At 72.1% G+C, this 51,413-nt stretch carries 51 protein-coding genes and 3 pseudogenes; 40 read left to right on the top strand and 14 right to left on the bottom strand.

Annotated features, from left to right (window positions below; genetic code table 11):
• A pseudogene (locus tag JAO81_RS03270) lies at window positions 1-479 on the bottom strand (TetR/AcrR family transcriptional regulator); the annotation flags it as partial.
• 210 nt (window positions 480-689) lie between these two features.
• Between JAO81_RS03270 and JAO81_RS03265 the strand changes: the two are divergent.
• The 4 genes and pseudogenes from JAO81_RS03265 to JAO81_RS03250 all read left to right on the top strand — a co-directional run bounded on the left by JAO81_RS03265 (window position 690) and on the right by JAO81_RS03250 (window position 5,749).
• The gene (locus JAO81_RS03265; protein WP_199546192.1) at window positions 690-1,307 is read left to right on the top strand and encodes a 2Fe-2S iron-sulfur cluster-binding protein; all 618 of its coding nucleotides are present in this window, start codon (window positions 690-692) and stop codon (window positions 1,305-1,307) included.
• A pseudogene (locus JAO81_RS03260) lies at window positions 1,304-2,275 on the top strand (xanthine dehydrogenase family protein subunit M); the annotation flags it as partial. The gene JAO81_RS03265 and the pseudogene JAO81_RS03260, both read left to right, overlap by 4 nt.
• A gap of 113 nt (window positions 2,276-2,388) precedes the next feature.
• Window positions 2,389-4,590 carry a xanthine dehydrogenase family protein molybdopterin-binding subunit gene (locus JAO81_RS03255; protein WP_199546190.1) on the top strand — a complete coding sequence of 734 codons (2,202 nt, stop codon included), beginning with the start codon at window positions 2,389-2,391 and terminating at the stop codon, window positions 4,588-4,590.
• Window positions 4,583-5,749 carry an XdhC family protein gene (locus JAO81_RS03250; protein ID WP_199546189.1) on the top strand — a complete coding sequence of 389 codons (1,167 nt, stop codon included), beginning with the start codon at window positions 4,583-4,585 and terminating at the stop codon, window positions 5,747-5,749. Before JAO81_RS03255 ends, JAO81_RS03250 begins: the two co-directional genes overlap by 8 nt.
• Window positions 5,750-5,764: 15 nt before the next feature.
• Here the strand turns inward: JAO81_RS03250 and JAO81_RS03245 are convergent, their stop codons facing one another.
• Complete coding sequence (locus JAO81_RS03245) at window positions 5,765-6,490, bottom strand: VanZ family protein (protein WP_199546188.1); 726 nt, start codon at window positions 6,488-6,490, stop codon at window positions 5,765-5,767.
• Between the two features lie 254 nt (window positions 6,491-6,744).
• Here JAO81_RS03245 and JAO81_RS03240 point away from each other — a divergent pair, with 254 nt between their 5' ends.
• Together JAO81_RS03240 and JAO81_RS03235 are read left to right on the top strand one after the other, a co-directional pair.
• Window positions 6,745-7,185, top strand: a complete 441-nt coding sequence (locus JAO81_RS03240) for a hypothetical protein (protein WP_199546187.1) — start codon at window positions 6,745-6,747, stop codon at window positions 7,183-7,185.
• 52 nt (window positions 7,186-7,237) lie between these two features.
• A complete protein-coding gene (locus JAO81_RS03235) occupies window positions 7,238-8,059 on the top strand; it encodes a DUF1206 domain-containing protein (RefSeq protein WP_199546186.1) in 822 nt (273 codons plus the stop codon).
• A gap of 72 nt (window positions 8,060-8,131) precedes the next feature.
• Here the strand turns inward: JAO81_RS03235 and JAO81_RS03230 are convergent, their stop codons facing one another.
• Window positions 8,132-8,827, bottom strand: a complete 696-nt coding sequence (locus tag JAO81_RS03230; RefSeq protein WP_199546185.1) for an aspartate/glutamate racemase family protein — start codon at window positions 8,825-8,827, stop codon at window positions 8,132-8,134.
• A gap of 205 nt (window positions 8,828-9,032) precedes the next feature.
• On the opposite strand from JAO81_RS03230, the gene JAO81_RS03225 reads away from it, so the two are divergent.
• The 4 genes from JAO81_RS03225 to JAO81_RS03210 are packed head-to-tail and all read left to right on the top strand — an operon-like array spanning window position 9,033 to window position 14,280.
• Complete coding sequence (locus JAO81_RS03225) at window positions 9,033-9,866, top strand: M55 family metallopeptidase (RefSeq protein WP_165336742.1); 834 nt, start codon at window positions 9,033-9,035, stop codon at window positions 9,864-9,866.
• The gene (locus JAO81_RS03220) at window positions 9,859-11,208 is read left to right on the top strand and encodes a M20/M25/M40 family metallo-hydrolase (protein WP_199546184.1); all 1,350 of its coding nucleotides are present in this window, start codon (window positions 9,859-9,861) and stop codon (window positions 11,206-11,208) included. Before JAO81_RS03225 ends, JAO81_RS03220 begins: the two co-directional genes overlap by 8 nt.
• A gap of 4 nt (window positions 11,209-11,212) precedes the next feature.
• Window positions 11,213-13,225 carry a prolyl oligopeptidase family serine peptidase gene (locus tag JAO81_RS03215; protein ID WP_199546183.1) on the top strand — a complete coding sequence of 671 codons (2,013 nt, stop codon included), beginning with the start codon at window positions 11,213-11,215 and terminating at the stop codon, window positions 13,223-13,225.
• 17 nt (window positions 13,226-13,242) lie between these two features.
• Window positions 13,243-14,280: an LD-carboxypeptidase gene (locus tag JAO81_RS03210; protein ID WP_199546286.1), complete on the top strand. Its 1,038-nt coding sequence runs from the start codon at window positions 13,243-13,245 to the stop codon at window positions 14,278-14,280.
• 158 nt (window positions 14,281-14,438) lie between these two features.
• Here JAO81_RS03210 and JAO81_RS03205 read toward each other — a convergent pair whose 3' ends face one another.
• The gene (locus JAO81_RS03205) at window positions 14,439-15,263 is read right to left on the bottom strand and encodes a class I SAM-dependent methyltransferase (RefSeq protein WP_199546182.1); all 825 of its coding nucleotides are present in this window, start codon (window positions 15,261-15,263) and stop codon (window positions 14,439-14,441) included.
• Between the two features lie 189 nt (window positions 15,264-15,452).
• Between JAO81_RS03205 and JAO81_RS03200 the strand changes: the two genes are divergently transcribed.
• From JAO81_RS03200 to JAO81_RS03175, 6 genes are all read left to right on the top strand, one after another.
• Window positions 15,453-15,692 (top strand): DUF1049 domain-containing protein, encoded by a 240-nt coding sequence (locus JAO81_RS03200; protein WP_199546181.1) that lies wholly within the window; start codon window positions 15,453-15,455, stop codon window positions 15,690-15,692.
• Window positions 15,689-16,015, top strand: a complete 327-nt coding sequence (locus tag JAO81_RS03195) for a hypothetical protein (RefSeq protein ID WP_233414861.1) — start codon at window positions 15,689-15,691, stop codon at window positions 16,013-16,015. The genes JAO81_RS03200 and JAO81_RS03195 overlap by 4 nt, the downstream gene beginning before the upstream one ends.
• 54 nt (window positions 16,016-16,069) lie before the next feature.
• Complete coding sequence (locus tag JAO81_RS03190) at window positions 16,070-16,615, top strand: GNAT family N-acetyltransferase (RefSeq protein WP_199546180.1); 546 nt, start codon at window positions 16,070-16,072, stop codon at window positions 16,613-16,615.
• Between the two features lie 61 nt (window positions 16,616-16,676).
• Window positions 16,677-17,783, top strand: a complete 1,107-nt coding sequence (locus JAO81_RS03185) for a methyltransferase (protein WP_199546179.1) — start codon at window positions 16,677-16,679, stop codon at window positions 17,781-17,783.
• Window positions 17,784-17,856: 73 nt separating this feature from the next.
• The gene (locus JAO81_RS03180; protein WP_199546178.1) at window positions 17,857-18,759 is read left to right on the top strand and encodes an arginase family protein; all 903 of its coding nucleotides are present in this window, start codon (window positions 17,857-17,859) and stop codon (window positions 18,757-18,759) included.
• A 126-nt stretch (window positions 18,760-18,885) separates the two neighbouring features.
• Window positions 18,886-20,859, top strand: a complete 1,974-nt coding sequence (locus JAO81_RS03175) for a DUF5107 domain-containing protein (RefSeq protein ID WP_199546177.1) — start codon at window positions 18,886-18,888, stop codon at window positions 20,857-20,859.
• Window positions 20,860-20,907: 48 nt separating this feature from the next.
• Here the strand turns inward: JAO81_RS03175 and JAO81_RS03170 are convergent, their stop codons facing one another.
• On the bottom strand, window positions 20,908-21,264 hold the full coding sequence (locus tag JAO81_RS03170) for a VOC family protein (protein ID WP_199546176.1): 357 nt from the start codon (window positions 21,262-21,264) through the stop codon (window positions 20,908-20,910).
• Between the two features lie 93 nt (window positions 21,265-21,357).
• Between JAO81_RS03170 and JAO81_RS03165 the strand changes: the two genes are divergently transcribed.
• The gene (locus JAO81_RS03165; RefSeq protein WP_199546175.1) at window positions 21,358-21,945 is read left to right on the top strand and encodes a phage holin family protein; all 588 of its coding nucleotides are present in this window, start codon (window positions 21,358-21,360) and stop codon (window positions 21,943-21,945) included.
• 21 nt (window positions 21,946-21,966) lie between these two features.
• Here JAO81_RS03165 and JAO81_RS03160 read toward each other — a convergent pair whose 3' ends face one another.
• Together JAO81_RS03160 and JAO81_RS03155 are read right to left on the bottom strand one after the other, a co-directional pair.
• On the bottom strand, window positions 21,967-22,494 hold the full coding sequence (locus JAO81_RS03160) for a hypothetical protein (protein WP_199546174.1): 528 nt from the start codon (window positions 22,492-22,494) through the stop codon (window positions 21,967-21,969).
• A 105-nt stretch (window positions 22,495-22,599) separates the two neighbouring features.
• Window positions 22,600-23,685: an enolase C-terminal domain-like protein gene (locus JAO81_RS03155; RefSeq protein ID WP_307813119.1), complete on the bottom strand. Its 1,086-nt coding sequence runs from the start codon at window positions 23,683-23,685 to the stop codon at window positions 22,600-22,602.
• 141 nt (window positions 23,686-23,826) lie between these two features.
• On the opposite strand from JAO81_RS03155, the gene JAO81_RS03150 reads away from it, so the two are divergent.
• From JAO81_RS03150 to JAO81_RS03095, 12 genes are read left to right on the top strand one after another with little or no spacing between them, the layout of a single operon-like run.
• Complete coding sequence (locus JAO81_RS03150) at window positions 23,827-25,119, top strand: NAD(P)/FAD-dependent oxidoreductase (RefSeq protein ID WP_199546172.1); 1,293 nt, start codon at window positions 23,827-23,829, stop codon at window positions 25,117-25,119.
• Complete coding sequence (locus tag JAO81_RS03145; protein ID WP_199546171.1) at window positions 25,119-26,975, top strand: transketolase; 1,857 nt, start codon at window positions 25,119-25,121, stop codon at window positions 26,973-26,975. Before JAO81_RS03150 ends, JAO81_RS03145 begins: the two co-directional genes overlap by 1 nt.
• 52 nt (window positions 26,976-27,027) lie before the next feature.
• On the top strand, window positions 27,028-27,438 hold the full coding sequence (locus JAO81_RS03140; RefSeq protein ID WP_199546170.1) for a gas vesicle protein: 411 nt from the start codon (window positions 27,028-27,030) through the stop codon (window positions 27,436-27,438).
• A 45-nt stretch (window positions 27,439-27,483) separates the two neighbouring features.
• Entirely contained in the window at window positions 27,484-27,918 is a 435-nt protein-coding gene (locus tag JAO81_RS03135) for a gas vesicle structural protein GvpA (protein WP_199546169.1), read from the top strand.
• Complete coding sequence (locus tag JAO81_RS03130; RefSeq protein ID WP_199546168.1) at window positions 27,915-28,670, top strand: GvpL/GvpF family gas vesicle protein; 756 nt, start codon at window positions 27,915-27,917, stop codon at window positions 28,668-28,670. The genes JAO81_RS03135 and JAO81_RS03130 overlap by 4 nt, the downstream gene beginning before the upstream one ends.
• A 4-nt stretch (window positions 28,671-28,674) precedes the next feature.
• Entirely contained in the window at window positions 28,675-28,929 is a 255-nt protein-coding gene (locus JAO81_RS03125) for a gas vesicle protein GvpG (protein ID WP_199546167.1), read from the top strand.
• A gap of 5 nt (window positions 28,930-28,934) precedes the next feature.
• Complete coding sequence (locus tag JAO81_RS03120; protein WP_307813118.1) at window positions 28,935-29,642, top strand: DNA primase; 708 nt, start codon at window positions 28,935-28,937, stop codon at window positions 29,640-29,642.
• Window positions 29,635-30,792, top strand: coding sequence for an SRPBCC family protein (locus tag JAO81_RS03115; protein ID WP_199546165.1), 1,158 nt, complete (start codon window positions 29,635-29,637; stop codon window positions 30,790-30,792). The genes JAO81_RS03120 and JAO81_RS03115 overlap by 8 nt, the downstream gene beginning before the upstream one ends.
• The gene (locus JAO81_RS03110) at window positions 30,789-31,160 is read left to right on the top strand and encodes a gas vesicle protein (RefSeq protein ID WP_199546164.1); all 372 of its coding nucleotides are present in this window, start codon (window positions 30,789-30,791) and stop codon (window positions 31,158-31,160) included. The genes JAO81_RS03115 and JAO81_RS03110 overlap by 4 nt, the downstream gene beginning before the upstream one ends.
• A complete protein-coding gene (locus tag JAO81_RS03105) occupies window positions 31,153-31,935 on the top strand; it encodes a GvpL/GvpF family gas vesicle protein (RefSeq protein ID WP_199546163.1) in 783 nt (260 codons plus the stop codon). Before JAO81_RS03110 ends, JAO81_RS03105 begins: the two co-directional genes overlap by 8 nt.
• Window positions 31,932-32,129 (top strand): gas vesicle protein, encoded by a 198-nt coding sequence (locus JAO81_RS03100; RefSeq protein ID WP_199546162.1) that lies wholly within the window; start codon window positions 31,932-31,934, stop codon window positions 32,127-32,129. The genes JAO81_RS03105 and JAO81_RS03100 overlap by 4 nt, the downstream gene beginning before the upstream one ends.
• The gene (locus JAO81_RS03095) at window positions 32,126-32,401 is read left to right on the top strand and encodes a gas vesicle protein K (protein ID WP_199546161.1); all 276 of its coding nucleotides are present in this window, start codon (window positions 32,126-32,128) and stop codon (window positions 32,399-32,401) included. Before JAO81_RS03100 ends, JAO81_RS03095 begins: the two co-directional genes overlap by 4 nt.
• A gap of 66 nt (window positions 32,402-32,467) precedes the next feature.
• Here the strand turns inward: JAO81_RS03095 and JAO81_RS03090 are convergent, their stop codons facing one another.
• On the bottom strand, window positions 32,468-33,277 hold the full coding sequence (locus JAO81_RS03090; RefSeq protein ID WP_199546160.1) for a class I SAM-dependent methyltransferase: 810 nt from the start codon (window positions 33,275-33,277) through the stop codon (window positions 32,468-32,470).
• A 131-nt stretch (window positions 33,278-33,408) separates the two neighbouring features.
• On the bottom strand, window positions 33,409-34,935 hold the full coding sequence (locus JAO81_RS03085; RefSeq protein WP_199546159.1) for a bifunctional phosphatase PAP2/diacylglycerol kinase family protein: 1,527 nt from the start codon (window positions 34,933-34,935) through the stop codon (window positions 33,409-33,411).
• 128 nt (window positions 34,936-35,063) lie between these two features.
• On the opposite strand from JAO81_RS03085, the gene JAO81_RS03080 reads away from it, so the two are divergent.
• A complete protein-coding gene (locus JAO81_RS03080; RefSeq protein ID WP_199546158.1) occupies window positions 35,064-36,683 on the top strand; it encodes an ABC-F family ATP-binding cassette domain-containing protein in 1,620 nt (539 codons plus the stop codon).
• Window positions 36,684-36,751: 68 nt separating this feature from the next.
• On the opposite strand, the gene JAO81_RS03075 is transcribed toward JAO81_RS03080, so the two are convergent.
• Together JAO81_RS03075 and JAO81_RS03070 are read right to left on the bottom strand one after the other, a co-directional pair.
• The gene (locus JAO81_RS03075) at window positions 36,752-37,180 is read right to left on the bottom strand and encodes a CBS domain-containing protein (protein WP_199546157.1); all 429 of its coding nucleotides are present in this window, start codon (window positions 37,178-37,180) and stop codon (window positions 36,752-36,754) included.
• A gap of 94 nt (window positions 37,181-37,274) precedes the next feature.
• The gene (locus tag JAO81_RS03070) at window positions 37,275-37,412 is read right to left on the bottom strand and encodes a hypothetical protein (protein ID WP_199546156.1); all 138 of its coding nucleotides are present in this window, start codon (window positions 37,410-37,412) and stop codon (window positions 37,275-37,277) included.
• Between the two features lie 322 nt (window positions 37,413-37,734).
• On the opposite strand from JAO81_RS03070, the gene JAO81_RS03065 reads away from it, so the two are divergent.
• Window positions 37,735-38,559: a SigB/SigF/SigG family RNA polymerase sigma factor gene (locus JAO81_RS03065; protein WP_199546155.1), complete on the top strand. Its 825-nt coding sequence runs from the start codon at window positions 37,735-37,737 to the stop codon at window positions 38,557-38,559.
• Between the two features lies 1 nt (window position 38,560).
• Here JAO81_RS03065 and JAO81_RS03060 read toward each other — a convergent pair whose 3' ends face one another.
• A complete protein-coding gene (locus JAO81_RS03060; RefSeq protein ID WP_199546154.1) occupies window positions 38,561-39,691 on the bottom strand; it encodes a PAS domain-containing protein in 1,131 nt (376 codons plus the stop codon).
• A gap of 131 nt (window positions 39,692-39,822) precedes the next feature.
• Here JAO81_RS03060 and JAO81_RS03055 point away from each other — a divergent pair, with 131 nt between their 5' ends.
• From JAO81_RS03055 to JAO81_RS03040, 4 genes are all read left to right on the top strand, one after another.
• Window positions 39,823-40,542: an ANTAR domain-containing response regulator gene (locus tag JAO81_RS03055; protein WP_199546153.1), complete on the top strand. Its 720-nt coding sequence runs from the start codon at window positions 39,823-39,825 to the stop codon at window positions 40,540-40,542.
• Between the two features lie 146 nt (window positions 40,543-40,688).
• Window positions 40,689-41,252, top strand: a complete 564-nt coding sequence (locus tag JAO81_RS03050) for a hypothetical protein (protein ID WP_199546152.1) — start codon at window positions 40,689-40,691, stop codon at window positions 41,250-41,252.
• Window positions 41,253-41,390: 138 nt separating this feature from the next.
• A complete protein-coding gene (locus JAO81_RS03045) occupies window positions 41,391-42,638 on the top strand; it encodes an aminotransferase class I/II-fold pyridoxal phosphate-dependent enzyme (RefSeq protein WP_199546151.1) in 1,248 nt (415 codons plus the stop codon).
• Window positions 42,635-43,693, top strand: coding sequence for an MBL fold metallo-hydrolase (locus JAO81_RS03040; protein ID WP_199546150.1), 1,059 nt, complete (start codon window positions 42,635-42,637; stop codon window positions 43,691-43,693). The genes JAO81_RS03045 and JAO81_RS03040 overlap by 4 nt, the downstream gene beginning before the upstream one ends.
• On the opposite strand, the gene JAO81_RS03035 is transcribed toward JAO81_RS03040, so the two are convergent.
• Window positions 43,680-44,300, bottom strand: coding sequence for a DedA family protein (locus JAO81_RS03035; protein WP_199546284.1), 621 nt, complete (start codon window positions 44,298-44,300; stop codon window positions 43,680-43,682). The genes JAO81_RS03040 and JAO81_RS03035 overlap by 14 nt on opposite strands.
• Window positions 44,301-44,302: 2 nt before the next feature.
• Window positions 44,303-45,076: an MBL fold metallo-hydrolase gene (locus JAO81_RS03030; protein WP_199546149.1), complete on the bottom strand. Its 774-nt coding sequence runs from the start codon at window positions 45,074-45,076 to the stop codon at window positions 44,303-44,305.
• Between the two features lie 123 nt (window positions 45,077-45,199).
• Between JAO81_RS03030 and JAO81_RS03025 the strand changes: the two genes are divergently transcribed.
• The 5 genes and pseudogenes from JAO81_RS03025 to JAO81_RS03005 form a co-directional block, all read left to right on the top strand.
• Entirely contained in the window at window positions 45,200-45,604 is a 405-nt protein-coding gene (locus tag JAO81_RS03025; RefSeq protein WP_199546148.1) for a hypothetical protein, read from the top strand.
• Between the two features lie 157 nt (window positions 45,605-45,761).
• On the top strand, window positions 45,762-47,843 hold the full coding sequence (locus JAO81_RS03020; RefSeq protein ID WP_199546283.1) for a phage holin family protein: 2,082 nt from the start codon (window positions 45,762-45,764) through the stop codon (window positions 47,841-47,843).
• Window positions 47,844-47,862: 19 nt separating this feature from the next.
• The gene (locus JAO81_RS03015; protein ID WP_199546147.1) at window positions 47,863-49,248 is read left to right on the top strand and encodes an amino acid permease; all 1,386 of its coding nucleotides are present in this window, start codon (window positions 47,863-47,865) and stop codon (window positions 49,246-49,248) included.
• Window positions 49,249-49,402: 154 nt separating this feature from the next.
• Entirely contained in the window at window positions 49,403-50,464 is a 1,062-nt protein-coding gene (locus tag JAO81_RS03010; protein WP_199546146.1) for an ATP-binding protein, read from the top strand.
• Window positions 50,465-50,557: 93 nt separating this feature from the next.
• A pseudogene (locus tag JAO81_RS03005) lies at window positions 50,558-51,413 on the top strand (hypothetical protein); the annotation flags it as partial.

Raw genomic sequence — 51,413 nt, 5'->3', positions numbered from 1 at the left:
ACGCGCCCTCCCCCCGCCCCCCCGGGGCGCACCGTGCCGGCCCCCTGCCCCGCGGTGAGCACCCTGCCCACCGCGGCCATCAGGTCGGCCGGCGACGGCTTCTGCGCGCCGGTCGCGCTCATGGCGTGGCGCAGCGCCTCCATCAGGCCCGCCTTCGCCAGCGCGTGCTCGGCGAGCCGGTCCATCCACGCACGCAGCGCCTCGTCCGGCGCCAGGGTCCGCAGGAGCTGGGCCGCGCTCTCGGCCACCTGCGCCATCTCGTGCCGGAAGACCTCGAGGACCAGGTCGTCCCGGCTAGGGAAGTTGCGGTAGAAGGTGCCCTGCCCGACGCCCGCCGTGCGGGCGATCGCGCTCAGCGGGATCCCCGGATCGCGCGTCATCTCGGCCAGTGCGACCTCGAGGATCCGCTCGCGGTTGCGCTGTGCGTCCGAGCGCAGGGCCGCCGACTTCTGCGCCTCGTCCGGTCGCTGCTCGCCCATGGGCTGCCTCATTCCTCCTGCCACGTCCCCCTGTGCGGGCGGCCGTCGCCGTGTTCCCTTGCGAAGCGGACAGCTGTCCGGTACGTTCTCGGTTAACGGACAGCTGTCCGTTTGACTTCAGGGTACCGAGATCCGCAGCCGTTGGACACCGCCGGTCATGGCGGGCCCGGTCTGCACCCCCACCGCGGTCACGCGAAAGAGGGCCAGCTCATGATCACGTCCGACCCGACCGCCTCCCGGACGGCCGGCGCCATCATCCTCCATGTCAACGGCGAGAAGCACGCGCTGACCGTCGACCACCGCACCACTCTGCTCGACGCCCTGCGCGAGCGGCTCGATCTGACCGGCACCAAGAAGGGCTGCGACCACGGGCAGTGCGGAGCCTGCACGCTCCTGGTCGACGGGCGGCGCTCGCTGGCCTGTCTGCAGCTCGCCGTCGCGGCCGAAGGGCGCGAGATCACCACGATCGAAGGTGTCGGCGGGCAGGGCGCCGGACCGGGCGCCGGACCGGGCGCCGAGGGTGAACTCCACCCCGTACAACAGGCGTTCCTCGAGTTCGACGGATTCCAGTGCGGTTACTGCACGCCCGGGCAGATCTGTTCGGCCATCGCCGTGATCGAGGAGCACGCGGCCGGCTGGCCGAGCGCCGCGACCGACGATGTCCACCCCGAAGCCGCACCGCAGCCGCTGACCCCGGAGGAGATCCGGGAGCGGATGAGCGGGAACCTCTGCCGCTGCGGGGCGTATATGTCGATCGTGCAGGCCGTCGGATACGCGGCCGGAGCACGGCATACGCACACCGGGCCGGGCGAGGGGAGCGCGGCATGAAGGAGTTCGCCTATCGCCGTGCCGCCGATGTCGCAGGTGCCGTGGCCCTGCTCGGAGCCGATCCCGGGGCCCGTTTCCTCGGTGGCGGCACCAATCTCGTCGACCTGATGAAGGCCGGTGTCGAGAGCCCCGAGCGGCTGATCGACATCCGTGAGCTGCCGCTCGACGGGATCGACCTCACCGAGGAGGGCGGTCTGCGGATCGGTGCCACGGTGACCAACAGCGATCTCGCCGCACACCCCGAAGTCCGCCGACGCTACCCGGCGTTGACCCAGGCGGTTCTCGCGGGGGCATCCGGGCAGCTGCGGAACATGGCGACCGTCGGCGGCAATCTGCTGCAGCGCACCCGGTGCGGCTACTTCACGGACATCACCCAGCCCTGCAACAAGCGCGAACCCGGCAGCGGCTGCCCGGCCGTCGGGGGCGAGCACCGCAACGCCGCCGTCCTCGGCGCCTCCGACCACTGCGTGGCGGTGCACCCCTCGGACATGGGCGTGGCCCTGGCCGCCTACGACGCGGTGGTCTCGTATCAAACGGCCCAAGGCGCGGGGGAGTTGGCGCTGTCCGACTTCTACCTTCCGGTCGGCGACACCCCGCACCGGGAGACCGCGCTGCCGGCCGGCGCGCTGATCACCGCGGTGACCCTGCCGCCGGCGCCGGTCCGCTCGCGCTACCGCAAGGTGCGTGAGCGCGCCTCGTACGCCTTCGCGATCGGTTCGGTCGCGGCGGCCCTTGAGGTGCGGGACGGAGTGGTGCGGGAGGTCAGGCTGGCGTACGGCGCCGTGGCGTCACGGCCGTGGCGGGCGCATACCGCCGAGGCGTCCCTGCGCGGCGCCCCCGCCGATGCCGCGTCCTTCGCGGCGGCCGCGGACGCCGAGCTCGCCGCCGCGGCACCGCTCACCGACAACGCGTACAAGGTGACGCTGCTGCGCAACCTCACGATCGCCGTCCTGACTGAACTCGCCGAACTCGCCGGGCCGGCCGAACCGACAGGACCCGCCGAACTCGCCGGGCCGGCCGAACCGACCGGACCCGCCGAACCCACCGGACCCGCCGGCCACGACCAGGAGGGAGTGGCCCGATGACCACCACCGTGCCCGCCGTCACCGCACTCGGCACCGCCCGCACCCGCGTCGAGGGCCGCGAGAAGATCACCGGGGCCGCCCGCTACACCGGCGACATCCCGCTCACCTCGCTGGCCCACGGCAGCCTCGTGCTGTCCACGATCACGCGCGGCCGGATCCGGGCGATCGACGACGCGGCCGTCCGCGCGATGCCCGGCGTCGTGGCCGTACTGCACCACCTCAACGCCCCACGGGTACGCGGCGATTACCCCAGCATCATGGGCATGGCGCCCGATCCGACCGTGCGCGCCTTCCAGGACGACCGGGTTCCGCACTGGGGCTGGCCCGTCGCGCTCGTGGTGGCCGAGACCCCCGAGCAGGCGCGGGCGGCCGCCGATGCGCTGGTCGTCGAGTACGAGGCCGAGCCGCACGACACGGATTTCCCGGGGGAGCGCACGGACGCGTACTCCCTGGACGGCGTGGTGCCCGCAACCCTGGCCAAGGGCGACGAGGAGGCCGAGCTGGCCGCGTCCGCCGTGGTCGTCGACGCCTCGTACACGACGCCGGAAGAACACCACAACCCGATGGAGCCGCACGCCGCCACCGCCTCCTGGCAGGACGGCAGGCTCGAGGTCCTCGACTCCAACCAGGGCGCGAGCTGGACCGCCGAGGATCTGGCGAAGGCCTTCGAGCTGGAACCGGGCACCGTACGGGTGCGTTCCGAGCACGTCGGCGGGGGCTTCGGGTCCAAGACCGTACGGGTGCACCAGATCGCGGCCGTGATGGCGGCGACCGAGCTTCGGCGGCCGGTGCGGGTGGCGATGACCCGCCGCCAGATGTTCAGCCTGGCCGGCTATCGCAGCCCCACCGACCAGCGGGTACGCCTCGGCGCCGACCCCGACGGGCGGCTGCGGGTGCTGTCGCACGGCTCGGTGAGTCAGACTTCGAGTGTGTACGAGTTCGTGGAGCCTGCGGCGGCCGCGGGCCGTGTCCTGTACGACGCGGCCGCGCACCGCACCAGCGCCCAGGTCGTCCGCCTGGACGTGCCCACACCGACGTCCATGCGCGCGCCGGGGATGGCGCCCGGATCCTTCGCCCTGGAATCGGCGCTCGACGAACTGGCCGAGCGCTGCGGACTCGATCCGATCGAGCTGCGGCTGCGCAACGAGCCGTCGGCGGGTCCGCTGAGCGGGCTGCCGTTCGCCGGGCGGAATCTGCGCGCGTGCTTCGAGGAGGGCGCCCGCAGGTTCGGCTGGGCGGAGCGCGATCCGCGACCGCGCGTACGGCGCGACGGGCGCTGGCTGCTCGGGACCGGGACGGCGGCGGCCACCTTCCACGCGTTCGCGGTGCCGTCCACGGCGGCGGTGACGGCCTGGGCGGACGGCACGTTCACGGTACGGATCGCCGCGGCCGACATCGGTACGGGTGCGCGGACCGCGCTCCAGATCGTCGCGGCCGACGCGCTGCGGGTCGCCCCGGAACGGGTCCGAGTCCGCATCGGTGACAGCGAGTTCGGTCCCGCGTGGCTCGCGGGTGGCTCGGCCGGCACGAGCTCCTGGGCCTGGGCGATCACGCCAGCGGCCGGGGAACTGCGCGAGCGCCTCGCCCTCGGCGCGGACATCCCGGCCGACGGGCTGACGGTCCGCTCGGACAGCACGACGGCGCTCGCCGGACAGGAGCCGGCCGAACGGCACTCCTACGGCGCCCAGTTCGCCGAAGTCGCCGTGGACCCGGGCACCGGTGAGGTGCGGGTGCGGCGGATGCTGGGCATGTTCGCGGCGGGACGGATCGTCAATCCGCTGACCGCGCGCAACCAGCTCGTCGGCGGGATGGTCTGGGGCCTCTCCATGGCGCTGCACGAGGAAGCGGCACGCGACGGGCGTTCCGGCTCTCTCGTGGGCGCGGATCTCGCGGGCTATCACGTCGCCTCCCATGCCGATGTGGCGCATATCGAGGCGGACTGGGTGGACGACCCCATGCCGGGCGATCCGATCGGAATCAAGGGCGTCGGCGAGATCGGCGTCGTCGGGGCGGCCGCGGCGATCGCCAACGCCGTCCGGCATGCGACAGGGGTACGGCACCGTCGGCTGCCGATCCGTCCGGACCGGGTTCTGTGCGGGGAGTCCCCGGGCGGGGGCTTTTCCGGGGATTCCGTGGACGGCGGCCGTTCCGGGGAGTCGGTGGACGGGGGCCGTTCAGGGGAGTCTCCTGATGCTTGACATCGCCGCGGAGCTGACCGAGTGGCTGGCCGAAGGCCGGGCCTTCGCCGTCGCCACGGTCGTCGGCGCGAGCGGCAGCGCACCGCGCGGTCCGGGCGCCGCACTCGCCGTGGACGCCGAGGGCACGGTCATCGGGTCCGTCTCCGGCGGCTGCGTCGAGGGTGCCGTGTACGAGCTGTGCGCGCAGGCGCTGGTGGACGGCGCCCCCGTGCTCGAACGGTTCGGATACAGCGACGCGGACGCCTTCGCGGTGGGGCTCACCTGCGGTGGGGTGATCGACATCCTGGTCACCCCGGTCGGCGCCGAACGCGCCGTGTTCGCCAGGGCTGTCGAGGCCGCCGGCCGGGGCGATGGCGTGGCGCTCGCGCGCGTGATGCGGGGGCCGGCCGAGCTGGTGGGGCAGGCCTTGATGGTGCGTACGGACGGATCGTACGAGGCAAGGCTGCCGGACTCCCTCGCACGGACCCTCGCCTACGAGGCGAAAGCGCTGCTCGACGCGGGCCGCACCGGCACCGTCGAACTGTCCGAGGACGGTTCGCGGTGCCCCGGTGGACTCACCGTGTTCGTGGAGTCGAGCCTGCCGCCCCCGCGGATGATCGTCTTCGGCTCGATCGACTTCGCCGCCGCGCTGGTGCGGGCGGGCAAGTTCCTCGGCTATCACGTGACCGTGTGCGATGCGCGCGAGGTGTTCACCACCCGGGCCCGCTTCCCGGAGGCGGACGAGATCGTGGTCGACTGGCCGCACCGGTATCTGGCCAGGACCCCGGTCGACGGGCGCACCGTGCTGTGTGTGCTCACCCACGATCCCAAGTTCGATGTGCCGCTCCTGGAACTGGCGTTGCGGCTGCCGGTCGCGTACGTCGGGGCGATGGGCTCGCGGCGCACCCATGAGGACCGCAACCGCCGGCTGCGGGAAGCGGGCGTCGGCGAGGCCGAGTTGGCACGGCTGAGGTCGCCCATCGGACTCGACCTCGGGGGACGCACACCCGAGGAGGTCGCGGTCTCGATCGTCGCCGAGACGGTGGCGGTGCGGCACGGGCGGGGTGGCGGGGCGCTGGGCTCGGTGGGCGGAGGGCTTGGCGGCTCGGCGGACGGTGGGCCTGGGAGCCCGGCGGACCGTGGGCCTGGCGGCTCGGCGGGGGACGGGGCGGCTCGCTGACCCTGTGCGGGTCGTTCAGCGGGTCACTCCTTTCCGGCGGAGCCACCTTGTCCTCACACGGGGGCGGTCGGCTTTCTCAGGGGGCCGGTCGGCCTGCTCGCGGGAAACTCGTGCCTTCTTACGGGGACGCCGCCCCGCTTCCGCCTTCGTACGGGTACCGGTGTCATGTGACTCGGGCGGCCTGCCGTACCACCAGAAGCGGCGCCGACGAGGCGGGTGGATCGAGCGGGAGAGCCGGCGCCCGATGAGCAGGTAACCGAGCAGCGCCCCACTGGTGTTGAGCAGCACGTCGTCGATGTCGAAGGCCCGGCCGGTGATGACCAGGCCCTGCACCACCTCGACGCACAGCATGACCAGGGTCGTGGCGGCGAGTACCCGCAGCACGCCACGCGCCTTGGGCGCGATCACCGGCAGCAGGACGCCGAAGGGCACCCCGAGCATGATGTTGCCGCCGAGCTGTTTGACGGTGTCGCGGAACGCCGGCTGGGAGAGATAGTCGCGGATCGAGTCGCCGGGCCGCAGATTGGTGTGCGTGAGCGGCACCGAGGCGGAGGAGGGCTGCAGGGTCAGCCGGGCGAGCAGCACACCGAACACCACCATCGCGGCACACGCAAGGAGCATCGCGAGGGCGCGGACCGGCCAGGGGACCGGGGCGCGTGGCGGGGCGTCGGGGCGCTCACGGGGCTTACGGACGCGGCCCCCGCTCGTACGGGTGGCGCGCCGGACGGAGGACTGCGCCATCACTGCTCTCCGGAAGGGTGGGGGAGGCGGGCAGGAAGTCCCGTGTACCCGGGCCCGGTTGAGGCATGCCTGCCGCGGGCGTCGCGTACCGCACCCACGGGCGCACGCGACCCACCGGCGGGCGCCTCTGCGCAGGATGTGCGCCCCCTCCCGGGGGTTCGGGCCGGGTGCGCCCGGGAGATAGGTCTGAAGGTGCGTGCTTCCGCGCCCTCCGCGCCTCGAGCGGACCGGCCTTGAGCGAAGGGGAGATCCCCATGGCGTCTTACGACACCGGGCGGCTGAGTGCGATCGTCAAGATCCTCGACCAGGCGGGTACACAACTGCGGCTTGCGGCCCGCGAACAGGGAGTTCAGGTCGCCGGGTCTCCTGCACCGCATCTGTCCGACACCCAGGACCTGTCGGGCATCACCTCGCTGCTCTCCGTGGTGGAGCGCGCCGCGGGCGGCGTGCGGCGCGCGCTCGCGCATCTGCGGGCCGGCGATCTCGGCCAGGCCCAACTGGCCCTGGAAGCGGCGGGCACAGGACCCCGCCTGGACGCCCTGCCTCTGGCGGCCCTGCCGCGGCCGCTGCCCGGACGGGTCACTGCCGCGCTGCAGTTGATGCGCGGCATCTCGGGGTTCTTCACGGCGGACACGGAGGAATTCCTGGTGCGCCAGCTCCATCCGGCGGGGCGTGCGGTCGTCGGGGTGCGATAGGTAACCGGATTCTCCGGGTGTAAGGGCGGCGGTTCGGGCCATACGACCCGCCATGAGCGAACTCTCCCGCCGGGCCCGGCGCTTGGGCAGGCGTACGGATCGAAGCGACTGGGTCGACCGCGCGGCCCGGCTCGGTCTGATCGCGTACGGTCTCGTGCACCTCGTCGTCGGCTGGCTCGCCGTGCAGCTGGCCTTCGGCGACCGTTCCGGGCCCGCCTCGCCAACCGGGGCGATCGAGGAGCTGGCGCGTCAGCCGCTGGGCGGTGCGATCGTCTGGGCGACCGCCGTGGGCATGTACCTGCTTGTCGTCTGGCAGCTGGTCGAGGCCGCCTTCGGACACCGCTGGGCCGACAACCGGCGGTGGAAGCGGATGCTGTCCCTCTGCAAGGCGGTCGTGTACGGAGTGCTGGGCACCAGCGCGCTCAAGATCGCCCTGGGATCGGGCGCCCAGGACGGTGAACGGACCACCGACAGCCTGACGGCGCGGCTGATGGACCTGCCGCCCGGGCAGGCCCTCGTCGCCGCCGTCGGTGCGGTGATCATCGGGATCGGCGTGGCTTCGGTGCGCAAGGCCTTCACCGACAAGTTCCTGGACACGTTCGAGCGGCGGGGTACGCGAGGGACCACGGGGACGGCGTACACATGGCTGGGTCGCGCGGGTCACACGGCGAAGGGGGTGGCCCTCGGTGTCGTCGGTGTCCTGTTCGGCTGGGCGGCGCTGACCCACGAGCCCGACAAGTCGGGCGGTCTCGACCAGGCGTTGCGGAAGGTTCTGGAGCAGCCGTTCGGACCGGCTCTGCTGACGGCGCTCGGGCTCGGCATCTTCTGCTTCGGCTGCTACTGCTTCGCGTGGGCGCGGCATCTGGACCGGTGAGCTGGCCCTTCGGTCAGCCGTCCGACAGGGCCGGCTCCACCGCCGGTTCCGACCGGTGGGCGGGCCCTTCGGTCAGCTGTCCGACAGGGCCAGCGCCACCGCCGCCTCGGCGTGCAGGCGGGCCGTGGGGAAGACGGGAACGGGGCTGTCACCGGGCCCGATCAGCAGCTCGATCTCCGTGCAGCCCAGGACGATGCCCTCCGCGCCCTCGCGGACCAGCCCGTCGATCACGGCACGGTACGCGGCGCGGGACTCCTCCCGTACGACACCGAGGCAGAGCTCCTCGTAGATGACCCGGTGGACGAGAGCTCGCTCCTCGGGGCCGGGTACCAGCACATCGAGTCCGTGCCTGGCGAGACGGCCGCGGTAGAAGTCCTGCTCCATGGTGAACGCCGTGCCGAGCAGACCGATCCGGCGCATCCCGGCGGACGTGACCGCGGCCGCCGTCGTGTCGGCGAGGTGCAGCAGCGGAACAGGGACCGCGTCCTGCACCGCGTCCGCGACCTTGTGCATGGTGTTGGTGCAGATGAGCACCATGTCCGCGCCCGCGGCGACCACGCTGCGCGCGGCGTCCGCGAGAATCTTTCCGGCCGCGTCCCATTCGCCCGCGACCTGCAGTTCCTCGATCTCCGCGAAATCCACGGAGTACAGGACGCAGCGCGCGGAGTGCAGCCCGCCGAGCCGCTCCCGGGTGAACTCGTTGAGCAGCCGGTAGTACTCGGCGCTCGACTCCCAGCTCATGCCGCCGATCAGCCCGATGGTCTTCATGCACGTGCCTCCTGCCGTCACGGTCCTTGCCGCGGACACTGTGCCGCATAAGCGCTTCTTTGCCCTGTTCCAGGGGTGTGGAGGGGGACTGTGCGAGGTGCGGCCGAGGCCGCCGGCAACCCCTGTGGAAAAGCCAGAGGTCCAGTCCAGCGACAGTTATCCACAGGGCTAGTGACGCCTCGGCGCAGCGCGTACGGTCTTCCGCATGAAGATCCTCATCAGCGCCGACATGGAAGGCGCCACCGGTGTGACCTGGCCTGCCGATGTGCTGCCGGGCCATCCGCAATGGGAGCGCTGCCGCTCCCTGTTCACCTCGGATGTGAACGCGGCGGTGCTCGGCTTCTTCGACGGCGGCGCCGACGAGGTGCTGATCAATGAGGCGCACTGGTCCATGCGCAATCTGCTGCTCGAAAAGCTCGACGACCGGGCCGAGATGCTCACCGGCCGGCACAAGTCGCTGAGCATGGTCGAGGGGGTACAGCACGGTGACGTGGACGGGATCGCCTTCATCGGCTATCACACGGGCGCCGGTACGGAGGGGGTGCTGGCGCACACGTATCTGGCCAACTCCATCACCGGGGTGTGGGTGAACGACGTGCGGGCGAGCGAAGGCCTGCTCAACTCGCATGTGGTGGCCGAGTTCGGTGTGCCGGTGGTCCTGGTCACGGGTGACGATCTGACCTGCGAGGACGCCCTGGGCTATGCACCGGGCGCGCTCAAGGTCGCGGTGAAGGACCACGTGTCGCGGTACGCGGCGGTGTGCCGCACCCCGGCCCGCACCGCCGCCGACATCCGGGCCGCGGCCAAAGAGGCAGCTGCTCTGGCGGTGCGTCATGAACCCGTGCGGGGCGGCCCGTTCACCGTGGAGCTGGAGTTCGACGCCGAGCACCTGTCGCAGGCCGCGACCGTGGTGCCGGGGGTCGCGCGCTCCGGGGAACGGAAGGTGGCGTACACAAGTCCGACCATGTATGAGGGGATTCGTACGTTCAAGGCGGTCACCACGGTCGTCTCCGCCGCGGTCGAGGAGCAATATGGCTGAGCAGAGCACGCAGAAGACGGACAGCGGGGTCGACGCGACCGGGCTCGACGAGGTGGTCCGGTTCACCTCCGACCTGATCCGGATCGACACCACCAACCGGGGCGGCGGCGACTGCCAGGAGCGGCCCGCCGCGGAGTACGCGGCGGAGCAACTGGCGGGCGCGGGCCTGGAACCCACCCTCCTGGAGCGCACCCCCGGGCGAGCCAATGTCGTGGCGCGGATCGAGGGCACCGATCCTTCGGCCGATGCGCTGCTCGTGCACGGTCATCTGGACGTGGTGCCGGCACAGGCCGACGACTGGCAGGTCCACCCGTTCTCCGGGGAGATCCGCGACGGCGTCGTGTGGGGCCGGGGCGCGGTCGACATGAAGAACATGGACGCGATGATCCTCTCGGTCGTCCGCTCCTGGGCCCGCCAGGGCATCCGGCCACGGCGCGATCTCGTCATCGCGTTCACGGCGGACGAGGAGGCCAGCGCCGAGGACGGCTCCGGTTTCCTCGCCGACCGGCACGCGGGACTCTTCGAAGGATGTACGGAAGGGATCAGCGAATCAGGGGCGTTCACGTTCCACGCCGCTCCCGGGATGCGGCTCTATCCGATCGCGGCCGGTGAGCGGGGCACGGGCTGGCTGAAGCTCACCGCCAGGGGCAGGGCCGGCCACGGCTCCAAGGTGAACCGGGCCAATGCGGTGACCCATCTCGCCCAGGCCATCGCACGGATCGGCGAGCACCAGTGGCCGGTGCGGCTGACTCCGACCGTACGGGCGGCACTGGCCGAACTCGCCAGGCTGCACGGCGTCGACACCGACGTCCACGCGCCGGACTTCGACGTGGACGCGCTGCTCGGCAAGCTGGGCCGGGCCGCGGCGCTGGTCGAGCCGACGGTGCGCAACAGCGCCAACCCGACGATGCTGCAGGCCGGATACAAGGTCAATGTGATCCCCGGCGAGGCCGTGGCCTATGTCGACGGGCGCTATCTGCCGGGCGGGGAAGAGGAGTTCAGGGCCACCCTCGACGAACTCACCGGACCGCATGTGGACTGGGAGTTCCACCACCGGGAGGTAGCGCTCGAAGCGCCGGTCGACTCCTCCGTCTACCGGAAAATGCGCGCCGCCCTCGAAGAATTCGAACCGGAGGGGCATGTCGTTCCGTACTGCATGTCAGGAGGGACGGACGCCAAGCAGTTCTCCCGCCTCGGCGTCACGGGCTATGGCTTCTCGCCCCTGAAGCTGCCCGAGGACTACGACTATGCGGCGATGTTCCACGGCGTCGACGAACGGGTGCCCGTCGAGGCGCTGCACTTCGGCGCCAGGGTGCTGAGCCGCTTTCTGCGAACGGCCTAGCGGAATGGGGGAGATGGTGCGTACCGAGCCATACGGGGACTGGCCCTCGCCGATCGACGCCGCGCTCGCCGCGTCGCACGACGGCCGGCCGGAGTGGGTGGGCTTCGTCGGCGACGAGGTGTGGTGGACCGAGCCGCGCCCGGCCGAGGCGGGCCGCCGCGCCCTGGTGCGCCGGCACGCCGACGGGCGCGAGGAGTCGGTGCTGCCCGCGCCCTGGAATGTACGCACCCGTGTCATCGAATACGGCGGACACCCCTGGGCCGGGGCGGTCGGCTCCTCGGGACCGCTCCTGGTGTTCTGCGAGTTCGCGGACCAGCGGCTCCATGCCTACGAGCCGGACAAGCCCGGAGCGGTGCCCGTACCGCTGACGCCGGTGTCGCAGGTGGGGGGCGGGCTGCGCTGGGCCGATCCGCAGATCCGCGCCGACCGGGGTGAGGTGTGGTGCGTGCTCGAGGAGTTCACCGGTGAAGGACCCGAGGATCTGCGGCGGGTCCTGGTCGCCGTGCCGCTCGACGGTTCGGCCGCGGACGACCGGGGCGCGCTGCGTGAACTGTCCGACGGACGCCACCGGTTCGTCACCTCGCCCCGGGTCTCGCCCGATGGCCGCCATGCCGCCTGGATCGGCTGGGATCATCCGCGGATGCCCTGGGACGGTACGGAGCTCCTCGTCGCCGAGGTGACGGCGGACGGCACGTTCGGGGCGGCCCGCGTGGTGGCCGGCGGACCCGAGGAGTCCATCGCCCAGGCGGAGTGGGCGCACGACGGGACGCTGCTCTTCGCTTCGGACCGCAGCGGCTGGTGGAACCTGTACCGAGGTGAACTGCTGCCCGGCCAGGGGGAGGCCCAGGACGTGAGGGTGGCGGCCCTGTGTCCCCGGGACGAGGAGTTCGCCGGACCGCTGTGGAAGCTCGGGCAGCGGTGGTTCGCGCCGCTGGAGAACGGCACGGTGGCCGTCGTGCACGGTGTGGGCACCACCTCGCTCGGCATCCTCGACCCCGAGACCACGGATGTCGTGGATGTGGCGGGACCCTGGACCGCATGGGCACCGACGCTCGCCGTGCACGGCTCCCGCGTGGTGGGGACGGGGGCCAGTCCGCGCAGCGCCGCGGAGGTCGTCGAGCTCGACATCCGCACGGGCCGCGCGCGCGTCATCGGCGCCCCGCACGACGACCCCGTGGATCCCGCGTACTACCCGGAACCGCAGATCCGCACCTTCAGCGGACCGCTGGGCCGGGACATCCACGCCCACATCTACCCACCGCACAACCCGGGTCACCGAGGCCCCGACGACACCCTGCCGCCCTACGTCGTATGGGCGCACGGCGGACCGACCGGGCACGCACCGCTCGTCCTGGACCTGGACATCGCCTACTTCACCTCACGAGGCATCGGCGTAGCCGAGGTGAACTACAGCGGCTCGACGGGCTACGGCCGCGCCTACCGTGAACGGCTGCGGGAGCAGTGGGGTGTGGTCGACGTCGAGGACTGTGCGGCGGTCGCCCGCCCGCCCGCGGGGGGGGCCCCCCCCGCCCCGCCCCGCCCCGCCCCCCGCGGCGGGGGCGCGCGCGGCTGGACGACGGCCGCTTCGCTCGCCGGCACCGATGTGTACGCGTGCGGCACCATCATCTATCCGGTGCTCGACCTGGAGGGCTGGGCGACCGGGGAGACCCATGACTTCGAGTCGCACTATCTCGAATCGCTCGTCGGGCCGATCGCCGAGGTCCGCAGCCGCTATGTGGAGCGTTCGCCCGCCGCGCAGGCCGAGCACATCACCGCTCCCTTCCTGCTGTTGCAGGGGCTCGACGACGTGATCTGTCCGCCGAGCCAGGCGGAGCGTTTCCTGACGCGGATGGCCGGCCGGAGGATCCCCCACGCCTACATCGCCTTCGAAGGCGAGGGGCACGGCTTCCGTCGCGCCGAGACCATGATCAGGGCGCTCGAGGCGGAACTGTCCTTGTACGCCCAGGTGTTCGGACTCAACCCGCCCGGCATCGCGACGTTGGAGCTGAGCAAATGAGGCGGGACGGGGAGAGCATGGTGAGCGGCTGGGACGACCCGGGGCCGACCCGGGGCGTCGCGCCCCTCACCCGGCCGCGGAGGCTCGCGCCCGGCGCGCGCGTCGCCGTCGTCGCGCCCAGCGGGCCCGTACCCGAGGAGCGGCTCGAGGCGGGCCTGGACATTCTGCGCGGCTGGGACCTCGACCCGGTGGTGGCGCCCCATGTCCTGGCCGCTCACCCGAAGTTGAGCTACCTGGCCGGGGACGACCGCGACCGGGCCGCGGATCTCCAGGCGGCCTGGTGCGACCCCGCCGTCGCCGCGGTGTTCTGTGCGCGGGGCGGCTACGGGGTGCAGCGCATGGTCGATCTGCTCGACTGGGACGCGATGCGGGCGGCCGGGCCGAAGGTGTTCGTGGGGTACAGCGACATCACGGCGCTGCACGAGGCGTTCGCGGCGCGGCTCGGTCTTGTCACGCTGCACGGGCCGATGACGGCGGCCGCCGACTTCCTCAAGAACGCCCGTGCACAGGAGCACTTGAAGGCCACGCTGTTCGCGCCGGAGACGGTGCAGACGATCGCGGGCGGCCGTGCGCTGGTACCGGGCCGCGCCCGAGGAGTCACCCTCGGGGGCTGTCTGGCGCTGCTCGCCGCCGATCTCGGCACTCCGTACGCCCGGCCGTCCGCGCGCGGCGGACTGCTGTGCGTCGAGGACATCGACGAGGAGGACTACCGCATCGACCGGCTCCTCACCCAACTCCTGCGCAGTGGCTGGCTGGACGGGGTGGCCGGCGTGCTGCTCGGCTCCTGGGAGGAGTGCGGACCGTACGAAGAGGTGCGCGCCGTGTTCGCCGACCGGCTCGGGGACCTTGGCGTACCGGTGGTCGAGGAGTTCGGCTTCGGCCACTGCGACGGAGCCCTGACGGTGCCGTTCGGGGTGCCGGCCGTGCTGGATGCGGGAGAGGGGGTGGGTGTGGGCGCGGATGCCGATACGGATACGGAGGCGAGCCCGGGGCCGGGTACGGGTCCAGGCCCGGGGATGGCGGAACTCCGGCTGGAGGTACCGGCGTTGCGGTGAGCTGGGGCCGCGTGAGCTGGGGCCGGACGAGCTGGGGCCGGAGGGCCCGGGGCCGGGTGGGCCGGGGACGGGGTGGGCCGGGGCAGGGAGTCGGGAGGAGGCCGGGGGAGCCTGGTGAAGTGGGCGGATGGGCAGAGTGGGTGCGGGGAGTCGAGCCGTTACGACGTGATGGCGAACCCGTAGCGCAGGAAGCGCACCGCATCGCCCAGCCCTGGTACCCGGGCCAGATTCCGCAGCACGGTACGGGAGGCCGTGCCGTGCCGGGTGCGGCCGATCTCGTCCAGGGCCGGGAGGTCGCTCAGCAGGCGTAGCGGCGGGTGCGCGCGGGCGAAGGCCGTCGGGGAGTGCAGCGCCCAGCGGAAGCGCGTGTCCGCGCGGCGCAGCGTCGGGTGGAGCCCCGAGACGGACCGTACCCAGGGAGCCACGGCGTCGAAGACCAGCCGCCCCGTCGGGAAAGTGCCCACGACCCGGTTGACGAGGCGGCTGACATCATCCGGCGGCAGATACATCAACAACCCCTCGGCCACCACCATCGTCGGCCTGTCTCTCGGTACCTCGGTCCACCACCCGGACTCCGTGACCGACGCACCCACGCTCCGTACCCCTTCGACGGGCCCGTACAGACGCTCGCGCAGCTCGACCACCTCCGGATAGTCCACGTCGATCCACACCGCCGAGGCCGGCCGCGCCACCCGCAGCGGCCGGCTGTCCAGACCGCAGGCCAGATGCAGCACCAGAGCGTCCGGATGTTCGTGCAGAAACCCGGCAGTCCAGGCGTCGAAGCGCCGGGCACGGGCGGCGACCAGGGACGCGGCACCCCGAAGGCTGCGCAGCCGCCCGAAGTCGTAGTCGATCTGTTCCATGATCCGCTGCGCGTACGGGTCACCGAGGACGGGCCGCGCACGCCGGCTGTCGACGGCGCGCAGGTACAGCGTCATCAGCAGGGTTTCCTTCTCCCGGCCGAGGTGGACCTGCTGCGTCATGGACCGTCTCCGTTCCCGAGGTGGCGCCGTACACCCAGTGAGCCGGAACCCCGTGCCGGCGGCCACCGGCCCTCACCCGTTAGGCCCACTGCGCCACCCGCAGGGGCACCGGCCGCGTGCGTCCCCGGCGCCCACCTGCTCATGCTGACCTCAGGGGGCGACGGCGTTACCCCGGACGGAAGGTCCCGCATGAGCTCCAACAACTCCAAGAGCGGCAGTGGCGGCAAGGCCAAGGGGCTGATGACACCCGGACGTCTGACCGTCGCCGCGATCGGCATCCTCGGCCTGATCTTCATTTTCGAGAACACCCGCAGCACCAAGATCCGCCTGCTGATCCCCGAAGTGACCATGCCCCTGTGGATGGCGCTGCTGCTCACCGGCGTGATCGGTGCCCTGTGCGGGGCCTACCTCATCAGGAGACGGAAGTGACCACACTCATCCAGCGCGCGGCCGTGCTCACCGGCACGGTGCTCGCCACGACCGCCCTCACCGTGACGACCGCCGCGGCGGCCGGTCCGCCGATGCCGGACTTCCGGGGCAAGGCCCTGATGGACGTCTTCCAGACGGTCGACTACCGCACCCGCGTCGACATCCGCGACGTCAGCGGCTTCAACCGCAACATCCTCTGGCCGCTCAACTGGAAGGTCTGCTCCCAGACGCCGGCGCCCGGCGTCGAGCTCGAGGGCCAGGCCCTCAACATCGGTGTCGTCAAGAAGACCGAGACCTGTCCCAAGGCTGCCCCGAAGAAGTAGCCGGGGCGGCGGCCCCAAGAAGTGGTCCCGTCCCCGGGGTTCTAGGGTTCGGGCATGTCCCACAGCACCACCTTTCTCGCCACAGGGCCTCGCGTCGGCATACGTCACCTGACGTACGCCGACGGCGAGGCCTTCACCGCGCTCGCCCGCGCCGGCCGCGAACTGCACCACCCGTGGCTCGCGCCACCGGTCACGGCCGAGCAGTACGCGGTGTACGCGGAGCGGCTGATCGAGGACTCCTCGCGGGCCGGGTTCCTCGTCTGCGAGCGCGACAGCGGTCGGATCGCCGGGTACGTCAACATCAACAACATCGTCAAGGGCGCCTTCCTCAGCGGCGCGCTCGGCTACGGGGCCTTCGCCCACGCCGCCGGCAAGGGGCTGATGACCGAAGGCCTGCGGCTCGTCATCGCGTACGCCTTCGGGCCCGCGCTCGCCCTGCACCGCCTCGAGATCAACGTCCAGCCGCGCAACGCCGCTTCGATCGCGCTGGCCCGCCGCTGCGGATTCCGCCTCGAGGGGTTCTCGCCGGACTTCTTGTACATCGACGGGGCGTGGCGCGACCATGAGCGGTGGGCCCTCACGCGGGACATGGTCCGGTAGCGCACGCCACCGCACGCGTCGCCGGAGAGAGGGCCCGGGGGAGCTGGGGAGAGGACGCGCCATGACTGCGGACATTCCGGGCAGCGGGACCGAGGGTCCCTCCGACGACACCGGCCCGCCCGCCACCACCACGAAACCGCCCGCGACTCCGGAACACGCAGCGGACCGCCCGGCCCCGCTCCCGCCGCTCGGACTCGCCGACCTGGCCGACCTGGCCACCCCCATGGCCATCCGCGCGGCCGCGACGCTGAGGATCGGGGAGTCCCTCGACGACGGGCCGCGCACCGCACGCGAACTGGCCGCCATCGTGGGCGCCGACGCCGGCGCCCTGGAGCGGATGCTCGCCCATCTCGCCGCCAAGGGCGTCCTCGACCGCGACGCCGAGGGCCGCTACGCGCTCACCGCACTCGGCGCCCCCCTGCACTCCGCCCACCCCTCGGACCTGCACCCCTGGCTCGACATGGCCTCCCCGGTGGGCCGCGCGGACCTGTCCCTGGTGGAACTGCTGCATTCCGTACGGACCGGGCTGCCCGGGTTTCCGCTCAGGTACGGGGCGTCGTTCTGGGACGACCTCGCCACCACGCCGGAGCGCCAGGAACGTTTCGACGCCCATATGAGCCGGGACATCGGCACCGAAGGACCGGCGGTCGCGGCCGCCTACGACTGGGCCGCGCTGGGGCGCGTGCTCGATGTCGGCGGCGGCAACGGCGCGCTGCTCACCGCGCTCCTCAAGGCCCATCCCGACCTGCACGGCAGCGTGCTCGACCGGGACCGCACCGCCGAGTCGGCCCGGATACGGTTCACCGCCGAGCGGCTCAAGGGGCGGGCCGACGCGATCGAGGGCAGCTTCTTCGACAAACTCCCCACGGGATATGGCGGTTACCTGCTCTCGTCGATCCTCCACGACTGGGACGACACCTCCACCCTCGCGATCCTGCGCCGCTGCGCGGAGGCGGCGGGCAGTACGGGCCGGGTCTTCGTGATCGAGAAGATCGGCGGCGACGGGGAGCGGGTCCGTACCGAAATGGATCTGCGGATGCTGGTTTTCTTCGCGGGCAAGGAACGCACCGCGGCCCAACTGGCCGAGCTGGCGGGGGAGTCGGGCCTCAAGCTGGTCGCCGTGCACCCGGCGGGGGCACTTGCGGTGGTGGAGCTCGCCGCCGGGTGACCGGATCCGCCTGATCCCGGAAGAGCGTGGGCGTCCCCTTGAGGGGCCGTCCCCGTTGTCCGAGGATGAACCCATGCGACGCATCGTGGTCCTCGACGCCCCGTCCAACCTGGGACTTCGCCCACCGGCCCCCGGCACCGTACCCGGCGTCTACAAACTGGCCGGCGCGCTGAGGGAGCAGCGGATCGTGCAACGGCTCGGCGCGTTCGAGGGCGGTGTCGTGCTCCCGCCCCGCTACGACCGCGGCGACTGGCAGGAGGGCGACGGGGTCTTCAACGCCGCGGCCCTCGCGTCGTACACCGTCAAGCTCGCCGACCGGATCGAGCGTCATCTGCGGGCCGGGGACTTCCCCGTCGTGCTCGGCGGTGACTGCTCGATCCAGCTGGGCGCCTCGCTGGCCATGCGCCGTATCGGCCGCTACGCGCTCGCGGCGATCGACGGCTCGACCGACTTCCGGCACCCGGGCAACTCGGAGCAGGTCGGCGCGGCCGGCGGCGAGGAACTGGCGCTCGCCACCGGGCGGGGCCAGGGCGACCTGACCGATCTGGAGGGCCTGCGGCCGTATCTCAAGGACGAGGACGTACGGCTCCTCGGCATCCGCGACAACGATCCGCAGCGCGACGAACTGCGGGCGCTCAGGATTCCTCATGCGAGCGTCGGCGAGATCCGCGAGTGGGGCCCGGCGGACATCGCGGGCGCTGTACGGAAATCCCTCGAGATCACCGAACTCGATGGGTTCTGGGTGCACTTGGACGCGGACAGCCTCGACCCGGAGGTCATGCCCGCCGTCGACGCACCCGACCCCGACGGGCTCCAGCCGGACGAACTGCGCACCCTGCTCGCCACCTTGGCGGCCTCCGACCACTGCGTCGGCCTCAACATCACGATCTACGATCCGGACCTCGACCCCGACGGCTCCGCGGGCGCGCTCCTGACCGACCTCGTGGTCGAGGCGCTGATGGGCTCCGCGCCATGACGCACCGGATCGGCTCGACGTCCTGACGCGCAGGTCGCTTGTCGTCATGACGCACCGGTCGGCTTTGCGCAATCCTGACCCGAAGGTCCCCTGGTCACCTGTGCGGTCAGCGGGTTCCATGGTCAGGTGACGACGATCCGACGTGCCGAACTGAACCTGCCCGGCGCCCCCTTGGGCCTGGCGAATCCGCTGCCCGCCCTCTGCCCGCCGACCGGAGTCCACTCCGTCTCTGTCGACGAGCGGCTGCGGGAGTCGCTCCCGCTCGACATGCGGCGCCAGCTCGGCTACCGGCCGCTGCGCAGCATCCTGCCCACAGCGATAGCCGACGGCTACGACCGCACCCGCGCCGACCTCACCCTCGACACCCTGATCCTGGAGAACTCCCGGCTCGAGGTCACCGTGCTGCCGGGGCTCGGCGGCCGGATCCACTCCCTGCGCCACAAGCCCACCGGCCGTGAACTCCTCTACACCAACCCGGTGTTCCAGCCCGCGTCCTTCGCGCTCAACGGGGCGTGGTTCTCCGGCGGCATCGAGTGGAACATCGGCGCCACCGGCCACACCACCCTGTCCTGCGCCCCGGTCCACGCCGCCCGCGTGGAGGCCCCCGACGGCACCGCGATGCTGCGCCTGTGGGAGTGGGAGCGGCTGCGCGACACCCCGTTCCAGGTCGACCTCTGGCTGCCCGAGGACTCGGATTTCCTGTACGTGGGCGTCCGGATCCGCAATCCGCACGAGAAGGCCGTGCCCGTCTACTGGTGGTCCAACACCGCGGTCCCCGAGGAACGCCGGGTCCTCGCCCCCGCCGAAGAGACCTGGCACTACGGCTACGAGCGCGCCCTGCACCGCGTGCCGGTCCCGTACCTCGAGGGCTCCGACCGCACGTACCCCCTCAACAGCCCTCATCCCGCGGACTACTTCTACGACCTGCCCGAGGACGCGCGCCGCTGGATCACCGCGCTCGACGAGCACGGCCACGGACTCGTGCAGACCTTCACCGACCGCCTGCGCGGCCGCAAGCTCTTCACCTGGGGCGGCTCCGCGGGCGGCCGGCGCTGGCAGGAGTGGCTCACCGAGCCCGGCACCGCCGGCTACGCCGAGATCCAGGCCGGACTCGCCCGGACCCAGCTGGAACATCTGCGTCTCGAAGCGGAGGGCGAGTTCAGCTGGTGCGAGGCGTACGGTCCGCTGAGCGCCGACCCCGTCCGGGTGCACGGCGCGGATTGGGCAGCGGCGCGCGAGGAGGTGTCCGCGCGCCTCGAAGAGGCGCTGCCGCGGGCCGAGGTGCACAAGGCGTACGAGAAATGGCGGCGGTGCGCCGACACCGAACCGGGGGAGCGGCTCGCCACGGGCTCGGGCTGGGGAGCGCTCGAAGTCCTGCGCGCCGGACTCAAGTTGCCCGGCACCCCGTTCGACGAATCGACCCTCGACGCCGAACAGGCGCCCTGGATCGAGCTGGTTCACACCGGTTCGTATCCCGAACCGCGCCGGGTGACCCCGCCGGGACCCACCCTGGTCGCCACGCCCTGGCGGAACATGCTGGAGACCGCGCCCGCCGCGCCGCTCACCGAATACCACCTCGGTGTCGCCCAGTGGCACGCCGGGGACTTCGCCCAGGCGGTGCGCAGCTGGGAGCGCGGGCTCGAACTCGCCCCGTCCCGCTGGCCGTTGCTGCGCTGCCTCGCGGTGGCCGACCGTGAGGCGGGCCAGGTGCAGCGCGCCGCCGACCGCTATGCCGAGGCCTTCGCCGACCTGTGCGCCGAACGCCGCGAGGCCGAGGTGTGGACCGCCGCCTGCGCGGCGCTCGGCCGGGAGGCCATCGAGACCCTGATCGCCGCGGGACGCCCGGCCCAGGCGCGCGCGGTGTGGGACGGGCTGCGTCCGGCCACCCGCACTCGGGGACGGTTCCGTCTTCTGGAAGCCCGACTGCTGCTGGCCGAAGGGGACAAGGAGGGCGCCAGGGGCATCTTCGAGGAGGGATTCGAGGTCGCCGATCTGGGCGAGGGCTCAGAGCTGCTCGCCGAACTCTGGGCAGCCGTCAGCGACGACCCGGTCCCCGCGCGCTACGACTTCCGGATGCGGCCCGTAGCGGAGGACGGCTGACGGGTGTGCCGGCCGGCCCGCGGACCGGCCGGCCCCCGGAAGGGTCCGCTATCCCCGTACGGAACGCTGATCCGCGTACTCGAAAACGGTGCCGTCCGGATGGACCGCGATCAGATTGCGGCCCGCCGGGGTCGGCACCGGGCCCGCCACGACATGGGCGCCCGAGGCGGCGAGCACCTGCTGCGCCTCGTCCACGTCAGGGACCGCGATGGTCGCGGTGACCTTACGGAGCACTTCGAGCTCGGCCTCGGGGCCGCTCATCAGCAGAAAGCAGCCGACCGCGGCGACTTGTACCCCGCCCCGTTCGAAACGCAGCGCCCTGGTGCCCGCGAGCCGCTCGTAGAAGGCCACCGAGGTGTCCAGATCCTCGACGCAGATCCGCAGCGTGGTCCCCAGAATCTCCATGGCACCGAGGGTAGTTGGGGTCCGGCGGCCGGGAGATCGTTTCCGCGGAACGCACTGGAGTTAGGCGCCCGGGCACAGGGGTACCCGGCCGCCATGGAACGCACTGGACGCACATTTACGGACCCGACGGAGAAGGCCATCAGCGACACCCTCGCCCAGGTCGTCCGCGACACGGTGCGTGAGCAACTGCATGCCGAGCTCCGTGACGAACTGCGCAAGCAGACGCTCAAGCAGCGGCGCACGGCCTCGCTGTACGCGGCATCGGGCGCCGTCGCGCTGTACGCCGGCGCCGCCTGTGCGCTCGCCCTCGGCCTGGTGATCGCGATCGGTCTGCCGGACTGGGCCGCCGCCCTGATCATGGGTGTGCTCCTGGCCGGCGCGGCCTACGCGCTGCGCAACGCGGCCCGGCCGCACCCGGCCCCCAAGCCGCACGAGGGCGAGAACGAGGCCCGGGCGCAGGAGGCCGCCATGTCCGAACGGACCCGGGCGTACGAGGGAATGGCTCCCGAATCGTCCGAGGGCCGTGAGCCCCGGGCGCCCGAAACAACCCCGGCCCCCGGGTTCCCGCCGGCCACACCTCCCGCCGGCGCCCCCGTGCCGCCGGTCGGGCCCCCGCCCACCGAGCCCCCGCTGGAGCCGCGGACTCCCAACCCCGGCCCGCCGCCCGGTCAGCAGCGCTGATCACCACGTGGCGGCAGGAGGTCACCAGCCGGTCGCGGCGATGACCTCCCGGGCCACGTGAGTCACCGATCTGTTGTCGGTGGCGACCCGCACCGTCCCTGGCGCGGCGTGCTCATCGAGCCGCCGCGCCATATGGGCGCTGCGCCTGAGCTGCCGCTCGAGTTCGGAGCCGCGTTCACGCGCACGAAGGCGGGCCGCCGCCGTCTCGTCGGAGGCGGTGAGCAGCACGTGGTGCATGCGGACGTCCCGGCCCAACGCCCCCTCGAACAGCCACTGTTCACCGTCGAGGACGGCGGCCGTGTTCGTGTAGATCAGCCGCCGGCAGCCGAGCTCCGCGTAGTTCGCCCACAGCGCGGCCAGATTGCGCCCGGTGATCCCGGAGCGGTCCGGATCACCCGGCGGCGCCGGATGGATGTGGTCGAGGACATCGCCCTCGATCAGGGCGTGCGCCACCGACGCCGCCCGCAGCAGCGCCGACACCTCGTATCCGACGGATGACTTGCCGGCCCCGGAACGGCCGCCGATCAGCAGCACCTCTGCGCTCTCCATGCGGCAGAGGCTCGCACGGCGGCCACCGCATACGCCACGCGTACTGGCCCCGCACCCCGCGATGCCCCCCGCACCCCGCAATACCCGCACCCCGCGATACCCGCCCTACGCCACCCGGTACTCCTCGATCTCCTCCGCCCGCAGGTGCAGCCCGTGCCGGAGCCCGCCGTCCGGGCGCACTACGCCGCCGGTCGGATCGAGGACTCCGACGAAGAACATCGACTCGACCCGTACGTGGTCGTGGAACCACTCGATGTGCCGCAGGTTCGGCACGGACGCGGCGGCCGCCGCATGAGCGTGCGGCGCACCGTACGCGGAGATCTCCAGTCCGTGCGCCTGGGCCAGGGCGGCCGCGCGCAGCCAGGCCGTGAGACCGCCGACCCGGGTGGCGTCGGCCTGCAGACAGTCCACGAGCCCTGCCGTACAGGCGAGTTCGGCCAGGTCGTCCGCGTGCCCGCCGGCGGTGATATCGCAGACCGCGCGGTCGCGTACGAGACCGAGCCCGGCCGGACCCTCGCGCGGTACGGGCGCCTCGAACCAGCCGACCTCGAGCTCGGCGAGCGCGTGCCCGACGCGCACGGCCTGCTTGCGGGTGTACGCGCCGCCCGCGGGCACGTACAACTCCGTCCGCGGCCCGATGACTTGGCGGGCCGCGCGCACCCGGGCGAGATCCCGGAGCACGGCGCGGCCGCCGCACTCGCCGATGCGGATCTTCACCCGGGGGATGCGCTGCCCGTGCACCCAGCCGCCGAGCTGGGCGGCCAGATGCGTGTCGTGGTACGTGGTGAAGCCGCCGCTGCCGTACACCGGCACCGTGTCGTGTGCGGCGCCGAGCAGCCGCGGCAGCGGAAGTTCCAGGAGCCGCGCCTTCAGGTCCCACAGGGCGATGTCGAGGGCCGACAGAGCGCAGGCGGTGAGCCCGCCCGGCCCCGCCTCGCCCAGGGCGCCGCGCATCGCCTCGTGCACCGCCGGGATGTCCAGGGCGTCGAGGCCGGTGACGACCGGGGCGAGCAGCTCCCGTACGACATCGGCGGCGATCGCGGGCGCATAGGTCCAGCCGGTGCCGGTGGCGTCCCCGGCGCCGATCTCGACCACCACCACGGAAGTGGTGTCCCAGCTGTGGATTCCATCCGCCTCGGGGGCGTCGGTGGGCACGGTGTAGGCGCCGGCCGCCGGTGTTCGAAGGGGCACTGTGTTCTTCATCGCAAACCGGCTCTCGCGCGAGGTGGGGAGGTGCGGGCCGGGTAACCCGGGGCGCCGTACGGAAACGTTTGGCGGACCGGCCGCAGGGCACCCGGACGCTCCCCGACCGCAGCCGGAGGCTGAACCATCGTGAGCCGTACCCGCATCGTGATCGTCGGGGCCGGCTTCGCCGGATACCGGGCCGCCCGCACCCTGTCCCGGGCGGTCCGCGACCGTGCCGAAGTGGTCCTGCTCAACCCGACCGACTATTTCCTCTATCTGCCGCTGCTGCCGCAGGTCGCCTCGGGTGTCCTGGAGCCGCGCCGGGTCACCGTCTCGCTCTCGGGCACGCTGCCACGCGTACGCCATGTACTCGGCGAGGCCGTCGGCCTCGACCTCGAAGGGCGCAGCGTCTCCTACCGCGACCCCGAAGGCCGCGCCGGGACCCTCTCCTACGACCGCCTCGTGCTCGCCGTCGGCAGCGTCAACAAGCTGCTGCCCGTGCCCGGGGTGACCGAGCACGCGCACGGCTTCCGCGGGATGCCCGAGGCGCTGTACCTGCGCGACCACGTGATCCGCCAGACCGAACTGGCCGCGAACGACAGGGATCCCGCCCGCACCACGTTCGTGGTCGTCGGCGCCGGCTACACCGGGACCGAGATCGCGGCCCACGGCAAGCTGTTCACCGACTCGCTGCTGCGCCGCCACCCCGGCCTCGGCGCCCGCTGGATGCTGCTCGACCTCGCGCCGCGGGTGCTGCCGGAGCTCGACCCACGGCTGTCGAAGACCGCGCACAAGGTGCTCGGGCAGCGCGGCGTCGAGGTCCGCACCGGGACCTCCGTGAAGGAGGCCACCGCACAGGGGGTGCTCCTGGACGACGGCGAGTTCATCGACACCCGCACCCTGATGTGGTGCGTCGGCGTACGCCCCGACCCGCTGGTGGAGGCCACCGGCCGGCCCCTTGAACGCGGACGGCTCGTCGTCGACCCTTTCCTCCAGGTGCCGGGCCACCCCGACGTCTTCGCATGCGGGGACGCGGCCGCCGTACCGGACGCGACCAAACCGGGCTCGTACACCCCGATGACCGCCCAGCACGCCTGGCGGCAGGGCGCGACGGCCGGCCGCAATGTGGCCGCGTCGCTCGGGCTCGGCTCCCGCAAGCCGTACAAGCACCACGACCTGGGGTTCACCGTCGACCTCGGCGGGGTGAAGGCCGCGGCCAACCCGCTCGGTCTGCCGCTCGCCGGCCTGCCCGCCGCGGCCGTCACCCGCGGCTACCACCTCGCCGCGATGCCCGGCAACCGGGTCCGCGTCGCCGCCGACTGGATGCTCGACGCGGTGCTGCCCCGCCAGGCCGTCCAGCTGGGCCTGGTGCGCTCCTGGTCCGTGCCCCTCGACACCGCATCCCCCGAACTCGCCCGCACCACCCGAGGAGACAGCTGATGGCCACGCCGACCGACGATGAACTCACCCGCATCGCCCAGCAGTTGAGGGTGGACTCGGTGCGCGTCGCCGCCGCCGCGGGCTCGGGGCATGCCACCTCGTCGATGTCCGCCGCCGACCTGATGGCCGTGCTGCTCGGCCGCCATCTGCGCCATGACTTCGAACGGCCCGAACACCCCGGCAACGACCGGTTCATCCTGTCCAAGGGGCATGCCTCGCCGCTGCTCTACGCCTCGTACAAGGCACTCGGTCTCATCGACGACGACGAGCTGCGGACCTTCCGTACGCTCGGCAGCCGGCTCGAAGGCCATCCGACGCCACGCGCCCTGCCCTGGGTGGAGGTCGCGACCGGCTCCCTCGGCCAGGGACTGCCCATCGGCGTCGGCATGGCTCTCGCGGGCAAGCGCCTCGACCGGGTCGGCTATCGCGTGTGGGTGCTCTGCGGCGACAGTGAGCTCGCCGAAGGCTCCATCTGGGAGGCCGCCGAGCACGCCGGGTCCGAACATCTCGACAACCTCACGGCGATCGTCGACGTCAACCGGCTCGGCCAGCGCGGACCCACCCGGCACGGCCACGACCTGGACGCCTACGCCCGCCGGCTGCGGGCCTTCGGCTGGCACACCGTCGAGTGCGACGGCCATGACCTGGCCGCGATCGACCGGGCGCTCGCCGAGGCCCGCTCCACGCTCGGCCGGCCCACCGCGGTGCTCGCCCGCACGCTGAAGGGCAAGGGCGTGGCCGACGCCGAGGACCGCGAGGGACTGCACGGCAAACCGCTCAAGCACCCCGAGGAGGCCATCGCGGAACTCGGCGGTGTGACCGATCTGCGGCTCGAGGTCCAACAGCCGCCCGCCGCCCGGGTGTTGCATGCCGTGCCGAGCGGCCATCTCGAACTTCCGCGCTACGAGAAGGGCGAGGAGATCGCCACGCGCAGCGCCTACGGACAGGCACTGACCGCACTGGGTTCCGCCCGGGGCGACGTGGTGGCGCTCGACGCGGAGGTGAGCGACTCCACCAAGACCGAGCAGTTCGCCAAGGAGCATCCGGAGCGGTTCTTCGAGTGCTACATCGCCGAACAGCAGATGGTGGCCGCCGCCGTCGGACTCGCGGCCCGCGGATTCACCCCGTACGCCTCGTCGTTCGCCGCCTTCCTCACGCGCGCCCACGACTTCGTGCGGATGGCGGCGGTCAGCGGCTCCGACATCAAGCTGGCCGGCTCGCACGCGGGTGTGTCCATCGGGCAGGACGGGCCCTCGCAGATGGGTCTCGAAGACCTCGCGATGTTCCGCTCCGTGCACGGCTCCACCGTGCTCTACCCCTGTGACGCCAACCAGACCGCCCAGCTCGTCGCCGCGCTCGCCGAACGCCCCGGCATCGGCTATCTGCGCACGACCCGGGGGGAGACCCCGGTCCTGTACGGGCCGGACGAGACCTTCCCCATCGGCGGCTCCAAGGTGCTGCGCTCCTCGGACGCGGACCGGGTCACGATCGTCGCGGCCGGAGTGACCGTACGCGAAGCGCTCGCCGCCGCCGATCAGTTGGCGGAGGTCGGCATCGCCTGCCGGGTGATCGATCTCTACTCGGTCAAGCCGGTGGACACCGCCACGCTCCGCGAGGCGGCCGAGCGGACCGGCTGTCTGCTGACCGTCGAGGACCACCGGCCCGAGGGCGGCCTGGGCGACGCGGTGTCCGAAGCGTTCGCCGACGGCGCACCGGTGCCGCGCCTGGTCCGGCTCGCCGTCCGTGGGCTGCCGGGTTCCGCGACACCCGGTGAACAGCTGCGGTCCGCCGGTATCGACGAGGCCGCGATCGCCGCGGCCGTACGGCTGCTCGTGGAGAACGCGGTGGTGAGCTGAGGCGTAGGGGTTTGGCCAAGGGTGTCCGGGTCACTCGAAGCGGGAGGTTGTGATGACCGAAACCGAAAAGACGGAAGACAGCAGGACCGATAACAGCAGGACCCAGAACAGCAAGACCGAGACCGGCAGGAGTGAAGCCGGCAGGACCCGTAAGGAAAACCGATCCGGCTCCGGGGCCGACTCGAACGGCGCCCCGCAGGCGCCGCGGCCCATGGTCGTACTGCGCGAGGCCATGCTTCAGCTGGCCGAGCTCACCGGGATGGAGGCCGAGAGCGCATCGGCCTTCGAACGCACCGAGGACGGCTGGCACCTGGAGGTAGAGGTGCTCGAACTCACCCGCGTCCCCGACACCATGAGCCTGCTCGCCAGCTACGCCGTCGAGCTCGACCCACAGGGCGAGCTCACGGGCTATCGCCGTATCCGCCGCTACGAACGCGGCCGTGCGGACGCCCAGCGGCGCTGAACCCGGGTCAGTCCCACCGATACCGACGAGGAGGAGCGGTCCGTCATGACCGTTGTCCCTGCACAGCAAAGCGGCGGTTCAGGAGGCACGAGTGGCCTGTACGACGTACTGGAACTCGTGCTCGACCGCGGCCTCGTGATCGATGCGTTCGTGCGTGTCTCCCTGGTGGGCATCGAGATCCTGAAGATCGACATCAGGGTCGTCGTTGCCAGTGTCGACACGTATCTGCGCTTCGCCGAGGCCTGTAACCGCCTCGACCTCGAAGCCGGCCCCCGCAAGAGCCCGGGCCTGCCCGATCTCGTCGGCGAGATCACCGAATCCGGTGCCCGCGGCAAGAGCAAGGGCGCGCTCAGCGGGGCGGCGGAGACCATCTCCGACGCGTTCCGCCAGGCACGCGAGGAAGGCAAGGAGAGCCAGGAGGCACCGCGGCGCACCACCAAGCGGACCACTCCCCGCAAGCGGCAGGAGGAAGCGGAGTGACCACGTATATCTATGGAATCGTGCGGCGTTCGCACCCGAACCCGCCTACCGGCATGAGCGGCATCGGCGATCCCGCACGCCCCGTGCGGATCGTCACCGGCGGCGAGCTCTCGGCGATGGTCAGCGACGCCCCGGAGAATCTGCGGCCCAAGCGCAATGATCTGCTCGCCCACCAGAACGTCCTGAGCGAGGCAGGCGCGGCCGGCCCCGTGCTGCCGATGCGCTTCGGCTCGACCGCCCCCGACGACAAGACGGTGGCCGCGGTGCTCGAAGAGCGTGCGGAGCACTACACCGAACGGCTCGAGGCTCTCGAAGGCAAAGTCGAGTACAACGTGAAGGCCTCGCACGACGAAGAGGCTGTACTGCACCGCGTGATGGGCGAGAACCCCGAGATTCGCACCCTCACCGAGGCCAACCGGCAAGCGGCGGGCGGCACGTACGAACAGCGCCTGAGGCTCGGCGAGATGGTCGTCCAGGCCGTACAGGCACGCGAAGCGGCCGATGCGGTGGAGATACAGCAGGAGCTCGAAGGCGCGGCCGCCGCCGTGAGCGTCGGACCGGAGAGCTCCGGATGGCTGGCCAATATCTCCTTCCTGGTGGCCCGGGACGAGACCGAGGAGTTCCTCGCCTCGGTCGACAAGCTCCGGGGCGACCATCCGCACCTGGACCTCAGGGTCAACGGACCGCTGCCGCCTTACAGCTTCGTCGAACCCGGTCCGGCCCCGCACGCGGCACAGACGGCCGGGCACTGACCTCATGGGTCTGACAGGTCTGGTGAAAGAGCTCGTACTGCTGCCGCTCGCCCCGGTCCGCGGTTCCTTCTGGGTGATGGAACAGGTCGTGGACGACGCCGAGCGGCAGTACTACGACCCCGGGGTGATCCGCGCCGAACTCGGTCGCCTGGAAGAGCAGTTGGAGGCGGGCGAGATCGACGCGGACACCTTCGACCGGCTGGAGGACGACCTCCTCGACAGGCTTCAGCACGCGACGGAACGGACGAATCAACAATGAATCGCATGGCGCTCGGCCTCGCCGTTGGAGCGGGATACCTGCTGGGACGCACCAAGAAGATGAAGCTGGCGTTCGCCGTCGGCACCCTCGTGGCCGGCAAGAAGCTTCCGCTCTCGCCGCGGGCGCTCGCCGATCTCGTCCAGCAACAGCTGCTGAACAACCCGCAGTTCAAGGAGATCGGCGACCAGCTGCGCGAGGACATGCGCGGAGTCGGCAAGGCAGCCACGGGCGCGGTGCTCGAACGGGGCCTCGACGGGATCTCGGACCGCCTGCACGACCGGACGCTCGGGGTGCAGGACAGGTTGTCCGGAGTGATCCCCGGGCGCGTGGAGCGCGACGAGCCGGAGCGTGAGCAGGAATACGACGACGAGGAGTACGAGGAGTACGAGGAGGAGAGGCCCGCGCCCAAGAAGCAGGCCCGCAAGACCTCCGGGTCGCGCTCCTCCGCCGAGGGTGGGAAATCGGGGACGGCGCGGGACTCGGGGACGGCACGCGGCTCCCGTGGCGGCGAGACCTCCCGTACGCGGAAGAAGGCGCCGGCCAAGAAGGCCGCGTCGTCCGCGAAGTCCGGCGCAGGGACCACCACGGGCGCCGCGAAGAAGACCACGGGCGCCGCGAAGAAGACCACGGGTACCGCGAAGAAGACCACGGGCGCCGCGAAGACCGCCGCCCGCCGCACCGCCCGCGCGAAGGGAGGCCGTAACGATGGCTGATGCGAAGGACAATCCGCTGTCCGGTCTGGCCAAGAGCGAGGCGGCCGACCGGCTGAAGGCCGAAGCGCAGGCCTTCATGCTGGCCCAGCTCGAACGCGCGCTGGTGGGTGTCGGGCACAAACTCGGCTCCGCCACCGGCAAGTTGAACGACATCGCCGAGGGCAGGAGCCCCGGCTTCGCCCAGCTCGCCCTCCAGGGCGGCCGCAAGATAGCCGAGGGCAAGGGCCCCGTGCGCAGCGCCGTGGAACTCACCGGCAGCCATCTCAAGGAGCGCGTGATGGGCGCGGTCAAGGGGCTCGGCGGCAAGCGCAAGAAGGGCGGCGCGGGCCAGAAGCCGACCGTCATCCTCGAGTACGTCGATGTGGGCGTCCCGGTCCGTGAGGCTTACGACCAGTGGACGCAGTACCAGGAGTTCTCGACGTTCGCGAAGGGTGTCAAGGGGGCGACCGTCGCCGACGACACCACGTCCGACTGGAAGCTCAAGGTCTTCTGGTCCAACCGGAGCTGGAAGGCGCACACCACCGAACAGGTCCCCGACCAGCGGATCACCTGGACCTCCGAGGGTGCCAAGGGCTCGACCAAGGGCGTGGTGACCTTCCACTCCCTCGCCGAGAACCTCACCCGGGTGCTGCTGATCATCGAGTACTACCCGAAGGGCCTGTTCGAGAAGACCGGCAACATCTGGCGCGCCCAGGGGCGCCGGGCCCGGCTCGACCTCAAGCACTTCGCCCGCCATATCTCGCTGCGCGGCGAGGCGAGCGACGGCTGGCGCGGGGAGATCCAGGACGGCGAGGTGGTCGTCTCGCACGAGGACGCCGTCGCCGAGGAGGAGCGCGCGCGTGAGGAGGAGGAACAGGGGTACTCCGACGACGAGCAGGGCCGCTCCGAGGACGAGGAGCAGGGCCGCTCCGAGGCCGCGGAGCAGGACCGCTCCGAGGCCGCGGAGCTGGAGGAGGGCAAGGGCGAACAGGACGAGTACGGCGAAGAGTACGAGGACGAGGACGCAGTCGAGGGCGAGTACGAAGGCGAGCCCGAGGGTGAGTTCGAAGGCGAAGAGCGCGACGAAGAGGACGACGAGATGGCCTACGAAGAGGGCGAGGAGCAGGACGCGGACCGCCGCGACGAGTACGCCGAAACCGGGCGCCGATGACCACCGCGAGCAGGTTTCCCGAGCCTTACGGGCAAAGCGGCGGCAGCGCGAACCTCGCCGACATCCTGGAGCGCGTGCTCGACAAGGGCGTGGTGATCGCGGGCGACATCCGCATCAACCTGCTCGACATCGAGCTGCTCACGATCAAACTCCGGCTGATCGTCGCCTCCGTCGACAAGGCGCGGGAGATGGGCATCGACTGGTGGGAGGACGACCCGTCGCTGTCCTCCGGCGCGCGGCGCCGCGCGATCGACCGTGAGCGCTCCGAACTCGCCCGCGAGAACGAACAGTTGCAGGCCCGCATCGCCGAACTCGAGACGGGTGCGGGGCAGGGCCGGCGCGCAAGGGAAGAGGTCCCTGATGAATGAGCTCCGCTATGTGTACGCGGTGTGCCGGCCCTTCGAGGCCGCCCTGCAGGCGGACCTCGTGGGCGTGGGCGGCGCACCGCTCAAGCAGCTGGCGCACGGCGATCTCGTCGCCGTGCTCAGCCGGGTCCCGGAGGCGGACTTCGGCTACGAGCCGCTGCGCGCCCATCTGGAGGACCTCGACTGGCTCTCCGGGACCGCCCGCGCCCACCAGGCGGTCATCGCCGCCCTGGCCACGGTCACGTGTCCGCTGCCGCTGAGGCTCGGGACCGTCTTCCGTGACGACAGCGGCGTGCGGACGATGCTGGAGGACGAGGGCGATCAGCTGCGGGAGCTGCTCGCGCGGATCGACGGCTGTGTGGAATGGGGCGTCAAGGTGTACGCCGAGCCGCAGGCCGAACGGACGCCGTCCGAACCGGCGGCGGCGGGCCAGGCCGCCAGCGGCCGGGACTATCTGCGGATGCGCCGCTCCCGTCAGCAGGGCGCGGACCGGCTGTGGGAGCGCGCCGAGTCCTTCGCGCAGGAGCTGCACAGTGACCTGGCCGCCCGCGCGGCGGCGACCCGGCTGCACCGTCCGCAGAACCCGGAGCTGTCGCGTGCGAGCGGGCGGAACATTCTCAACGGGGCGTATCTGGTGGGGCGTTCGCAGTCCGAGGAGTTCGTGGAGTGCGTCGAGGGCACCAAGGACCAGGAAGCCGGACTGCGCGTCGAACTCACCGGCCCCTGGGCCGCTTACTCGTTCAGCAATCCCAACGGAGACGAAGAGGAGGCCTGGTGACCGTCATCGAGCGCCGTGAGATAGCCCTGGTCGACCTGCTCGACCGGCTGCTCGCCGGCGGAGTGGTCGTCGCGGGCGACCTCACGCTGCGGATCGCGGATGTCGATCTCGTACGGATCGATCTGCGCGCCCTGATCAGCTCGGTGAGCGCCCAGGTGCCCTCGCCCTTCGAGGTACTGGAGGCGCGGCGATGAGCCGGCGGATGGATCTGGACCCCGACACGGTCGAGCGCGACCTGGTCAAACTGGTGCTCACGGTTGTCGAGTTGCTCCGCCAGCTCATGGAGCGCCAGGCGGTGCGCCGTTTCGACACCGGCGAGCTGAGCGAGGAGCAGGAGGAGCGGATCGGCCTCACGCTGATGCTCCTCGAGGACCGGATGGCGCAGCTGCGGGACCGCTACGGGCTGCGGCCCGAGGACCTCAATCTCGACCTCGGGCCGCTGGGGCCGCTGATGCCGCGCGAGTGAGGCGCGGGGGCAGGTTGGGGCAGACGCGGGGCCGGGCTCCGGGTCGGCGCGGGCCCGGGCTCCGGGTCAGACGCGGATCAGCAACTCCCCGTGCAGCACACAGAACCAGCCGTCCTCCGCCTCGCCCCACTCCCGCCAGGCCGCCGCGATCCGCTCCAGGTCCTCGGTGGTCGCGTGCCCGCCGTCGACAGCGATCTTCGCGTACGAGGAAGCCGTCGTGCGGTCCGCCCACAGGCCGCTCCACCAGGCGCGCTCCTCAGGTGTGGAGTACGTCCAGGTGGCGGAGGTCGCGGTCAGGTCCGTACAACCGGCCCGCAGCGCCCAGGACTTGAGGCGGCGGCCGGCGTCGGGCTCTCCGCCGTTCGCCCGCGCGACCCGCCGGTACAGGGCCAGCCAGTCGTCCAGGACTTGCGACTGCGGATACCAGGTCATGGCCGCGTAGTCCGAATCCCGGACCGCGACGATCCCGCCGGGCCGGGTCACGCGGCGCATCTCGCGCAGCGCCTGTACCGGGTCGCCCACATGCTGGAGCACCTGATGGGCGTGCACGACGTCGAAGCTGTCGTCGGCGTACCGCAGCCGGTGCACGTCTGCGGTCTCGAACTCCGTGTTGGCCAGGCCGCGTTCGGCCGCCACCGCCCGCGCCTGGTCGAGCACGCCGGCCGCCAGCTCGACGCCCGTCACACGGCCCTGCGGGACCAGCGCCGCCAGGTCGGCGGTGATGGTGCCAGGACCGCATCCGACGTCCAGGATCCGCTGGTCGGGCTTGATCTCGGGGAGCAGGTACGCGGCCGAGTTGGCGGCGGTCCGCCAGGTGCGCGAGCGCAGTAGGGTCTCGTGGTGCCCATGCGTGTAGACGGCGGCCTCTCCGGCCATGACCGGTCCCCCTTCCGGCAAAGCCCCGGGCGCCTTCGCCCGGGGCGTTGTGGAAGACCGTATGCGCTTGTGCCGAATAATGAGATACCCGTCTTGTTATACGAGACGCCTTGCGAGGTGGCGGAAGGGGCTCAGAAGGGCTCCGGCCGGTACACCGTCAGCGCCTCCGGGAGCTTGTCGAGCTGCAACTCGCCTCCGGCGGAGACCACTTCACCGTCGTACGCGAGCGGAGTGCCGGGCGCGAGCTTCATGACCCGCAGCCTGCGCACCCGGACCGCCGCATGCGCGGGGGAGCGGCTCAGCGGTCCCGCGAACGCGGCCGCGAGCAGCCGCAGGCCCGGCCTGCGGCCGCCGTGCGCCACGCGCACATCGAGCAGGCCGTCGGCCAGGTCATGGCGGCGCGCGGGGGCCAGGCCCATGCGGTGATACGTCCCGTTGCCGGCGAACAGGAGCCACAACGCCCGCCGCTTGCCGCCCATTTCGACCTCGAGGGGCCGCTCGGACCCCAGGACGTCACCGGCGGCGAGCACGCCGGCCGGCCAGCCGCCGATCCGTCGTGACCAGCGGTCCCGGTGGCGTACCAGCTCCGGATAGACGCCGATGCTGAACGTGTTGAGAAACAGGCCCGTGGTGTCCCCGACCCGGAAGCGGCCCACGTCCACCGCGACCGCCTCGCCGCGGGTCAGGGCGCGGGCGAGGTCGCGTCCGCCCCCCCCGCGGGGGTCGCACGCGAAATGGGTGAGCGTCCCGGCGGGCGGGACCGCGAGCGGCAGCCCGTGGCGCAGGGCGACCTCGGCGGCCGTGTTCACGGAGCCGTCGCCGCCGCATACGCCGAGCACCCGCGCCCGCTTCGCCGCCTTCTCCAACTCGTCGACGAACAGCTCCGGTTCGCATTCCACGAGTTCGGTGCCGGGCAGTGCGGTCAGCAGTGCCCGTGCCCGGTCGGCCGTCTTGGCGCCGGAGTTGACCACCATCACCAGCCCCTCGCCGTCCGGCAGCACCGGTGCCTCGGCATGCGGCCGGCCGGGGGAGCGGCGCTGGTCGCGGGTGGGCACGAGGCCCCGTACGGCGAAAGCGGCGCCCACGCCGAGCGCCGCGCCCGCGAGCACATCGGCCGGATAGTGCACGCCGGTGTAGACGCGCGAGAGCGCGACGGCTCCGGCGACCGGGGCGACGACCGCGCCCCAGCGGCGCGACTCCAGGGCCACGCCCGTCGCGAAGGCGGCCGCGGAGGCGGAGTGGCCGGAGGGGAACGAGGTCGTGATCGGCTGATGCTTGAGCTGGCGGATCAGCGGCACGTCGTCCCGCAGCGGGCGCGCCCGGCGGACCGCGCGCTTGCCGAAGGTGTTCACGGTGCCCGAGGCCAGCGCGAGCGAGGCGAGCCCGCGGGCGGCGGCCCGGCGCGCCCGGGGCGAGCGGGTCAGGGTCAGGGCGGCGGCCGAGGCGAACCAGAGCACGCCGTGGTTGGCGCTCCGGCTCAGCCAGGGCAGCAGCGGATCGGCGCCCGGCCAGTGCCGCCTGGCCACGCCGTCGAAGACCTTCAGGTCGAGCGCGACAAGCCGGGACCGCCCGGCGGACACGACCGCCACCGGCCCTTTCACGTGCGGATCCGCGAACACGTCGATGCGCGGGAGAGGGAAGGCATCACGTTTACCCATGGTCCCCGGGTACCCGGAACCCGCAAGGTCACATCTGACCGGGGCTGGGGTGAAGCCCTCAGTTTCGGAGCGGGCGGGCAGGGAAACCGGTTTGCCCCGGGCCGGGGCCGACCCGCAGAATCCGCCCCATGGGACATCTGGAAGCAGCGCACCTCGAGTACTACCTGCCCGACGGACGGGCGCTGCTCGGTGATGTGTCGTTCAGGGTGGGCGAAGGCGCCGTCGTCGCCCTCGTGGGGCCGAACGGGGCCGGCAAGACCACCCTGCTCCGGCTGCTCTCCGGCGAGCTGCAGCCGCACGGCGGCAGTGTCACGGTCAGCGGCGGGCTCGGCGTGATGCCGCAGTTCATCGGCTCCGTACGCGATGACACCACGGTCCGTGACCTGCTCGTCTCCGTCGCCACTCCCCGTATCCGGGAAGCGGCCGAGGCCGTGGACGCCGCCGAACACCTGATCATGACGGTCGACGACGAGGCCGCCCAGCTGCAGTACGCCCAGGCGCTCTCCGACTGGGCCGAGGCCCGCGGCTACGAGGCCGAGACGCTCTGGGACATGTGCACCATGTCGGCGCTCGGCGTGCCGTACGAGCGGGCCCAGTTCCGCGAGGTCTCCACGCTCAGCGGCGGCGAGCAGAAGCGCCTCGTCCTGGAGTCGCTGCTTCGCGGCACCGAGGAGGTGCTGCTCCTCGACGAGCCGGACAACTACCTCGACGTACCCGGTAAGCGCTGGCTCGAGGAGCGTCTGAAGGAGACCCGCAAGACCGTCCTGTTCGTCTCGCACGACCGTGAGCTCCTGGCCCGCGCCGCCCAGAAGATCATCAGTGTCGAGCCGGGTCCTGCCGGGGCGGACGCCTGGGTGCACGGCGGCGGTTTCGGCACCTTCCACGAGGCCCGCAAGGAACGCTTCGCGCGCTTCGACGAGCTGCGCCGCCGCTGGGACGAGAAGCACGCCCAGCTGAAGAAGCTGGTCCTCAACCTGCGCCAGGCCGCGGAGAACAGCCCGGCCATGGCCTCGCGCTACAGCGCCGCCCAGACCAGGCTCCGCAAGTTCGAGGAGGCTGGACCTCCGCCCGAGCCGCCGCGCGACCAGGACATCACCATGCGCCTGCACGGCGGGCGCACCGGCGTACGGGCGGTGACCTGCAAGAACCTCGAGCTCACCGGTCTGATGAAACCCTTCGACCTGGAGATCTTCTTCGGCGAGCGGGTCGCCGTCCTCGGCTCCAACGGCTCCGGCAAATCGCACTTCCTGCGGCTGCTCGCCGGCGACGAGGTGCGGCACACCGGCGACTGGAAGCTCGGCGCGCGCGTCGTGCCCGGGCACTTCGCGCAGACCCACGCGCATCCGGAACTGTTCGGCCGCACCCTGCTCGACATCCTGTGGCGCGAGCACGCCAAGGACCGCGGCGCGGCCAGCTCGATGCTCCGCCGCTACGAGCTGACCGCCCAGGCCGAGCAGGCCTTCGACCGTCTCTCCGGCGGCCAGCAGGCCCGCTTCCAGATCCTGCTGCTCGAACTCCAGGGCTGTACGGCCCTGCTGCTGGACGAGCCGACGGACAACCTGGACCTGGAGAGCGCGGAGGCGCTCCAGGAGGGCCTCGAGTCCTTCCAGGGCACGGTGCTCGCGGTCACCCACGACCGCTGGTTCGCGAAGTCCTTCGACCGCTATCTGGTGTTCGGGTCGGACGGCAAGGTCCGCGAGTCGACCGAGCCGGTCTGGGACGAGCGGCGGGTGGAGCGGGTCCGCTGAGGCTGCCGCGCCCGGCCCTCCCGCGTGTCTGCTGGTCCCCGCCGTCGGCCGGGAAGCAATCCCCGGCCTCAGCCCGGCCAGCTGTCCGGTTCCGTGCCGCTGATCTGCGCCAGCGTCGAGGTCGGGTCGAGCGCGACGGCGAGATCGCCCAGGCTGACCATCCCCACGGGTCGGCCGTCCTCGATGACCGGCAGCCGGCGCACCGCGTACTCGCGCATGAGCGCGACAGCCGACGTCACCGAATCGTCGGGCGAGACCGCGACCGGATGCGGAGTGCACACGGCCTGGGCGCTCACGGTCAGCGGATCCGCCCCGTCGGCCACGGCGCGCAGCGTGATGTCGCGATCGGTCAGCACACCGAGCACCGTGCCCTCGGCGGCCACGAGCACACCGCCGATGTCCTGGGCGCGCATCAACTGCGCCGCCTCGACCAGCGAGGCATCAGGGCGGACCGCCACGACACCCGGAGTCATCACGTCCCTCACGATGTCGGCCATGGCGGGCCCTTTCCTGCGATTCCCCCGCTACGGGGGAGACGGGTGACCCCGGTCGCAGTACCCGCATCGAGCCCGGGCATGCCTGCGGCGGATGTCACAGCGTGGGCGACTCCCGGCGGATCACGCCCTCTTCGGGCTCGTCGGCGGATGGCAGCAGGAGTTCCTCGTAACGGCCGAGCGCGAGAACCACACCCAGCATGACCAGGGGTGTCAACACAGCGAACAGTGCCATGATCGGGCCCTTCCCCGACGGGATGTCGCCGACCGGGTCTCCCCGTCAAGGCCGGGCAAACACCGCATGGCGGGGCGGATCCGCTGTTCGCCGAGCAAACCGTGGCCCGAAGTCGGCCCCCGGTTCAACTGGCCCGGCGTTGAAGGCGTTTGAGATGCCGAAGCCCGGGCAGGCGCAACTCGTGCTTCGGATCGGAGGCACATCCGCGGGAGCAGTCGCGCCCGTCCGGATGGGCCTTCGCCTGTATCCGTTCCGGCCGCGCTTCTCACTCCCCGGTGTCCGTCGCCAACAGCGAGCACCCTTTTTGGGAGTTGCAGCCCCCATGCGTACCTCCACTGGAGTCAAACGCCATCCGCACGACGACGCCCCCGATACGGCCGCCGCCTTCCGCAGGCTGGCCGCGCTGCCGGACGGGCCTCAGAAGGACGCACTGCGCCAGGAACTGGTCTGCGCCTGGCTGCCCATGGCCGATCGCCTCGCCGGCCGCTTCCGCGGCCGCGGGGAGTCCTATGAGGACCTGCGTCAGGTCGCGGCCCTCGGCCTCGTCAAGGCCGTCGACCGCTACGACCCCGACCGCAGCCACGCCTTCGAGAGCTATGCCGTGCCGACCGTGACCGGCGAGATCAAACGCCATTTCCGCGACCACATGTGGACCCTCCACGTGCCGCGCCGCGTCCAGGACCTGCGCAACCGCGTACGGTTCGCGTCCCAGGACCTCGCGCAGACCATCCCGGGCCGCGCGCCGACGCTCGAGGAGATCGCGGACCGCGCGGGCATGAGCGTGGAAGAGGCCAAGACCGGTCTCGAGGCACTCGACAGCTTCACCGCCCTGTCCCTGGACGCCGAACTGCCCGGCAGCGACGACGGCTACGCGCTGCGGGACGCGCTCGGCGCACCCGACCCGGCGATCGACATCGTCGTCGACCGCGAAGCGATCAAGCCGCAGCTGCGCGCCCTGCCGGAACGCGAACGCGCCATCCTGTACATGCGCTTCTTCGGCGATATGACACAGAGCCGGATCGCCGAACAGCTGGGCATCTCGCAGATGCACGTGTCCCGGCTGATCAGCCGCTGCTGCGCGTCGATGCGCGCCGAGGTCATGCACGACGAGAGCGCGAGCGAGGAGGAGCTGCCCAAAGCGGCGTGAGTCACCGCGCCTTGCGCAGGGCCAGCGCCATATGCCGTGACATCACATCCACGGCCTGTGCCTCCGCCAGCGAGAACGCGAGCCGCGCCCCGCAGCGGAACAGCGTGACCACCCCCTCGACCGGACCCCCCTCCGGGCCGGCGAGGGGGACGCACAGCAGCGAGGACACATCGGCGCGTACAAGGACCGGGACGTCGCCCGCGTCACGCCCGAACGCGTCCGGATCCTCCGGGCGCACCTGAAGCGCCGTGGAACCGCCGCGTGCCGCCTCCACCACGAGAGGGCACGTGGCGGGATCCTGGCGCGCGACGGCGTCGACCGCGTCGCTCTCCTGCTGCGGTCCGAGCACCTGCGTCCGTACGGGCTGCCGCGCGCCCAGATCGGCGACCACCCAGTCCGCGAAACGGCCGTGCAGCACCGACGCCGCCCGGCGCAGCAGCGCCGCGCGATCCCCGGCGGGTGCCGAGAGCAGCTCGGTGGTCATCGTGTCGAGCAGGTCGAGCAGCGCCGCGTTGCGGGTCGCCTCCACGAGATCGGGCTCCGGGCCGTACGGCCGCTCATGGCGCTCCGGCCGCGGCAGTCGCCGGGACGTGCCGGTCTGCAGGACCACCAGGACCACCGGGTGGGGTTCGGCGCCCGGGCGCAGGGCGGTCAGTGTCGCCCTAATGCCGTCCGTGGGGCGCTGCTGAAGATGCAGGGTCAGACTGCGGTCGCCCTCGCCGCGCGCCACCGCCGCCGTCTGCGAACGCAGCGCCGCACGGTCGGCGTGCGCGAACATTCCGGCGAACGGGCGGCCCGTGGCGTACCCGGCGCGTACGCCCGTGAGGCCGGACGCGGCGAAGTTCATCCGCCGTACGACGGTGTCGCGGTCCATCAGGACGACCGGAAGCGGCAGCCGCTGGAACACGGCGCGCAGCAGCTGCTCCTCCTGGCGGGCCGCGAACTGGCCGCCCGCCGCGGCGAGTTGCTCGAAGCGGGGCCACAGCTGCTCGGCCACATGATCGAGTTCGAACAGGGCCGTGTCGAGGACGGAGCGCAGATCACCCTCCGGAATCGTCCGTGCCGCTCTCAACTCCCCTACGCGGCGCAGGAAATCCGCGAGATCGTCACCGAACTCATCCGCTTGCCCCATGGAGCGAAAGTTAGCGGCTGCGTGCCTGTTCGCGCAGGGTGCCGGGGTGACCCGCGGAAGATTCCGCCGCCCGGGCCGGCGTTTGTGCGGGACCCCCGAGGGCACCCGCACAAAGAGAGGAGGAACCTCCGATGCCGGAACCGGCGTGGTGCAGCCCCTCCACCGTCCTGCCCGGACGCCATCTCTCCGAGCTCGCCGAACAGGCCGTGCGCTGCACGGCCGACTGCTGCGGAGCCGACGCCACCGTGACCGAACCGGGCGCGGACTCAGTCCGTGCCGGGCGCGCGGGACCCGTCGCGGTCACCCACCCCGACCTCGCCTCCGTCGTCACGGCCCAGCTGCGCTCCGGCGCGGGTCCCATCCCGGAAGCGATCGCCACCGGGGAGCCTGTCGGCGCGGACGATCTCCTGCACGAGCAGCGCTGGCCCGAGTTCCGCGCCCGCGCCCTGGACTCCGGGGTGCGCGCCGCCGTCACCCTGCCGTTCCCGCGGGCCGGCCTGACCGTGGTGCTCAGCCTCTACAGCTTCCGCAGCGGCACCCTCACCCCCGCCGCCTGCGGCCCGGCCCGGGCGCTCGGCGAACTGGCGTCGACCTGCCTCGTCCGCGACGAGCGCTACCGCGCGGCCCTCGCCGAGATCGACCAGCTGGGCACCGCGCTGCGCACCCGCCCCGTGGTCGACCAGGCCAGCGGAATCGTGATGCACGTCCTCGGCTGCGGCGCCGACGACGCCTTCGCGATCCTGCGCCGCATCTCCCAGCACTCCAACGAGAAGCTCGCGGACGTCGCGGCGGAGGTCGTACGCCGCCGGGGCCGGGGCCTGGAGAAGGAACTGTCGACGCTGGCGACCTGACCGCAACACCCCTGGCCCTCACCCAACCGGCCCCAGCTGTCGCGCGAATGGCCCGTCGGCGGGGCGGGTGACGAGGGGTCAGGTTTCCATGGGTGCGCGGCACGAAGTGCGTGCCGATGCCTGAGGCGTCGAAGGAGCCCGCACCCATGCGTATCGCCCGAGTGTTCGCAGCCGCCGCGCTCGCCACGGCCGCGGTGGCCGGCGCCGCACCCGGCGCGTACGCGGCCGACACCGCCGCCGAAGTCAGCCCGCGCACCGTCGCCCCTGGCGGGATGGTGACGATCTCCGTCTCCTGCCCGTACGCCGACCGCGGCTGGTACCCGGAGTCCATCACGGCGAACTCCCAGGCGTTCTCGGGCGGCTCCGTCCGGCTCCACAAGGTGGAGAACGCCGCGATCCCCGGCGTCGGCCCCGCCTACAACGGCACCGCCCGGATCGCCGCCAACGCCAACTTCTCCTCCGGCGGCCCCAACTCCGTCGGGAACTCCTCCCAGTGGGGCGTCGACGGCACCTGCCCCGGCGGCGCCCAGTGGTACGCGAGCTTCCACGTCGACCGGGGCGCCCCCATCCACTACGGCGTACACGGCGGCATCGGCGGCAGCTTCACCGACTCCGCACAGACGATGCTCACGGGCGCGGTCCTGGTGCTCGGCGCGCTCGGCGCCACGTACTACGTCATCCGCCGCCGTCCGAGCGACACGGAGAGCTGACCGCAGGTGGGAGCCGGTGCCCCGGCCAGGCCCTGTTCACCGGCTCCCCCCCGCCTCCCGAGCCCCGCGGCGGGGCAGGGATACGCGCGGCGGCACGTCCCCCCGCACCCCAGTCGGCGCCAGAACACGGAGGCAGGCATGCCGCGGACGCTCCCCGAAGGCCACGGTCCGGTCCGCTACGGGCCACTCGCCCCCGGCCCCGGACTGCCGGTGCTGCCCGAACTCGCCGCGGTCCTCGCCGCGTCCGCCGGGCGCGCCCACAGCGAGCCCGTCGGCGGCAGCCCCACGCTCCTCGACGCGGCAGCCGGCTACCTGCGCCGGCGCGGCATGCCCGCCGAACGGAGCCAGCTCGCCGCGTCCGCCGGCGCCGCACCGCTGCTGTGCGCGCTGATCGCCGCGACGGGCGGCGATGTCCTGCTGCCCCGGCCGTGCACGGCCTGGTGGGCGCCGCAGGTCCGCCTTCTGGGCCGGCAGGCCTTCCATGTGCCCACACCGCCCGAGTGCGGGGGAGTGCCCGATCCGTACGCACTCCTGGAGACCGTACGAAGAGTGCGCGCCGAAGGGGGTGATCCGCGGCTCCTCGTGCTCTCCGTCGCCGACGACCCCACCGCAACCGTGCCCCCGCCGGAGGTGCTGCACGAAACCGTCGAGGCGGCGCTGCGCGAAGGACTGCACATCGTCTCCGACGAGACCTGGCGCGACACCCTGCACCACCCCGAGGAGACGGTCCTCATCGGACCGGCCGAGATGGCTCCGCGGCACGTCACCGTCCTGGCCGATCTCGCGGGCGCCTTCCTTCCGCCCGACTGGCCGGCCGCCATCGCGCGCTTCCCCGCCACCGACGAAGGCGCGGCGCTCAGAGCCCGCGCCCTCGACGTCCTGACCGTGCTCGGCTCGTCCGTGGCGGCGCCCGTCGCCGCGGCCGCCGCCTACGCACTGGGTGAACCGGCCGAGGTGACCGACCGCCTGACCGCCGCCGTACGGCTGCACGCCAAGGTCGCCGAGGCCGTGCACCGCTCCGTCCTCGCCGCGGGCGCGCTCGGCCGGGCGCCCGTGGCCGGACGGCATCTCTATGTCGACTTCGCCCCCCTGGGCGGCGCGCTCGCGCAGCGCGGCGTCACCGACGCGATGGAGCTCGAGGACCATCTCACCGAGCGGTTCGGCATGCCCGTGCCAGGCGGCCACCGCTTCGGCGACGGCCTCGGTGCGCTGCGTGCCCGTATCTCGGTGGCGCCGCTGCTCGGCACGGACACCGGGCAGCGCCTTGCCGCCCTCACCGCACCCGACCCCCTGGAACTCCCGCATGTGGAACGGGCGCTCACGGCTCTGGCCGGCGCTCTCGACGATCTGCGTGCCGATGCCCGGAGAACGGAGCCGCCTCGATGACCCAGGAGACACAGCAGTCCCTCACGCCGACGCCGGACGTCGCCCCCTCGACGACCTCCCTGCGGCAGCTCGCCGAACGCCGTACCTGGCCCCGCTCCTTCGCCGACCGCCTGACCGCGCCCCTGCCCGGAGTGAAGGCGCTGGCCCGGTTCGCCCGCGAAGGCGCCGTACGGCCGGACCGCTCCTGTCTCGAGGAGATCCCCCAACTGCCGTTCGCACCGGGCCCGCTACCACGGACGGACGCCGACACCGTGGCCGTCACCTGGGTCGGACACGCCAGCTGGGTGCTGCGGATCGGCGGTCTGACGGTGCTCACCGACCCCGTGTGGTCCCGCAAGATCCTCGGCACCCCGGCCCGGGTCACCCCCGCCGGGGTCGCCTGGAACGCACTGGGGCCCATCGACGCCGTGGTCATCAGCCACAACCACTACGACCACCTCGACGCGCCCACCCTCAAACGGCTGCCGCGTGAGACACCGGTGTTCGTACCGGCCGGTCTCGGACGCTGGTTCCGCCGCCGGCGCTTCGTACGCGTCACCGAACTCGACTGGTGGGAGGCGGCCGAACTGCGGGGAGTGCGCTTCGACTTCGTGCCAGCGCACCACTGGTCCAAGCGCGGCCTCACCGACACCTGCCGCACGCTGTGGGGCGGCTGGGTGCTCACCGACCCCCGCGGCCAGAAGGTCTACTTCGCCGGCGACACGGGCTACGGGCACTGGTTCGAGCAGATCGGCGCCCGCCACCGAGACATCGACCTCGCCCTGCTGCCCATCGGCGCGTACGAGCCCCGCTGGTGGCTGCGCGATGTGCACTGCGACCCCGAAGAGGCGGTCCGCGCGATGGACGACCTGGGCGCACGGCGGATGGCGCCCATGCACTGGGCGACCTTCCTGCTGTCGGCCGAACCGGTCCTCGAACCCCTGCACCGCGTCCGTGCGGCCTGGCGCGCGGCGGGCCGGGCCCGCGCGGACCTGTGGGACCTGGCGGTCGGGGCGTCCATGGTCATCGAACCCACGGCGGACGGACGTACGGCGGACGGGCTCAGCCCGGGCTGAGCCGCGCCCGCACCCGCCGCCACAGCATGGGTGCCGCGCTGATCAGGAGGGTCAGGCCGATCGCGGCGGCCACGCCCTCCCACGGCTCGGGGAACAGCGATCCGCCCAGGATCCCGATGAGTTGGTACGTCACCGCCCAGGCGAGGCACGCGGGCAGATTGCCCCGGGCGAACCTCCGCAGCGGCCACTTGGCGAGCAGGCACGCGAGCATGACGGGGATACGTCCCGCGGGTACGAGCCGCGACAGGACGAGGACGCTCACGTTGTGCTCGTGCAGCTTGCTCTGCGCCTGCTCCAGACGCTCCTGCGGGGCGCGGTCGCGGATCGCCTTCAGCCAGCGCGAACCGTTCTTCGACCGCATCCCGCGCGCACCGAGCCAGTACAGGATCGTGTCCCCGATGAACGCGGCGAGCGCGGCGACCGCGAACACGTACAGCTGCGACTGCGGCGCCGACTGATGAAACGCGAGCGCGGCGGCCGAGCTGACCAGGGCGCCCGTCGGCACCACGGGCACCAGCGCGCCGAGCACCACGAGCAGGAACAGCGACGGATATCCGACGGCCCCCGGGGTCGAGTCCGACGTCACGGCCTCGGCGATCGCGAGCAGGCTCACTTGGCGACCTCCGGCCGCACGCCCTCGCCCTGGGCCAGGAGGTGCACGGCCACGTCCGGCGCCTGGAGTGCGGCCTGCCGTACGAACTCCTCGCCGGGGGCGTGGAATTCATGCGGCCGCACGGCGTCCATACCGATCGGCCAGTACGTGCCGAAGTGCACCGGCACGGCGCTGCGCGGCGCGAGTCGGGCGAGCGCCTCGGCGGCCCGGCCGGCGTCCAGATGGCCGTGCCCGAGGAACGGACCCCAGCCGCCCACCGGAAGCAGCGCCACATCGACGGCACCGACCACATCGGCCATCTCGTCGAACAGCCCGGTGTCCCCGGCGAAATAGGTCCGTGCCGCTCCCTCGACCACGAACCCGAGCGCGGGCGAGCGATGCGGCCCGACCGGCAGCCGGCGTCCGTCGTGCCGTGCGGGCACGACCCGCACGGTCAGCTCGCCGATCCGCACCTCGTCACCCGGCACGACCTCGACGAACCGCAGATGCCGCAGCCTGCGCAGCCCGGGCACCGCGGCGCGCGCACCGCGCGGCAGCACCACCCGCGTACCGTCCGCAAGGCCCGCCAGCGAGGGCACATGCAGATGGTCGGCGTGCAGATGCGAGACGAGCGCGGCGTCCGCCTCGGTGGCCCGCGGCGGCGGTACGTCACCGCGGCGGCGTCGCAGATGCGCCAGTCTGCGGGCGAACAGCGGATCCGTGAGCACCCGGGTCCCCGAGTCCTCGACCGTGCAGGTGGCATGCCCCCACCAGGTGATTTCCACCGGCACCGAGCTGTTCCTTCCGCTGGCCTGTTCTGCGTCTGTTCGCCTCATGTACCTCCTACGACCATACGGTGCGCAGTAGGGTCGGCGCGGAAACGCGGGAGACCACTCGCCTCAGGGGGACGGCCGATGGCACAGCTGCGGATCGCGGCCATCGCCAGCCTGGTTCCGCTGGAGGAACTGGACCGCGAACCGTTCCTGGTGGACAGCCGCGGCCAGCAGGCGATGTGCGCGAAATGGGCGGCGGACCACGGCCATGTCGTCACACGGGAGCTCCTCCTGCACGGCCTGCGCCCCGACCACGCGGCCCTGTGGCGCGATGTCGACACGGGCGAGGTGGACGCCTTCCTCGCGCCGAGCGGGCGGGTCCTCGAGCGCGCGCTGCTCTCGGTACGGGAGTTCGCCGCCGAATGCGCCCGCCGGGGCGTGCCCCTGGAGACGGTGAGCGCTCCCGAGCCCGCGTACGACGCGGAGATGAAGGCCCGGGTCCACCGCCGCCTCTCGATGCCGACCGCGGGCTACAACGGCTGCTGACCTGCCGTCGGACGCTCGCCCCGGACAACGGACCCGCACCGCCACAAACCACCCCCGCCCGTATGAAACCCTGGGGGCCGGGCCGCAGGGCGCCCGGAAGGACGAGGTGGACGTGGCCGAGGGACGATGGCGGCGAACCGGTGGTGCGCTGTGGCGGATGGTCGCCGTCTGGGCGGCGAGCACGCTCACGATGCTGATCCTCGCCGGCCTCCTGCCCGACTTCCGCCTCCAGGCGGACTCGGGTGACAGCGCCACCCGGATCGGCATCACCGCCGGTATCGCGGCGGCCGTCTTCGGTGTGCTCAGCGCCTTGGTGTGGCCCTTCGTCGTGCGGGCACTGCTTCTCGTCCCCGCGCTCGTGCTCGGCCTGCTCGTCTTCTTCCTCAACGGCTCGCTCCTCCTGCTCGCCCTCAGCCTCATTCCCGACGACAGAGGAGAGGCCGCCCCCGAGACCGCCGTGGTCGTCGCCGCGGTGATGTCCGCCGTCGCCTCCGCGACCGCCGCCGCACTCGCCGTACGCGACGACGACGCGTACCGCCGCAGGCTCTACCGGCTCGCGGACCGCCGACGCCGCAAACAGGCCGCCGCCCGCGGACCGCGCATGCCCGGCACGGTCTTCGTGCAGCTCGACGGCGTCGGCCACGACGTGCTGCGACGGGCGGTCGACGACGGCCATATGCCCACCGTCGCGTCCTGGCTGAAGACCACCCACGACCTCACCCCATGGCGCACCGACTGGTCCAGCCAGACCGGCGCGAGCCAGCTCGGCATCCTGCACGGCGACAACCACGACATCCCCGCCTTCCGCTGGTACGAGAAGGACACCGGCGAGGTCATGGTCTGCAACCGTCCCGCGAGCGCCGTCGAACTCCAGCGCCGCGCCATCGAGCGCACCGGCGACGGCGGACTGCTCACCGTGGACGGGGCGAGCCGCGGCAACCTGTTCAGCGGGGGCGCCGACCAGGTGGCGCTCGTCCTGTCGATCGCGGCACGGCGCGGCAAGGAGAACCGTTCGCGCGCCGGGTACTTCGCGTATTTCTCGGACCCCGCCAACGCCGTGCGTACCGCGATGTCCTTCGTGGCCGAAGTCGGCCGGGAGATGGGGCAGTCCACGCGCGGGCGGCTCAGGAAGACCCGGCCGCGGGTCAAGCGCGGCGGGCTCTACCCGTTCATCCGCGCCTTCGCGACCGTGGTCGAACGCGATGTCGTGGTCGCCGCGGTGATAGGGGACATGCTGGTCGGCCGTACCGCCGTCTACGCGGATCTGGTCGCGTACGACGAAGTGGCCCATCACTCCGGGCCCGGCAGCAGGGACGCCGCCCTGGTGCTCGAGCGGCTCGACCGCTCGATCGCGCTGATCGCGAAGGTCGCCGAGCACGCGCCGCGCCCGTACCGCATCGTGCTGCTCTCCGACCACGGCCAGAGCCCGGGGGAGACCTTCCGGCGCCGCTACGGACTCACCCTCGCCGACCTGGTGCGCGCCGGCTGCGGGCTGCCCGTGCCGCGCAAGGCGCGCCGCACCCACAGCGGGGCCGAGGCCCGTTCCGCGGTGCGGGCCGCGATGCACCGGCCGGTGGAGGAGGGCGAGAACGAGCACCGCCCGCCCGCCGGCAAGGACCCCATCGTGCTCGCCTCGGGGAACCTCGGCCTGGTCTCGTTCCCGGACGTGCCCGAGCGCATGACCCGGGAGCAGATCGACGCCCGGCATCCGGCGCTGCTGCCCACGCTCGCCAACCACCCCGGTGTCGGCTTCCTTCTCGTACGGTCCGAGCGCGGCGGCGGCGTGATCCTCGGCGCGCGCGGGGCCGAGGTGTACCTGGACGAACTGGCTGACGGCGAACAGGACTTGGGCCCGCTGCAGGATTTCGGCCCGGGCGCCCTGGCCGCCGTACGCCGCACGGACTCCTTCCCGCACACCGCCGACATCATGGTCAACTCGGCCGTCGAAGAGGGCGAAGTGCTCGCCTTCGAGGAGCAGATCGGCTCGCACGGCGGGCTCGGCGGCGAGCAGAGCCACGCGTTCCTGCTCTCCCCTCGCGCTCTGTCCGCGCCGGTGGCCCAGGGGTGCGAACTGGTCGGCGCCGAGCACGTCCACCGCGTGCTGCGCCGCTGGCTGCGCGAGGCGGACGGCCCGCAGGTGCCGGTCCCCGAGCCGGACCCCGCGGAGTTCGCGGCGCCGATGCGGCCGCCCGGTGATGTTGCGGCCATCGATCGCGCCGTACCGGACAAAACTGCTTGAAGTGGTGCAGCGTGTCCGCATGGAGCACCCCACCCCCGCACCCCCGCCGACGGACGAACCCGACGAGCTCAGCAAGCACGCCCGGCGCTTCGGACTGCCCATCGCCACCTGCCTGGTGATGGGCAACATCGTCGGCGGCGGCATCTTCCTGCTGCCCAGTTCGGTGGCCCCCTACGGCACCATCGCCCTGGTCGCCTTCGCCGTGCTCACGCTCGGCGCGCTGGCCCTCGCGCTGGTATTCGGCCGGCTCGCGCAGCGCGATCCGCGCACCGGCGGCCCGTACGTCTACGCCCGCGAAGCCTTCGGTGACTTCGCCGGATTCCTGGCGGCCTGGTCGTACTGGATCACCGCCTGGGTCTCCAACGCCGCGCTCGCCGTGATCGCGGTCGGCTATCTCGGGGTGCTGTTCCCCGGCATCGTCGAGCACAAGTGGTCCATGTGTCTGGCGGCGCTCGTCGTGCAGTGGCTGCCGGGCTTCGCCAACTTCGCCGGCACGCGCTATGTGGGCGCGGTCCAACTCGTCGCCACCGTCCTGAAGTTCGTGCCGCTGCTGCTCGTCGCGATCGGCGGGCTCTTCTTCTTCGACTCCGCCAACCTCGGACCGTTCCTCACCGACGGCGAGAGCCCGCTCGGGGCGATCTCGGCGGCCGCGGCGATCCTGCTCTTCTCGTATCTCGGCGTCGAGTCCGCCGCGATGAGCGCGGGCGAGGTGCGCAACCCACGGCGCAACGTCGGCCTTGCCACGATCCTCGGCGTCCTGTGCGCCGCCGTCGTCTATCTGCTCGGCACGCTCGCCGTGTTCGGGATGCTGCCGCACGAACAGGTGGTGGGCTCCACGGCACCGTTCTCGGACGCGGTCGACGTGATGTTCGGCGGGACCTGGGGCGGCACCCTCGTCGCCTGGGCCGCGGTGATCTCCATCCTCGGCGCGCTCAACGGCTGGACCCTGCTCAGCGCCCAGGCTCCCTACGCCGCGGCGAAGGACGGCCTGTTCCCGCAGATCTTCACGCACAAGGAGCGCGGCGTCCCGACTGTCGGCGTCGGGATCACGGTCGTCCTGGCCTCGCTCCTGACGATCTATCAGTACGCGGCGGGAGCGGACGGCGTCTTCACGCTCCTGGTCACCGTGACCACCTTCATGGCGACCGTGCCCTATCTGCTGGCCGCCGCCGCCCAGATCTTCCACCTGCTCTGCGGCCGGGGCGACCTCGTCAACCGCGGCCGCCTCGTGACCGACTCGGTGGTCGCGGTGGCCGCCTTCGCCTTCGCGATGTGGCTGGTGGCGGGGGCCGGCTACCAACCCGTCTACCAGGGCGTGCTGTTCCTCTTCGCGGGCGTGCTCGTGTACGCGTGGATGTCGGCGCGGAAGGTGCGCGGGGCCACCGCACCGGCACCGGGGGCCTGAGCGCCGAGCGGAAAATGAGCTGCGCCCGGCCGCGCACCCGCCCACACTGTCCGTACCGGACCAGCCCGTGGGTGCGCGGCGGCAGCGCCGTGTCCGGGCGCCCTTCCCTCACCTTTCCGCTTTCCGCTGTCCGCTGTCCGCAAGGAGCCCCCGTTTGCAGTCCGCCGTAGCCGTCACTCCCGCCCGCGTCCCCGAGCTGCTGCTCGGCCTCGCCACGGTGCGGCCCGTGTTCCTGTGGGGTGCGCCCGGCATCGGGAAGTCCTCGCTGGTACGGGCGTTCGCGGACTCGCTCGGCCTGGAGTGTGTGAGCCTCCTCGGGACGCAGCTCGCCCCGGAGGACCTGATCGGGGTGCCGCAGATCCGTGATGGGCGCTCGGTGTTCTGCCCGCCCGAGGCCATCGCCCGCGACGAGCCGTACTGCCTCTTCCTCGACGAGCTCAACGCGGCGACACCGGACGTCCAGAAGGCCTTCTACTCGCTGATCCTCGACCGCCGCATCGGCAACTACGAGCTGCCGGAGGGCTCCATCGTCATCGGCGCGGGCAACCGCTCCACGGACAACGCACTCGCCCGCCCCATCGCCTCGGCCCTGGTCAACCGCCTCACGCATGTCCACCTCCAGGCCTCGTCCGAGGACTGGCTGATCTGGGCGCACAGCAACGGGATCCACCCCTGGGTCCTCGACCACCTCACCGACCGGCCCGACCACCTGTGGTCCAAGCCGCCGAAGACCGAGCAGCCCTTCTCGACGCCCCGCTCGTGGCACATGCTCTCCGACGCCCTGCACTCCTTCGGCCCGGCGCTCGACGAGGAGACCCTCAAGGTCATCGCCTACGGCTGCCTCACCCCCGCCCACGCCGTCTCCTTCTGCGGATACGTGAAGATCGTGCGCCATGTGTACGGGATCGAGGCGATCATCAAGGGCGAGGCGTCCTGGCCCCGGCGGATCGAGGACCGGGACCTCCTGTACTTCCTCGCAGAGGCGTTCCGTGCCCGGCTGCGCAAGGAGCTGCCCGCGTCCAAGGAGCACGTCAACGCGCACGGCCGCCAACTCGCCTACCGGGCCAAGGCGTTGCTGGTGCAGCTCGCGGAGATCTCCGTCGAGGTCGCGCAGACCGTCATCGCGGACGACGCCGACGACCAGCCCGTACTGCCGGCCTGGTTCCTGATCGAGGCGGCGCGCGATATGCCGCGTCTCGTGGAGGCGCGGCGATGAACCGCGCGTGCAGGGCAGTCGGCCGTACGAGGGCGCGGAGATGAACCGCGTCCGCAGGACAGTCGGCCGTACGCGGGCTCAGGGCCTCGCGCCGTGAGCCGGACCCGCAAGCAGGATTCCGAGATCAGGCCGGACCCGGCCACGAAGGCCTTCGTGGCCGGGCTCCAGCAGGTGTTCGCCAACCCCGCCCTCAACTCCGTACAGGCGAAGATCTGCCGGGAGCAGGAGTGCGGGAGCGCGCCGCAGGGCGGCCTCGCGACCGTCACCTCCAACGGCACCGTGCACGCGCACCGCACGAAGTACGCCGACCCCGCGACCTGGGCCTGGTCGCTCGCACACTGCGTCATCCACCTCGGCTTCGGCCACGTACCGGCCGCGAAGGGGGAGCGAGTGCAGCCCGACCGCTACGACCTCGCCGCGCGCTGCGCCGTGGTCAACCGCTTCCTGCTGACATTCCCCATCGGCCGTGCCCCCGAGGACCTGCCCGCCTCCTACCCGGGCGGCGACGAGGAGCAGCTGGCGGCCGGCTGGCGCAGGGAGGGCGCCATCCCGGCGGCGTACCGGAACTGCGGTACGGCCGGCGGCCGGGCAGACCAGATCCTGCGGCCCTGGCACGATCCGTGGAACGACCCGCCGGACTGGCAGGAGGCCTTCGCGCGCGCCCTGACCGGCACCATGTCCAAGGCCATGGACATGGCGGGCGGCCTGCGCGACGCCCTCGACGGGCGGCCGACCCGTCGTGCGCCGTGGGACCACGCGCTCAACTGGTTCGTCTCCTCGTACCCGCTGCTCGGCGCCATCGCCGCGGGCATGACGCTCGTCGCCGACGCCGAACTCGCCCGCGCCCACCGCATCTCCGTCGCCGCGGTGGACGCCGCGGCGGGCGAGGTCTACATCAACCCCCTGGTGCGTCTCCGCGTCCAGGGGGGGGGGCTTGTGGTCCCGCCCC

Source organism: Streptomyces sp. N35 (assembly GCF_016464295.1).
In the GTDB taxonomy this organism is placed as follows: Bacteria; Actinomycetota; Actinomycetes; order Streptomycetales; family Streptomycetaceae; genus Streptomyces.
This window is presented reverse-complemented; position numbering and strand designations above follow the sequence as displayed.

Coding starts and splice junctions, on each gene's coding strand:
- JAO81_RS03265 (WP_199546192.1), top strand. CDS start 690: ATGATCACGTCCGACCCGACCGCCTCCCGGACGGCCGGCGCCATCATC.
- JAO81_RS03255 (WP_199546190.1), top strand. CDS start 2,389: ATGACCACCACCGTGCCCGCCGTCACCGCACTCGGCACCGCCCGCACC.
- JAO81_RS03250 (WP_199546189.1), top strand. CDS start 4,583: ATGCTTGACATCGCCGCGGAGCTGACCGAGTGGCTGGCCGAAGGCCGG.
- JAO81_RS03245 (WP_199546188.1), bottom strand. CDS start 6,490: ATGGCGCAGTCCTCCGTCCGGCGCGCCACCCGTACGAGCGGGGGCCGC.
- JAO81_RS03240 (WP_199546187.1), top strand. CDS start 6,745: ATGGCGTCTTACGACACCGGGCGGCTGAGTGCGATCGTCAAGATCCTC.
- JAO81_RS03235 (WP_199546186.1), top strand. CDS start 7,238: ATGAGCGAACTCTCCCGCCGGGCCCGGCGCTTGGGCAGGCGTACGGAT.
- JAO81_RS03230 (WP_199546185.1), bottom strand. CDS start 8,827: ATGAAGACCATCGGGCTGATCGGCGGCATGAGCTGGGAGTCGAGCGCC.
- JAO81_RS03225 (WP_165336742.1), top strand. CDS start 9,033: ATGAAGATCCTCATCAGCGCCGACATGGAAGGCGCCACCGGTGTGACC.
- JAO81_RS03220 (WP_199546184.1), top strand. CDS start 9,859: ATGGCTGAGCAGAGCACGCAGAAGACGGACAGCGGGGTCGACGCGACC.
- JAO81_RS03215 (WP_199546183.1), top strand. CDS start 11,213: ATGGGGGAGATGGTGCGTACCGAGCCATACGGGGACTGGCCCTCGCCG.
- JAO81_RS03210 (WP_199546286.1), top strand. CDS start 13,243: ATGGTGAGCGGCTGGGACGACCCGGGGCCGACCCGGGGCGTCGCGCCC.
- JAO81_RS03205 (WP_199546182.1), bottom strand. CDS start 15,263: ATGACGCAGCAGGTCCACCTCGGCCGGGAGAAGGAAACCCTGCTGATG.
- JAO81_RS03200 (WP_199546181.1), top strand. CDS start 15,453: ATGAGCTCCAACAACTCCAAGAGCGGCAGTGGCGGCAAGGCCAAGGGG.
- JAO81_RS03190 (WP_199546180.1), top strand. CDS start 16,070: ATGTCCCACAGCACCACCTTTCTCGCCACAGGGCCTCGCGTCGGCATA.
- JAO81_RS03185 (WP_199546179.1), top strand. CDS start 16,677: ATGACTGCGGACATTCCGGGCAGCGGGACCGAGGGTCCCTCCGACGAC.
- JAO81_RS03180 (WP_199546178.1), top strand. CDS start 17,857: ATGCGACGCATCGTGGTCCTCGACGCCCCGTCCAACCTGGGACTTCGC.
- JAO81_RS03170 (WP_199546176.1), bottom strand. CDS start 21,264: ATGGAGATTCTGGGGACCACGCTGCGGATCTGCGTCGAGGATCTGGAC.
- JAO81_RS03165 (WP_199546175.1), top strand. CDS start 21,358: ATGGAACGCACTGGACGCACATTTACGGACCCGACGGAGAAGGCCATC.
- JAO81_RS03160 (WP_199546174.1), bottom strand. CDS start 22,494: ATGGAGAGCGCAGAGGTGCTGCTGATCGGCGGCCGTTCCGGGGCCGGC.
- JAO81_RS03145 (WP_199546171.1), top strand. CDS start 25,119: ATGGCCACGCCGACCGACGATGAACTCACCCGCATCGCCCAGCAGTTG.
- JAO81_RS03140 (WP_199546170.1), top strand. CDS start 27,028: ATGACCGAAACCGAAAAGACGGAAGACAGCAGGACCGATAACAGCAGG.
- JAO81_RS03135 (WP_199546169.1), top strand. CDS start 27,484: ATGACCGTTGTCCCTGCACAGCAAAGCGGCGGTTCAGGAGGCACGAGT.
- JAO81_RS03125 (WP_199546167.1), top strand. CDS start 28,675: ATGGGTCTGACAGGTCTGGTGAAAGAGCTCGTACTGCTGCCGCTCGCC.
- JAO81_RS03120 (WP_307813118.1), top strand. CDS start 28,935: ATGGCGCTCGGCCTCGCCGTTGGAGCGGGATACCTGCTGGGACGCACC.
- JAO81_RS03115 (WP_199546165.1), top strand. CDS start 29,635: ATGGCTGATGCGAAGGACAATCCGCTGTCCGGTCTGGCCAAGAGCGAG.
- JAO81_RS03110 (WP_199546164.1), top strand. CDS start 30,789: ATGACCACCGCGAGCAGGTTTCCCGAGCCTTACGGGCAAAGCGGCGGC.
- JAO81_RS03105 (WP_199546163.1), top strand. CDS start 31,153: ATGAATGAGCTCCGCTATGTGTACGCGGTGTGCCGGCCCTTCGAGGCC.
- JAO81_RS03095 (WP_199546161.1), top strand. CDS start 32,126: ATGAGCCGGCGGATGGATCTGGACCCCGACACGGTCGAGCGCGACCTG.
- JAO81_RS03090 (WP_199546160.1), bottom strand. CDS start 33,277: ATGGCCGGAGAGGCCGCCGTCTACACGCATGGGCACCACGAGACCCTA.
- JAO81_RS03085 (WP_199546159.1), bottom strand. CDS start 34,935: ATGGGTAAACGTGATGCCTTCCCTCTCCCGCGCATCGACGTGTTCGCG.
- JAO81_RS03080 (WP_199546158.1), top strand. CDS start 35,064: ATGGGACATCTGGAAGCAGCGCACCTCGAGTACTACCTGCCCGACGGA.
- JAO81_RS03075 (WP_199546157.1), bottom strand. CDS start 37,180: ATGGCCGACATCGTGAGGGACGTGATGACTCCGGGTGTCGTGGCGGTC.
- JAO81_RS03070 (WP_199546156.1), bottom strand. CDS start 37,412: ATGGCACTGTTCGCTGTGTTGACACCCCTGGTCATGCTGGGTGTGGTT.
- JAO81_RS03065 (WP_199546155.1), top strand. CDS start 37,735: ATGCGTACCTCCACTGGAGTCAAACGCCATCCGCACGACGACGCCCCC.
- JAO81_RS03060 (WP_199546154.1), bottom strand. CDS start 39,691: ATGGGGCAAGCGGATGAGTTCGGTGACGATCTCGCGGATTTCCTGCGC.
- JAO81_RS03055 (WP_199546153.1), top strand. CDS start 39,823: ATGCCGGAACCGGCGTGGTGCAGCCCCTCCACCGTCCTGCCCGGACGC.
- JAO81_RS03050 (WP_199546152.1), top strand. CDS start 40,689: ATGCGTATCGCCCGAGTGTTCGCAGCCGCCGCGCTCGCCACGGCCGCG.
- JAO81_RS03045 (WP_199546151.1), top strand. CDS start 41,391: ATGCCGCGGACGCTCCCCGAAGGCCACGGTCCGGTCCGCTACGGGCCA.
- JAO81_RS03040 (WP_199546150.1), top strand. CDS start 42,635: ATGACCCAGGAGACACAGCAGTCCCTCACGCCGACGCCGGACGTCGCC.
- JAO81_RS03025 (WP_199546148.1), top strand. CDS start 45,200: ATGGCACAGCTGCGGATCGCGGCCATCGCCAGCCTGGTTCCGCTGGAG.
- JAO81_RS03020 (WP_199546283.1), top strand. CDS start 45,762: ATGGTCGCCGTCTGGGCGGCGAGCACGCTCACGATGCTGATCCTCGCC.
- JAO81_RS03015 (WP_199546147.1), top strand. CDS start 47,863: ATGGAGCACCCCACCCCCGCACCCCCGCCGACGGACGAACCCGACGAG.